The sequence below is a fragment of the Caldicellulosiruptor sp. DIB 104C genome (assembly GCF_028198085.1).
In the GTDB taxonomy this organism is placed as follows: Bacteria; Bacillota; Thermoanaerobacteria; order Caldicellulosiruptorales; family Caldicellulosiruptoraceae; genus Caldicellulosiruptor; species Caldicellulosiruptor saccharolyticus.
In genome coordinates this window covers 2,405,490-2,463,160 of sequence record NZ_CP116337.1, presented here as the reverse complement: position 1 = coordinate 2,463,160, position 57,671 = coordinate 2,405,490, and the positions used below count along the sequence as shown (strand labels likewise).

The following is a 57,671-nucleotide window of genomic DNA, read 5'->3' as shown; positions in this document are numbered from 1 at the left end:
GATTGTTTACAACCCCGAGCTCTATCCCCTGCTTTATACCTTTCATCTTGCCAACAACTACTGCAGATACTTGATTGTTCAAACAGTGCTTGATTATCAAACTTACGGCTTGATTCAAAAAGTTGTCAATTATATGTTGCCTTTTAAGAGAAATCTGAGCAAGTTTTCTGCCACATTTTATCCCCTGCCTGCTGTAGATTGACTGAAGTCTTGCCCTTTGTTTGTTGTACCATCGGTTGACTGATTTTAAAAACCTGCCCTCTATCAAAAAGGCAGTCCCGATGGTATCAACCACCGCTGCAAAATTGTCAAGCCCTAAGTCTACCCCTAAATACCTGCTCAAATCAAAAGTATTAAGCTTATATTCTTCTTCATACACATACTCAATCTCAAACCATTTGCCACCCAGCCTTGGCACTATCCTGACCTCTTTGAGCTTTTTGCCCAAAACAGTTTTCGGTAGCTCAAAATACAAGTACCTTACACCAAACTCTTTTGCAAAACCTCTGCCAAGACTCAATCGTACTTTTTTCCCTTCTGTCTTGAACTGGTCCTTCGGAAAAACTATCTGATACATCCCATCCTTCGGCAGGTATTTGGGCATTGAAACTCTTTCTTCTACCTTCCCTTCTTTTTTAGATTTCAAAAGACCCAGAAAAGACTTAAAAGCTTCACTCACTGAAATAATTGTTTGCTGGGCAACCTGTGATGGCAAAAGTCTGTAGTTTTCGTTGCCTTTCACAAGATGATATACACTCTCATATCTCAGATATTCCTGAGTTTTAAAGTAGTGTTGCCTTATATGATACAGACCATAGTTGTACAGGTTTTTTGAAAGGTGGCAAAGCTGACGTAGCAGTCTGTATGTTTGTTTATCACATCTTATATGATTTTTCTGCGTTTTGTACATTTAGCATCACCTTAAGAGTATTATATCATATTATTAGCAATTCATCTCCATCTTGTAGAAGATGGAGTCTTATTGCTTAATTTTTGATAAAAATTAATTTTTCCTGCTTATTAGGCAAACCAAAATGCTCACAGCAAAGGTTTAAAATAAGGTACAAATCAAATTTGTAAAAGATATTTTTCGTTAGTTTTTGACCAAATCTCAAAAAGATCTTTTCTCTTAAAGGTTTGTAAACCTTAGTTAAAAAATTATCTTTATAAATTTTGTTATCTTTAATTTCATACTCTGGAATCAAACGTTTTAATTTAACCAATTTATAAATAATCTCTTTACTTAGCATTCTTTGAGTCAGATTATCTAACTCAGTTTGATATTCAATTAGTTTCTGTTGATAAAGTTTTAGTCTCTTTTTTAATTTGATTAATTTGTCTTTTAACACCAAAAGCTGTGTATTTATATTTTCTCTGTCCTTTAAACTATATTTTTTAACTATTTCCTCATTTATATTTTCTTTATTCTTCAGTTTATTAGCTATTATTTCTATTTCCTGAATTTCTTTATTTGTTTGGACTATTAGATTTTCAACATTTTCTTTGTATCCTTTTACATCTTCTATTTTTCATTAATAATTTCATTTTCTCCTATCAACCAGTTAACATTGGTTAAAATTTCTCTTAAAGCCTCATCAAAAAATCTGTAATTTCCAACTTTAATGTTATTCTTTTGCATTAATTCTCTATACCCTATATTTTCAAGATAGTTTTTTATATCCCTCACCCATTGTTTGTAAGCATTTTTTAGTTCTTCAAGGCATTCATCACTATAACAATAGTCTAACATTTCTTTTGGAAGTGAGTCTTCATCACCCAAATATGCTTCTACTGCTTTTATATATTCGTCTTCATTTTTTCTCCTTGCTCTTATATTTTCAACAAATTTGAATCCGTAATTGTCTAACTTTTCTAAATAATAGTCAACTATTGTTCCTTTATTCACCAAATCCAGTTCCAATTCATGAGCTAAATCTTTGATTTGTTTATTAAAAATGTTATTTGGTGTAATTATCCAGATGCTGTGAGGGTTTATATTTTTGTTATTGTACAAAAGGTAAGAAAGCCGATGTAACAAAATCATTGTCTTGCCTGAGCCTGCATATCCTTGAACAATTATATTTTGGTCATATTTTTCATAAATTATCTCAATCTGTTTTCTTTGAATTGTTCTTATAATATCAGTGAATTTGCCCTCTGTTCTTTTCTCCTTAATAAGTTGAACTAAAAATGGATCTAACAACTGGTCATACTTTGAAGGAAGAGAATCATCATATACAAACTCGTTTTTGTAACTTATAAGCTCACCGTTTTTTATATCAAAACTTCTTCTTAACAAAACTAAATACCAAATATCATTTATCTTAAACTCAATTTCTGTGTTTTGATAATAGGTCTTTGCTATATCACTTCTCCAATCACTCACTATAAGATTGCCTTTATTATCCAACAAAGCACTTTTGCCAATATAAACAACATCAATACTTTTTTTACTATCATGAGATTTTTCCAAATCTACTCTTGCAAAGTATGGCATATACCTTTGCTCTAACAATTTCAAAATCTCTTCGTTTATCCTTTTAATTTTTTTTCTGTTAGCAATGTAATCTTCAATTTCGTCTGCTGATCGTGAATGATATGTAATTAAATCTTCTTTTAATTTGTCTATTGTTTTTTTCTATTTTCTATTTTTTCATCAATATATTTCACTACCTTTTTTAATTGGTTCTTCTCTTCTTCGTAAATTATGTCGTTTTGTAAATTGTTAGCCATTTAGTTGTCACCTTCTACCAAGAAATTGTTTAACTTTAAATAAATATTAATTTACTTGGCATGTATTGTCAACATACATTTTAATAGGGAAAGATTATAAGTTTGATTGAAATATTAAAAAACAGATCTTTAGGATTGCTTAATTTTATGTTAAAATTCCTTTAAGATATTTTTCTAAAATTGTGTTCTCATCCAATGTTTTTTAGTAATCACGAAGCATAATTTTATTGAAAATAGACGAATTAATAAATAATATAAGGTGATACAGATGAACTCAGAGAGGCTGAAAGCAATTCAAGAACATTTAACAAAAATTTCAATTGAAGATGTCGCAGAGATATATAAAGATCTGGAAAATATTTATAACCAATTACTCTCAAAACACGGAATAGATATTCAAAAGTGTTTTTGCGGCGCAAATGAAAATTTCCTTGAAGAGCTGAAAAAGGCATTTTCAAAAGCTGTTGAGATAAATATGATTGTATCTTTTTTGTTAGAATCAGGTGTAAGGCTAATTATTGAAGATTTAATAGAAGCAAAAAAAAGAAATTGTCCCATAAGAATTGTAACTGGTCGATATTTGAATATAACTCAACCTTCTGCTCTTTATCTTATCAAAGACAGACTTGGCAGTTATGTGGACTTGAGATTTTTCAAAGATGACAATATTCCTTTCCATCCCAAAGCATACATTATCGAATACGAAGGCGGAAAAGGAGATATATTCATCGGCTCATCAAATTTATCAGAATCAGCGTTGACATATGGAATTGAGTGGAATTATAGAATTGAGAAAACTACAAATCCGAAGGATTTTGAACAATTTAAAAAAGAGTTCTTCAAAATTCTAAAAAGCTGTACAGAAAAAATCGATGATGAGCTTTTGAGAAAGTACAGTCGCAGCTGGAAAAGACCTAAGATTTTCATAGAAATTAAAGAAATTCAAGCTGAGGTTGAAAATACTGACAATTCAGCTGAGGACATAGATTCAACATCCTCAAAAGACATTTCCATGGTAGCCGAAGAAGTTCTTGAATATGATAAATCCACATTTGCTGAAAAAGATGATACTGAACAATCAAAAACTCAGCATAAAAAACCAAACTCAAGGAAAATCGTACCTCTTTATCCAAGAGAGGCTCAAACAGAAGCATTGTATTGGCTCAAAAAATGTCGTGAAGAGGGACTGGACAGAGCACTTGTTGTTGCAGCAACAGGTATTGGCAAAACCTTTTTAGCTGCATTTGATTCAATTGGATTTAAAACAGTGCTATTTGTTGCCCACAGAGAAGAAATTTTGAGACAAGCTGCCTTATCTTTTAAGACTATCAGATCAAATGCAACAATTGGTTTTTTCACCGGTGATAGAAAGGAAACTGAGAAAGATATAATTTTTGCCTCTGTTCAAACTCTTGGAAAAGAGGAATATTTAAATCCAACATATTTTTCGTCTGATTATTTTGAATACATAATAATTGACGAATTTCATCATGCAGTTGCAAAAAGTTATCAAAATATTATAAACTATTTCAAGCCAAAATTTCTCTTGGGCCTCACAGCAACGCCTGAAAGGTTGGATAACAAAGATGTTTTTGAACTTTGCAACTACAATGTTGTTTATGAATTAAGGCTCAAAGATGCAATAAACAAAGGTTATCTCGTGCCTTTTCATTATTACGGAATATATGATGAAACAGATTTTTCTCAAATTCCAGAAATTAACGGAAAGTATAAAGAAGATGAACTTGAAAAAGTCCTGATGATACACAAAAGAGCAGACTTGATATTGAAAAATTATTTAAAATTCAATAAGCAAAAGACTTTGGCTTTTTGTTGCTCTCGCAATCATGCTGAATTTATGGCTGATTATTTTAACAAAAATGGTGTTAAATGCTGTGCAGTATATAGTGGAGAACAAGGAAAAAATGCTCTGCAAAGAAGTGAGGCAATAAGAAAGCTCAAAAATGGCCAAATAAAGGTTATTTTTACTGTGGATATGTTCAATGAAGGTGTTGATATCCCTGAAATTGACATGGTTATGTTTTTAAGACCAACAGAGTCACCTACAGTTTTTTTACAGCAGCTGGGCCGTGGCTTGAGAAAAGCTAAAAATAAGAATTACTTAACAGTATTAGATTTTATAGGGAACTATAAACGTGCTAACTTAATACCATTTCTATTGAGCACTGGTGAATATGATATTGAAAAGATTCAAAAGAGTAAATACTCTGTTGATGATTTTGAGTATCCTGATGGTTGTGTTGTGGATTTTGATTTCAGAATTATTGATATATTCAAAAAACAAGCTGAAAGTCTTAAGAATATTCAAGAAATTGTCTATGAAGAGTTTTTGAGAATAAAAGAAATGCTTGGGAAACGCCCAAGCCGTGTTGAATTTTTTAAATATATTGATACTGCTATATATGCAAGTATGAAAAAATATTCTGACCCTTTTATAAACGTGTTTAAAGATTATATATCTTTTTTGAAAATTAACAATCAATTAGAAGAAGGAGAAGAATCTTTATTTAATACATTTGCACATCAATTTATTAAAGTAGTTGAGAATACAATGATGACAAAGATTTATAAAATGCCCTTGCTTCTTGCGTTCTACAATAATGGTAACATAAAATTGAAAGTTGGACCTGACGATATCTATGAGGCTTTCAAAGAATTCTTCTCTAATCCTTCAAATGCAATTGATTTAGAAGTTCACAAAAGCACTCGCAATTATAAGGATTGGCAGAAAGAAGAATATATTAAGTTATCAAGGAATAATCCTGAAAAATATCTAATAAGTTCTCATCCTGAATTTTTCTATTGGGATGGAGACTATTTTTGCATAAATGACAAACTTGCTGATTTTATAAATAATGAATATTTTCTTATGCACTTTAAAGATGCAATTGACTTTAGAATAAAACGATATTATAGGGAGAGATATGAAAAATGGACCCAACAATAAGATATTATGATGAAAATGCAATTGAATTCTTTGAAAACACAAAAAATGCAGATATGAAAGAATTATATGAATTGTTTTTAAAATACCTTCCCAAAGGATCAAAAATTCTTGACTTAGGTTGCGGTTCTGGAAGAGATACTAAATATTTTTTACAAAATGGGTATGACACAGTTGCAATAGATGGTTCACTTGAAATGGTAAAACTTTCTACTCAGTACACAGGGAAACAAACTTTTCACATGACATTTGAACAACTTGACTTTTATGAAGAATTTGATGGAGTTTGGGCATGTGCCTCGCTTTTGCATGTACCAAGGAGCAAAATAGATTTAATCTTCAGAAAAATATATTTGGCCCTTAAGAAAAACGGCATTTTCTATTCATCATATAAATATGGAAATACCGAAGAATTCCGTAATGGCCGATTTTTTAATAATTACGATGAAAGCTCTTTTATGGCTCTTTTGAAAAACCATCCTTACTTTGAACTACTTGAGATGAAAACCACCAATGATGTTAGAAAAGGAAGAGAGAATGAAAAATGGTTGAATGTTATATTAAAAAAGAAATAAGGAGAAGGGCTATTATCTCTCACACCTTCTCCCCAAATCTCTCAAGAGCTTTTTTCACCCTTGAAATTATCTCATTTCTTATTTTCTCTGGCGAGATTACAACAACGTCCTTTCCCAAATACAAAATCCTTGACAACACCTCCGCCTCTTCAAAGGTGTAGTAGTAGATTGTAAGTTGGTGTTTATTTTTTTCTCTTAAAAACCTTGCCGATTTTTTGAAGGATGAAAAAAGACAAAATGCTCTTTCTAAAGCATTTCTGGTGTTCATAACCTCAAGTACAATTGGCTCTGGCGCTGAAGATTTTTTTAAAAATTCTTCATACTCTTTTGAAATTTCCGTCATGTCAACTTTTTCAGAGGTTAAGCTAATATCATGCAGATTTTGAACAACACATTTTGCAAAGTTCTCAGAAGATATAGAGTAAATAATTGCATAGATCAAATCATCCTTGAGAGAATATTGAATCTTTACAGGAATCCCTGTTTCTTTAAACCGATAGCCACTTCTTGTTATGTAAGTGTAGTTTATAGCTTTTTTTTCTAAAGCTGCATGAATTAAAATTCTTAGTTTCTTGCCAATCTCTTTTACCCATTCTCTTTTTACCACTTTGGAGTAGTTTTTAGGAAGCAGAATTTCTGGGTCAAACAGAAAATTGGTATTCACTTTTAACTTTTTTATCTTCTCAATTGTCTCATCTTCCAAAAAAAGATGCACATAACGGCTTGAAGTAATGAATTTCAACCACAAGAGTTCTATGTCTATGGCATAAGGCTCAATTGGCGCATCAATTCTTAAAGTTAAAAGAGAATCATCCTCTTTTTTTAGAAGATAAAGGTTTTTATTCTCTTCCTCATTTTTGTCCAAAACTCTTCTCTCTAAGCTTGGAAAATTACAATTGTACTTTTGTAAAATCTCCTGCACACCTCTTTGGGTGATTCCGCCATTTTCGTAAGCTGTGTTGATAATCTCTTCTAACGCCTTGTAAAATGTGCTTTTTATGCTACTGAATATCTCCATAGTTTCTCAAAATCTCCTTCCACTCCTCAATTATTTCTTGTCTGAGCTTACTTGAGTCTTCGCTGCCATCTTCAACAACAACTCTGTGTGAAAAGCTTCTAAGCCATGGTTTGAATTCTTTTAGGTTACTAAGTTCATACTCAACAACAAATTCATTTTGGCTTACTATATCTATTTTTGCATCTTTCAGCTCTCTTTTTACCCTGTTTAATACAAAGTTAAAGCTGGCCTCTTTATCATCGAGGATGAACCTTAGTTTTATTTTTTTAAACCCTGTCTTTTTGAGTGGAACAGACACAAAAAAGCACTTTTCAATAACTTTCCAGTATTCTTTGAAAATGTTTTTGTCAAATGTCTCATCTAAAATTTCTATTTTTTCTACCCTTGAGGCAGGAAAAGTATTTATTGCCTTTTCAAAAAGCACAATAAAATACCATCTGCCAAGTTTTACATCGTAAATGATTCTGAGTGGAACACAAGTATACTCTTTTCTTACATTTTTGCCTCTTGGATAGTACCAAACTTTTATTTTTCTGCCACTTGAAGCTGCCTGCCAAAATTTCCATACAAGCTCTTCATCTAAAATATAATGATGGGGCACATATGTAAACCAAAATAGTTGATTTGCTTTTTGCACAAACTCTTCTTCGCCATTTTTCAAAAGATATTTTTCCAAGCTCTCTTTTAAAAACCATCCCGGAACATTTGGTACATTTGTGTTTATAAAAAATAACACCGATAGGTAGATGTTTTTTAGCTCATCTTTTGAAAACCCTGAAAAAAGTCTTTTGATTGTATTTGACAAAACATATACCCTTTCTTTTTTTAGAAATTTAATAACCCCTATTCTTTGCATCTCTTTCAATGTTCTTTTTATGCTTGAGTCAACGTCTTTGCGTTTTGTCCTTTCGTCAAGCGCAAAGCAAACTTTATCCATTATCTCATTTGTAGATGCTTTTTTGTCTTTTGAAGAATTCAAAATTTGAAGAATTATGAAAAATAAAGTTGTTTGAAGTGGTGTTGATGTTTTTGAAAAATATATGTTGATAAGCGGATTTTCTACTTCTTTGAAAAAATCCTCAACTATACATGGCAAAACCTTTTTGCCTTCTTTTTCGACTGACAGGTATTCATTTTCTTTTAAAAACACTCTCATACGCCTGAGCTCTTCATCAAATGTTCTCTTCCCTATCCTAAAAAGCTCAGCGTCTTCTCGTGAATAACATCCATACAAATATACAAGTCGTGAAAAGTTTCTAAGCTTGTTAAAGTCGTTTATAAAAGGATTGAACTCCGGCATAGGTTTTATCTTCCCCTTTTAAAACTTTTCTTTATTTATGAATTTTTGTGCCTGTTTAAAAGAAGAAAAAAACTTTGTTATATTAATAACATTATATCAGAAACTAAAAGCAGGCAAAAGGTTCTACTAAAAGCAGAAAACCTTTTCTGCTTTTATATTTTTAACAATCTTTTGTAGCAAAAGCACCAGGCAAGGTATTCTATCTCGCCTGTTTTTGCCTTCTTTAAGTTTTTCCCTTGCAAAATTTCAGTTGACTTGTGTGAAACGTTCATTAAGTAAAATATGTAATGTGGCAAATACAGGTGATAAGTGGGAATTTATACAGCAAATATGCATAAAACTAACATTTTAACCAAAAGTCATATCTGTCGACCTCCGGTGGCAAAATTTTAAGATTTGATTTGTATACGGTTTCATACTTGCAGCACATGGATTTGACAAAACTTCTGGCAGCATCTGGATAGACGGAAAGGTTCAATAAGCTTTTATCGCTTGATTTTTCTGGGTTGATTTTAGCTTTCCATAGATGTTCCGATATAAAAACATTGACAGGGGTGTATAATCTTGATATAATAAAATCAAGCTCTTCGACGGATTTGTAGCCTCCCCTTTGGGGATTGAAACACGCAATGAAGTGATAAACAACTAAATTGCACAAAATTTGTAGCCTCCCCTTTGGGGATTGAAACTCTTTTTGTTCAGGAGCTTCTTCAAAAAATTCTTTTATTTGTAGCCTCCCCTTTGGGGATTGAAACACTCCAATGCTTCTATCACTAATCTGCCAGACCATTCAATTTGTAGCCTCCCCTTTGGGGATTGAAACTATCAGGAGAGTAATAAAGTGATAATAGTTAAAAGACATTGAGTAAAAGTTTAACCAAAAATATTCATATTGTAACATTTCCCCACAAAGTAGAACTGTCTATTTTGAGGGTAAAAATTTTATTAAAAAATAGAGAGCTTACTATAGAAATTTCATTTTAACTTAAAAAATTTATCAAAAACAAAGTTATGTGGCTTATACTCAATTATTACAATTGTTCCCAGACAAGCAATGTAGTTTTTTACTCACATTATTAAGTTTATAGTCAAGCTTTTTTGCAACTTTAAAACAAACAGAAAAAAAGGACTTGTCATACATCTTTGAACACTTTTACAGTGGTAAAAAAACAAGCCCCTGGTGGTGTGGGGCTTGCTATTGCAATTGAAAAGGAAATCACTTTGTTTCATGACGGAAAAATTGAGGTAGAAAGTCAAAAGAAAAAGGGATAAGGTTTTTCATAAGTTTATAATTAAAAAGTTATCTAAAAAATTAAAAATTGAAGCTGTAGTTTTATAAATGAAATTATAAGTAATTTTTATCATGTATTAAATTAATTACTCCCAGCTCTTTGAAGCAATCACATCTACTCCAGTACCTGCAATGTTTTTGTAAATCACATCGCCCATCTTTATTGGCGGTTTTACAGTTACAGTTTCCAATTCTTGCATAGCCTTAAAAAGCAATTCTTTTGGTATAGGTTCTTTTGTTCTAACAGGCAATCTCTTTTCACCCTCAACATCTATTATGCATACTGTTGTGGTCAAAACCCTCTTAGGATTTGTCACCTCAGCTTCTGCATAAGTTCTACCTCTTTGGCAAGCATTACCTACTATATCAACAATACTGCTATCAATTAACTTAACATCTATATGACAACCTCGTGGGCAGACAATACAAATAACTTTTTTAGTAACCTCCATAGGTGTCACCCTCTTCTCTTAACGTGAATTTGATAAATTCAATTTTCGGATTTGAAATTTCTTCTTTCTTTATAATAATATTAATCATTTCACTTGGTTTTACATATCTCAAAATCTGGCTTTTTATAAGCCCCTCATTTGAAGATATCGTTAATCTCGCCTTACTCATTGGAGCTATACTTCTCATGAAAAAGTTCTGAGTATTGCTTACCATCGTTTCAGGTGAAATCATATGTGGAAGAACATAACGCAATCCTTCTCCAACTTCTACCTTTATTATATGATGCTGGGTTGTTTTACCATTTTTTAAATACATTGCTGCTCCTTTGCCAGCAAGCTGAGCCTCTCGAGTAACAAAATCTACCAAATCATGAACATGGCATACATTCCCACATGCAAATATTCCTTCCACTGTTGTTTCCATTCTTTGGTTCACAACAGGCCCTCCTGTCACACTATCAATCTTTATCCCAGCCATTTTAGATAACTCATTTTCAGGTATTAATCCAACCGACAAAAGCAATGTATCACAAGGAATATATCTTTCTGTCCCTGGTATTGGTCTTAAAGTTTCATCGACTTTAGCAATTGTCACTCCTTCAACACGTTTTTTACCATGTATATTTATAACAGTATGGCTTAATAACAAAGGTATATCAAAGTCGTTCAAGCACTGAACAATGTTTCTCGTAAGCCCATTAGAATATGGCATAATTTCAACAACACACTTTACATGAGCACCTTCGTATATGGACTGCCGGGAAGTGTACCGGGCAATCCTTATGGTGCAGGCAGAGTAAGCTACAGTGCAAATCCCTGGAAACCGTCATCAATTGGTTACTGGTGGATAAAAGAATATGAACCGAACACTGCAACAATAGTGCCGGCTCATACTTCTGGCGCAACCAGAGTTATATTCAAATACGATGGATACAGTGCAGACAAACGGCCATATCAGAATCCTTACTGGTCAGAAAACGGCGATGAATTTTTGAAGTGGTCCGACCTGACAAGTTCAAACCTTGCATCAAAAACAGATAGTAGTGAGTGTTTTTGAGATAACTTTATAAAAGAGAGAGAATAAAAGCTATCGGTGCAAAGATCTGTGTTTATTGTTTTTTGATGTGGTATAATAAAGGTGGAAGGAGTTAAGCACTTATGCTTTTAAAGTTTGCCAACAAAGGAGAAGTAAAGAAATGAGTAGCAGTTTACCACCGCAGGAGCATGATTCAACCTTTAAGTTTTTATTTGAACACCCAAAAGATATTCTCTTCCTCGTGAAAGATGTAATAGGCTACAGCTGGGCAAAAGAGATTAAAGAAGATTCAATAGAACTTGCCGATAAAGAGTTTGTAGATGAAACTTTTCACCAGAAAAGAGCCGATGTCATAGCAAAGGCAAGACTAAAAGACAGGGAAGTATATTTCTACATTATTATTGAAAACCAATCAACAGTAGCTGAAGACATGCCAGAAAGACTACTGAAGTACATGATTCTTCTATGGGCAAAGAAGATTAGAGAAGGTGTAAAGAAACTTCCAGCAATAATCCCGATAGTCACATACAACGGTCTTGAGAAGGACTGGGATGTTTCACAGGAGATAATCAGCGAATTTGATATTTTCAAGGATGATATTTTCAAGTATGCAGTTGTGAACATTTCGAAATTAGATGCCAAAACTTTACTTCAAGAGGAAGAGGATATCTTGAGTCCAGTAGTGTTCTACTTAGAACAGGTAAGGGATGACACAGAAGAGCTTGTAAAAAGACTGAAAGAGATTGAACCGAAGCTTACGAAATTAAGCCAAAACAACGCAGAGAGATTCTTAATATGGGCAGGAAATGTAATTCGACCAAGGCTTGTAAAGGAAGACAAAGAAAAGTACGACGAACTTGCACAAAGAGTTGAACAAGGGTGAGTAGGCAAATGGGTGAGTTTGTATCTAATGTTGCAAAACTACTGGACGAAGTACAGATGAGAAAATTCAATGAGGGAAAAATTGAAGGAAAAATTGAAGGGAAAATTGAAGGGAAAATTGAAGGGAAAATCGAGGTAGCAAAGAAGATGATAAGAAGAGGTTTTAGCGATGAAGACATTGCAGAGCTTACAGAATTAGACATAGAAAAGGTAAAAGAACTGAGAAAAGAGTTGATTAACTGAGGTTCTTTTTAGATTTTAGAGGCAGAGGACAATGTCTGCCTTTTATGTTAATGATAAAATAAAATCATCAGAAATGACACTAAAAATTCCCCAGCTGACCATCTGTATTACTTTCCCAAGCCCAAACTGTGCCATCTCTCCTTAGGGCTAAGGAATAAAAACTACAGCAGCAATTTGAATTATGTTATTCTCTAATTTACTTAATTATGTAGTTTCTAAATAATTTTTACTTTGATATGTAGCCGTTAAAACTGGAACAATAACGCTCAACAATATTGCAAAAATCATAATAACACTACCTATCTTCTTTTTCTTAACTTTCATTATTTCTCTACCTCCTTGCAACTTCGAATTTCATCCCTTTGCAGGAATACCCAAGGGGGTCTCTTGTTTTTTATCATCTACTCTCTCAATCCAACCTCAACCTTGCTATCTCCTTGAAGCTTTCAAGAGAGCTTGCTTTTATCATTGAGTTTGAAACTGAGTAGAGCACATCCCCAATATACAAAAGCCTGTCTATCTCCTCACAATATCCATCATCAATTTCATGCGAAATCTTGCCCCTTAAAACAAAACCTTCTTTCAAATCTATGCTATATACAAAAGCACCTGTGAAGTTATGCCCTTTTTTGTCGTAAACCTCTACAGGGAATGCAAAAATATTTTTAGTCTTATCAAACAAAAGCGCTTTGTGATTATTAAGAAGCTCAGAGTTAGTACCCTTGCCCCCAATTATGACCTTGAAAAGCTCTTTTGGATTTTCTACATCCTCAACATTGAACATTGCAATCTTGAGTCCCAGAGGAATTGCATATTCTTCATTTAAATCCTCTGCGTCTTTGCCAAATCCAATTATGTGATTTTGGTCATATGGATGAAGATATGTCGAATATCCAGGTATCTTCAGATACCCTAAAATCTCAGGTTTTTGAGGATTCTCAAGACTTATCACAAAAAACGGGTCAAGCGCTTTGAAGGTGACAAGGTAAAGTCTTGTACCAATAAACCTTGCAGAGTAGATGCTCTCACCCTTTGCAATTTTGTCAAGATTGCCAACTATTTTTAAGTTTTTATCAAGAACATACACAGCGTTGTACTCCTGAAAATCCCCTTCCCATGAATAATGTGATTCAACTGTTGTGGCAATTCTGAAATACCCATCATACTCATCCATCGAAAACTGATTTAGCACCTTTCCTTCAACAAAGCCTGCACACAAAACTTCTGCCCTGCCTTTTGACAATGCAAACTTGTAAACCATTGTCTCTGGCTTGTAATAATATCTTGGTCTAAAAGACTCCAAAGTTTTTGCAGGCAGAAAAACCTTTTTATACCCTTGGGCACAGATGTAAAGATTTTCTTTGGAACAGTAGACTAAACTTCCTGCACCAAGGATGCATTCAACTGAAACAGAAGTATCGGATTCTAGTTCAAAACTTCCAACAAGCGTGTAGCTAAAATCTGCAAAGTTAGGAACATATCTTATGTTATTAAAACCAATATAGACTTTTTGAGCACCTTTCATAGCAGTGTCTGAGTACGAAGGCATAAAATCTTGTGCAGATAGATTTTTGTTGTCGATAAGATAATACGGAAAAGACTTTAAAGAAACTATGTGAATGCTTCCTTTGATTTTTCTTGAAGTCAAATATCTACCATCAAGGGTTATTTTTCTTATGTTTTTGGGATTTGCTTTGTCTGAGATGTCATATATAAAACAAACTGTCTCTTTTGCGGTATAATAAGGTGGATAAGTTAATATTTTGTTTGAGATTTTCTTTGAGTCTAAATCATCTTCTTTGTAAGGAATTTGCTTATATACTTCCTTGTTTTCACCAATTACCACTAAATACTTGCTGTCCACATAAAACTCTTTTGGATAAAAATCTTCTTCGAACTTGATGGTACTGACAAGATGCATCTTCTGTGCAGGATATGCTTTTACTATTGTGAGCTTTCTGGCAGTTTCATCAATAACATAAATATACTCTCCGTCTGTTTTGACTCTGTCAGCTTCATCAACACCTTCAACCTGAACGTTTGTTTTAGAGTAGTCAGAAGCAGAGTTGCCAGAGATAGAGACATTTGGAGAGTAAACTATTCTGGAGTTGCCTTCACAATATACAAAATCTCTTGAAAATTCAAAATAAGGAAGTCTTTTTTGAGCATCTGCAATTAGCTTTTTAAAATTATTAAAGTTTTCAACTCTAGGTAAAATGCTTTCTTTTTTCTTCTCATCTGGCTTGGCTCTAAAAACTCCCATAAGAGAGGTTGCCAGTAGCAATACAATCACTCCAAAAAGTATTCTTTTTATCATTGAAAAATCTCTCCTTTTGCACCTGCTTTTCCAAATCCCTCACTTTCTAAAAAATTTAACGAAAGAAAAGCACAAATGTTGTGTGTCTTTATTTTTTTCAAATAGAGATGTTCTTTTGGAGGTAAATTTTCACTCAAAACATTTGCTCCTTTCATTTTTACATTTTTTGCTTCAAACTGATTTTATTATTCAATTATAATTATACCACAGTTTCTTTATTTTGTCTTAGATTAAGAAAGGGAGATAAAAGAAAGGGATTACCCGACAAAGGTAATCCCTTTTTAATTCACTCAAAGTCTTTCTACTGCTCAGCCTTTATCCTTGCAATTGACGAAACCTTTATGCTATCGCTATCAATTCGCATAAGTTTAACACCCTGTGTATTTCTTCCCTGAACAGGAACTTGTGACATCTCAAACCTTATAAAAATTCCTTCTGTTGAGCAAAGCATTATCTCATCCTCATCATTTACCATCTTTATATCAACAATTCTACCCGTCTTTTCTGTGACCTTGTATGTCAAAACTCCTTTTGCACCACGTTTTGTTTTCCTGTATTCCTCAATATCGCTTCTTTTTCCAAAGCCGTTTTCTGTAACGCACAAAAGATACTTTCCATCGCTCGCCTTTTCCATTCCAACCACAAAGTCGCCATCTTCAAGTGTCACACCTTTGACGCCTTGTGCTGACCTCCCCATAACTCTTACATCATTTTCATTGAAAACAACACAGTACCCTCCGCTTGAAACAAGAACCATCTCGTCATTGCCAGAGGTGAGTTTTACATCAATCAAGCAGTCATCCTCGGCCAAAGTTATTGCTTTTTTGCCCGCCTTTGTTGTATTTTCAAACTCGCTCAAAAGCACCTTTTTGATTGTTCCGTTTTTAGTGCACATCATCAAGAAACCTTCTTTAAAGTCCTTTACAGTCATGCAAGCTGTGATTTTTTCATCTTTGCCAATCTGAATCAGATTAACAATTGCCGTGCCTTTTGCCTGCCTTGATGCCTCTGGCACTTCATATGCTCTGAGCCTATACGCTTTTCCTTTGTCTGTAAAGAACAAGATGTAGTGATGAGTTGTTGTGACAAATACCTCTTCAACAAAGTCCTCTTCTCTTGTTGAGATTCCCGTTATACCCTTACCGCCTCTCTTCTGGCTCTTGTATGTGTCAAGTGGAAGTCTTTTGATGTATCCAAAGTGTGTAAGTGTAATTACTGTGTCTTGTTCTTGAATAAGCTCTTCTTCTTCAAAATCTTCTTGTTCATCTTGAATTATCTTTGTCCTTCTCTCATCCTTGTACTTTTCTTTTATCTCCAAAATCTCTTTTTTAATAATCTCCTTCACCATTGCCTCATTTGCAAGCACGTTCTTGTAATACTCAATCATCTTAAGAAGCTCTGCAAGCTCTTCTTCTATCTTTTGTCTTTCAAGCCCGGTAAGTCTTTGCAGTCTCATATCAAGTATTGCTTGAGCTTGGACTTCAGTAAATCCAAACCTTTTAATGAGTCTTTCCTTTGCTTCATTTACTGTCCTTGATGAACGAATGATTGAGATAATCTCATCTATATGGTCAAGTGCTTTTTTGAGCCCTTCTAAGATGTGAGCCCTCTCTTCAGCTTTTTTGAGGTCATATTTTGTTCGTCTTACAATTACATCCTTTTGATGTTCAATGTAGTAATTTAGCATATCCAAAAGAGTCAGGACCTTTGGTTGGTTGTCCACAAGCGCAAGCATGATTATTCCAAAGCTGTCCTGAAGCTGGGTGTTTTTGTATAGCTGTTTTAAAACTACATTTGCATCTGCATCTTTTTTTATTTCAATTACAATCCTAAGACCTTCTTTGTCAGACTCATCTCTTATATCAGAAATTCCATCTATCCTTTTCTCGTGAACAAGCTCGGCAATCTTTTCAATAAGCCTTGCCTTATTGACCATGTAAGGAAGCTCTGTTACAACTATTCTCTGTCTTCCTTTGGAGGTCTGCTCAATTGTTGCTTTCGCCCGTACGATAATTTTTCCTTTTCCGGTTGCATAAGCATCCCTTATACCCTTTTTGCCGATGATATACCCGCCTGTTGGAAAATCAGGCCCTTTGATTATTTTCATTATGTCATCTAAGCCTGCATTCTCATTGTCAAGTAGGTACACAATTGCGTCAATCACTTCTGCAAGGTTGTGAGGCGGTATGTTTGTTGCCATACCAACCGCAATTCCCTGGCTGCCATTTACCAAAAGATTAGGAAACCTTGATGGCAAAACCTTTGGTTCTTTTGCCGATTCGTCAAAGTTGGGCATGAAATCAACTGTCTCTTTTTCAATGTCGCGAAGCATCTCGATAGCAATTTTGCTCATACGCGCTTCAGTGTAACGCATAGCAGCTGGAGGGTCTCCATCTACCGACCCAAAGTTTCCATGTCCGTCAACAAGCGGATGGCGCATGGAAAAGTCCTGTGCCATTCGAACAAGGCTTTCGTACACAGCAGCATCGCCGTGCGGATGGTATTTGGCAAGAACATGCCCGACAACTGTTGCAGATTTTCTGTAAGGCTTGTCAGGTGTAAGACCTATCTCGTTCATTGCATAAAGTATTCTTCTGTGAACAGGCTTTAAGCCATCTCTCACATCTGGCAGCGCACGGGACACAATTACGCTCATTGCATAGTCTATATAGCTTCGTTTCATCTCTTCTTGTATTTCAACAGGAATTATCCTGAAATCAAGCTCTTCCATTTAAAACTTTTGCCTCCTTTTATATATCCAAATTCCTTACATATTTAGCATTTTTCTCAATAAACTCTCTTCTTGGCTCTACTTTTTCGCCCATCAAAATTGTGAAAATCTCCTCTGCCATGACAGCATCTTCAAGCTCAACTCTCAAAAGAATCCTCCTTGCAGGGTCCATTGTAGTCTCCCACAGCTCTTCTGCGTTCATCTCACCAAGACCTTTGAATCGCTGAACCTGGGCATCCTTCATCTCTTGCAAGATTTTCTGAAGCTCTTTGTCGTTATACGCATATCGAACCTGTTTTCCTTTTGTTATCTTGTAAAGTGGTGGCTGGGCAATGTAAATGTGGCCGTTTTCTATAAGCGGTCTCATGTACCTGTAAAAGAAAGTAAGAAGGAGCGTTCTTATGTGAGACCCGTCAACGTCAGCATCTGCCATTACGATTACTTTGTGATATCTCAGTTTTTTAAGGTCAAGGTCGTTTCCAATACCACAACCCAATGCCTGAATTAAAGGAAGTAGCTTGTCATTTGAATAAATCTTGTCAGGGCTTGCTTTTTCAACATTTAGCATTTTTCCCCAAAGCGGTAAGATTGCCTGATAACGCCTGTCTCGTCCTTGCTTTGCAGAACCACCTGCAGAGTCACCCTCAACAATGAATATCTCGCACTTTTCAGGGTCTTTTTCTGAACAGTCTGCAAGCTTTCCTGGAAGGTTTGAGCTGTCTAAAGCAGATTTTCTCTTTATAACAAGCTCTCTTGCCTTTCTTGCCTCCTCGCGTGCTTTTGCCGCCAACAGTGCCTTATCTATTATCTTTTTTGACACATCAGGATTTTCCTCTAAAAATGCTGCAAGCTTTTCAGAAACTAAATTTTCAACTGCCCAGCGTGCCTCGCTGTTTCCAAGCTTTGTTTTTGTCTGGCCTTCAAATTGCGGCTCGTGAATCTTAACTGACACAACCGCTGTCATGCCATCTCTTATGTCCTCACCAAGAAGCTGGTTATCTCCTTTTACAAAGTTGTATTTTTTTGCATACTCATTAACTGCCTTTGTCACAGCAGCTTTAAAGCCTACTAAGTGTGTACCGCCATCTATTGTTGCAATGTTGTTTGCAAATGAATAGATGTTTTCACCAAACTGGTCTGTGTATTGGATTGCAACCTCGACCAAGATTTGGTTTTTTTTGCCCTCAATGTAAATTGGCTCTGGGTGCAAAACCTCTTTGTTTCGGTTTAAAAACTTTACAAACTCTGCAATACCGCCATCGTACTTTAGCTCAATTGTCTTTGGATTTTTTTCTCTCTCATCAGTAAATGTTATCCTTATCCCTTTGTTTAAGAACGCAAGCTCACGAAGACGCTGCAGCAACACGTCCGCGTCAAACTCAATTGTCTCAAAAATCTCATCGTCTGGCAAAAATGTAACTTTTGTGCCTGTCCGTTGTGTCTGGCCAATTACCTTTAAATTACAAACTGGCTTTCCTCTTTCATACTTTTGGTAATATACTTTGCCGTCTCTGTAAACTTCAACCTCTAAGTATCTTGAGAGTGCATTAACAACAGATGCACCAACACCATGAAGACCGCCAGAGACTTTATACACACTTTCATTGAACTTTCCACCTGCGTGAAGTACTGTAAATACTACCTCAACACCGCTTTTTTGAAGTTTTGGATGAATGTCAACAGGAATTCCTCGTCCATCGTCTAATACAGTTACAGAATTGTCCCTGTGAATGATAACATCAATGTTTTTGCAAAACCCTGCCATTGCCTCGTCAATTGCATTGTCAACAATCTCATATACTAAGTGATGAAGACCTCGCTGGGATGTTGAACCTATATACATTCCAGGACGTTTTCTTACAGCTTCAAGCCCTTCTAAAACCTGTATTTCACTTGCAGTATATTCTTGATTTGGATTTTTTGTTGTAGCCAACTTCATATCACCTTCCAAAAATAGAATTTTGAATAAAAATAAAATGACCTTTAACTTTCATCTAAGTAGTTGTCTACATAGTAATTAAAATTCAAAAACCTTTTTGCAATTGTTGTTGAGGACACAGGAGAGACAATAGCATACAGTCTTCCATCAATCTCAAGGATTATAATTGACTTTTTCAAATCATCGTTTATGACAACAAGCCTATCTTCGTTTTTAAGACTTTCCAAAATTCTTAAGTTATCTTCAGAGCTCATAAAAATGTCGTAGCTCATTATCAAAAGAAGCTCTGAACTGTTTACAACATAATCCTCACCTATATGAGCGAACATACCTTCACATCCCTATGGATTTTTTAAAAGAAGATTTAAAGTTGAATGAGATTTATATCATGGCTCAAAAGCCCTGTTTTTACTAAACTGTCTTTCTCATCTGCAGAGGTTATAATTGCTTGATAATCTTTACAAAGCTTTAAAACATTTTTTCTTTTTTCACTGTCAAGCTCTGAGAATATATCATCTAAAAGCAAAACTGGTTTTTCAAAAAGCTTTGCAGATGCAAGAGAGATTGCAATGCATGCAAACTTAATTTGGCCTTCTGAGGCATATTCTTTTGCATTTTGGCCGTTTATAAAAACATCAAAATCATCTCTGTGAACACCTTTGGTTGTAAACCCCATCTGAACATCCTTTTCAAACTGCTTCTTAAGTTGGCTGTAATACTCTTCCTCACTTGATGATGGAATAGAGGGTCTGAAGACAATATCAATTGTGCTTTTGTCTTCAAACACTTTGTACCAAATCTCCTTTGTTGCCTCAGACAACCTCTTTATTGTCTCTTCTCTTTTTTTTAATATCTGACAACCCAATTTAGAAAGCTCAATATCATACACATCTATTATATCCTTTTTATCATAACTTTTCAAAAAAGCGTTTCTGCTCATCAAGGCTTTTTGATAGTCTTGAAAGGTTTTTATCATGTAAGGGTATAGTTTTGCAACCTCCATATCCAAAAACTTTCGTCGCACTTTTGGGTCTTGCTTTATAAGCTCTGTCGAATCTGGCTCAAAATGCACAAATTTGAATTTTTCTATAAGCTCGGATAGCCTATTTATTTTCTTCTCATTTATCATTATTCTCTTTTGACCGAGCCTGTCTACATAGCATAATATACCATATTCAACGTCATTTGCTAAAATACTTGCTTCAAGCTTAAAATATTCGCTATCGAAACTGATGAGATTTGTATCCTTTGATTTAAAAGACTTTCCACAAAGACAAAAATATATAGCCTCAAGAAGGTTTGTCTTTCCTGAGGCGTTTTTACCTAAAATCAAATTTATTCCATCTTTGAACTCAAAAAACCTTTCCTTATGATTTCTAAAATTTTCAAGGTAAATACTCTTTATTATCATCTTTTCAAAACCCCAAATCAAAAAGCTTATTCTGGCATCTTAACAGGAAGCACAAGATAGATGTAGCCCTCATCCCCTTGCTGCTTTACAACGCTCGGGCTTGTAAGTGATGTAATGTAAATGTCTACTCCTCCATCTAAAACCTTTAGAACATCTAAAAAGTATTTAACATTAAACCCAATTCTGATGTCTTTTCCTTCAACATCGCAAAGAACATCTTCTTCGTACCTTCCATCTGTTGAATATGACATGACCCTGAACATCATACCAGAAACCTCAAATATAACAGCTTGGACATTTGTTTTCTCATCCTTTGAAACAATTGATGCTCTTTCAAGTGTGCTCTCTAAAACATCTGCTGAGATTGAAATCTTTGTTGAATACTCTGTCGGAATGACATTTTTATAGTCAAAAAATCTACCTGATATGAGGGTTACAATGACGCTGGTCGAGCCTATCTCAAACAGAGCCTGATTTTCAAAGAACGAAACTCTTACCTTTTCTGCTTCTTCAATGTCTATTATCTTTGTTATATCATCTAAGTTCTCAGCTGGCACAATCTTTGAAAACTCGCCGTCTACTTCAATTGGTTTTAATTTGCAAATTGCGAGCCTGTGCCCGTCCATACCGACGAGGTTTACACTATCTCCTTCTCTTTCAAAAAGCACTCCTGTAAATGTAGGCCTTGTCTCATCCTTAGATGTTGCAAATATAACCTTATCCATGGCGTCTTCAAACTCGGTTGCTGCAAACTCACAAAAGCTGTCTATCGGCTTTCTGTCCATCTTTGGAAAGTCAAGTGGGTCAAGAGTTGGGAGTCTGAACTCTATTTTCTGGCACCTGATTTTTACCTCGTTGTCCTCTCTTATTATTTCAATGTCGCCAGATGGAAGTTTTTTTACAATATCAGATAGAAGCTTTGCCTTGACAAGTGCTGCTCCCCTTTCTAAAATCTCTGCCTGAAATTCTGTTTGCATTTGCATCCTCATATCGTTTGTGGTAAATACAACTACATCTTCTGCTTCAATTAATACACATTCCAAAACTGATGTTACCTTTGTTGATGCTGCCGCAGGTATTACCTTGGAAATATTATCTTGCAGAGTGCTTTTGTCTACAACAAATCTCATTTTTGTTCCCTCCTCTTTTATTGGGGGTATTTGCACGCAAGCTTAAATAAAACTCTACCAGTAGTAGTACTAATAATACCTGTGGATAAGTTAAAAATGTGTGCAAGTCCTTGAAAAATGTGAATTTGAAAAGCTTAAAAACATTGTGGATAATTTAAGTGGTTTTCAACTAAATTCACTTGTGAAAAATCAAATTCACACATAAGTTATCCACAGTTGTTTATTCCCTGTTGATAAGTCGTTTTTTTAGGTTTTCCACAGTATTTCTTATGTTAGTATCCTTGTTGATAAGTTCTTTAATTTTTTCACAAGCGTGAAGTACTGTTGTGTGGTCTTTTCCGCCAAAGGCTTCCCCTATTTTAGGCAAGGATACATTTGTGAGCTCTCTTGCTAAGTACATTGCAATTTGGCGTGGAAATGCTACATTTCGAGACCTTCTTGATGATTTAAAATCTTCTAGTTTGATATTAAAATAACCTGCAACCTCTGCTTGAATATCTTCAATTGTGAGCTCTTTTTTGGTGTTTGTATCTATAAACTCTTTTAGGGCCTTTTCAGCAAGCTCTAAGGTGATTTCCTTGTCAGGTGCCATCAGCTTTGAGTATGCTAAGATCTTATTTAAGGCACCTTCGAGCTCTCTTATGTTTGTCTCAATCTTTGAGGCTATGAACTCTAAAATGTGCTGTGGAACTGGCGTTCCTTCAAGCTGGCACTTTTTGCTCAAGATTGCAATTCGCGTCTCAAAGTCAGGTGGCTGTATATCAGTTATAAGTCCCCATTCAAAGCGGGATCTGAGCCTGTCTTCTAATGTGTTTATCTCTTTTGGCGGCCTGTCTGAGGACAGAATTATCTTTTTATTTGCTTCATACAGTGTGTTGAATGTGTGGAAAAACTCTTCTTGGGTCCTTTCTTTTCCACCTAAAAACTGGATATCGTCAATCAAAAGAACGTCGACGTTTCTGTATTTCATCCTAAATTCATCAGTCTTTTCATCGCGAATTGCTGCAATCAGCTCGTTTGTGAATATTTCTGATGTCACATACATGACCTTTGTATCAGGATAGAGCTTTAGTACATGGTGGCCGATTGCATGCATAAGATGAGTTTTTCCAAGCCCAACTCCACCGTAGATAAAAAGTGGGTTGTATGTCTTTTCTCCCGGTGGTGTTTCTGCAACTGCCAAGGCTGCAGCATGAGCAAGCCTATTATTGTTCCCAACTACAAAGGTTTCAAATGTGTATTTTGGATTTAAAGTTGTTGTGATTTCAACTTTTTCTTCTTGTTTTTGCTTTATGTACTTTTTGTACTTTTCAACCTCGTTTGGCAAGATTACTTTTAAACTCAAATGAGGTGAGTAAAGCTGCCTCAGTGCGTTTAAAATCAAAAGTGAATACCTGTTTATGACAATCTCCCTGTGAAAATCTGCAAATGCCTTTAGTATGAATGTATCATTCTCATCAAAACAGATTGGAACAAGAGTCTCCACCCATGTGTTGTATGAAATATCTGTCGGGCTTGGATTTAGCTCTTTTTTAATGACCTCCTTTATATCCTCCCATACTTTGTTAACGTCGTAATCAACCATTTTCAAATCCACCCTTTTGTATGTAATATAATTGGTTGTGGATATTTTGAGTATGTAAACAAAAAAATAATCGCCTAAATTCTTAGGCTTTATCCACAATGTTATCAACAGTTGTGGATAAATATTTTTCACAACCGAAATTTTGTTTTTAAATCTTAAGAGCACTATTAAATATATCAAAAAAAATTATTCACATCAACAAGAAAATTTTTTTTCAAGAATCAAATTTTCCACAGTGGAGAGATTATTTACACCCTGTTAAAAATCTGTGGATAAAATCTGTGGATATGTGGATTATTTCTGTTGATTAATTTTATGAAATTCTATTTTTCACATGTGAAAATCTAATTTAACAATGGTTAACCCAAAAAGATTTATTCTGACTTTGCTGTTTCCTGTCCAGTTCGAATTTGTGGACAAGTTTTAATTTAAAAGTTTACATAATTTGACTTTGTGAATTTTGATTTCAATTTTCAATAATAATGATGGGATAATGGGTTTACATATTGTTTTTTTACACTCAAAAGATTGAGTAAAGCTTTTCAATAAGAAATTCAATCAGTTTGTGAGGGTTTGGAACAATTTTCTGGATGGTTATAAAAAGGCTCAAAAAAAGCCCTGTTAAAATTAAAGAAAAGGTAAAAAACATCTCCTTCTGTAAATACCTTGATTTTAAAATTTTATATTGAATCAGAGCGGTCAAGGTATATCCTAAGACTATAAAAAAGATGTTCATCTTAAAAGAATCACCCTACTTCAGTTTTTTAGCATTCCAAACCGTCTTATAAAAGGTTTGACAGTAATGCTCACGGCTATTCTTTGTTTGTCAAATTTTAATGGTTTTTTGTACTTGATGTAGTATATATCCTGAAAATGTGGTATATCAGCTCTGAGTTCAAACGATTTTTTTAGAGCTTGGTTTATGTCTTTTGAGATGCTCTTTGAAAACTCTTTTTTGACTTCTTCTATGTTTTTTTGTGTAAACTGAAGACCCTTTTCCTTTTCCCCAAGATTTACCTCTGAGATTATCTCTATTTTAAAAAGAACCTTATTTTTGGCATTTTTTGTAAGGATTTTATTGCTGCTGTGGATAAGCTCAAGCGAAATTGACCAGTTTTTATTCTCAATTGGATATATCCCGCTTTTTATCTTGTTCAAGACCCACAAAACTCCTCTTGTTTCATTGTGATTTAGATAACCAATAAGCTTAAAGTTGTCAAACACGGCTGTTTTTGAGACAAAAAACATGTAGTTTTCAGACGATAGGGCAATAGGTCTTTTAATTTCGACAAAAGGAGCAAATCCTACTTTTGATTTTGTGTTTGTCATTTTTACAAACTCGTAAATCTTTATCAAAAATAAAGCAAGAAGACTCCATCTTCTACAAGATGGAGATGAATTGCTAAAAATATGATATAATATTCCTCAGGTGATTAAAATGTACAGAACTCAGAAAAATCATATAAGATGTGATAAACAAACATATAGAGTGCTTCGTCGACTTTGCCACTTTTCAAAAAACCTGTACAACTATGCCTTATACCATATAAGACAACACTACTTTAAAACTCAGCAATGTCTGCGATATGAAAGTGTATATCATCTTGTAAAAGAAAATGAAAACTACAGACTTTTGCCATCGCAGGTTGCCCAGCAAACACTTATTTCAGTGGATGAGGCTTTTAAATCTTTTCTAAGTCTTTTGAAAGCCAAAAAAGAAAGGAAGATAGAAGAAAAAGTTTCAATACCCAAATACCTGCCGAAGGATGGGATGTATCAGATAGTTTTTTCCAAGGACCAGTTCAAAATAGAAGACAAAAAAATACGATTAAGTCTTGGCAGAAAGTTTGCAAAGGAGTTTGGTGTAAGGTATTTGTATTTTGGGTTGCCACAAACTGTTCTTGGCAAAAAGCTTAAAGAAGTCAGGATAGTACCAAGATTTAATGGTAGATGGTTTGAGATTGAGTATGTGTATGAAGACAAGCAGCAATTTAAAGTTTTTGATTTGAGCAGATATTTAGGGATAGACTTAGGGCTTGACAATTTTGCAGCGGTGGTTGATACCATCGGGACTGCCTTTTTGATAGAAGGCAGGTTTTTAAAATCAGTCAACCGATGGTACAACAAACAAAGGGCAAGACTTCAGTCGATTTACAGCAAGCAGGGGATAAAATGTGGCAGAAAACTTGCTTTAGTTTCTCGCAAAAGACAGCATATAATTGAGAATTTTTTGAATCAGGCTGTGAATTTGATAATTAAGCACTGTTTGAACAATCAAATATCTGCAGTAGTTGTTGGCAGAATGAAAGGTATAAAACAGGGGATAGACCTTGGGGCTATAAACAATCAAAATTTTGTGGGGATACCGTATGACAAGTTCAAGAGGAAGCTAAAATCAAAGTGTATGTATTATGGAATAGGATATATGGAAGTGGATGAAAGCTTTACATCACAAAGATGTAGCAGGTGTGGGATAGTAGATAAGAGCAATAGGAAACACAGGGGACTGTATGTATGCAAGGGCTGTAGAAATGTAGTGAATGCGGATATAAATGGTGCGATAAATATACTTTTGAAGGTAGCTGGTGAGTCTGCAGTAAAGCAGATAGCCAGTAGTGGGTGTGTGAACCACCCTGTGAGAATAAGGGTGGCTTAAGAGGCTGCCAAACTTCTCACTAAAGCCTCCACCTCTTCAGGTGGATGGTAGTTCACTATATAAGGATTTATCATACCAATTGTGATTATCTCAGAACTTAGAGAACAAAGGTATATTCCACCAATTATAGGCTGGCTTATATTTTTTTCAAAGACAGGCTTTAGAGCCGAAAGGTCCACAAACTTGATTGAAATTACCATAATTATAGCAAGACTGAAGATTGTTGTAAATGTTGTGATTTGAGAAAATCTTGCCAAGGTCTCAAGTCCTTTGTACACAGCGTATGAAGAGACAATCAACATTGCGATTATTAAAAACAAAATAGATGTCTCTGGCATTACTGCAGTTGCCATAAACTCTACGAACTGGCCTATCTGGATTGCTGTTATGTGAAAGAAAAACCAAAGGTAAAAGATTGCAATTATACTTCCAAGCTTTCCAAAAACAATGTTTAAAATATTTGTAAATGTATGGTTGGGAAACATATTGCAAAGATATATAAGTGGCAGTGAGCTTAGGATTGAAAATGGATACATGAACACAACAGACAACCACACATCCTGATTTTTTGGTGGTGCATTGAATATTGGCAAGAATGTAAGTACCATTACTATTCTGTTCACAAAAAAAAGGCATAAAAATTGGTTGTATGTGATTCTTGAGTTTGACATTTTTCAAAACCACCTATGTGAAAGTTTTTATAGTTTTAGCTCAAAATGATTTTAAAATTTTTTGGTAAAAACAATAGGTCTTTTCTTGAGTATATTCCATGGGAAGCGAACAAAGACATCTTTTAAATCATGCAAGATTGTAGGTGCAATTGGTGCAAGGAAGTTTACTCCAAAAGACTTAAGATGGCAAAGATGAATTAACATTAAAATCCACACAAGCATTATCCCATAAAGACCGCAAATGCTCGCCATAATAACACATGCAAACCTTATGATTGTACACGCATCTGAGATAGCAGGAATCATGAATGTGGAGATTGCAGTAAATGCAACTGTTACAACCATTGGTGCACCGATAAGTCCTGCTGACACTGCTGCATCACCAATTACAAGGGCGCCCACAATTGATATTGCTTGACCAACAGGTCGAGGAAGCCTAACACCAGCTTCTTTCAAGATTTCGTATATAAGAAGCATGGTCAGTGTTTCAACTGAAGATGGGAAAGGTATTCCTGCCTGGGCACTTGCAATGCTTATCAAAAGCGATGTTGGCAAAAGCTCTTGATGGAATGTTGTTATAGCAATGTAAATTGCCGGCAGTGTTGTTGACACAAAAAACGAAAAGTATCTCAAAAGCCTGACTATACTGTAATAATATGGTCTTGAGTAATAATCTTCGCTTGTTTGAAAAGCCTCAACAAAAAGGTATGGCACGGTTAGAGCAAAAGGTGTGCCATCAACAAGGATAGCAACCCTTCCTTCCATTAGCTTTCCAACAACAACGTCAGGTTTTTCAGAGTTTCCAACTGTAGAAAAGATGGAGTATTTACCATCTTCTATAAATGCTTCAATGTATCCTGACTCTAAGATATAATCCATGTCAATCTTTTCGAGCCTTCTTTTTACCTCATCTACAAGCTCTTTTTTGGCAATTGACTCAATATAGCATATTGCGATGTCTGTCTTTGAAATTCTACCTATCTTCATTGATTCTATTTTGAGCTTTGGGTCGCGAATCTTTCTTCTGATTAGAGCTGTGTTAGTTCGTAAATTTTCTGTAAATCCCTCACGAGGTCCTCTTACAACAACCTCTGTATTTGGCTCTTCAATTCCACGTGATTCCCATCCGCGCACAGATACTAAAAGCGCTCTGTCAATACCATCAACAAAAAGGGCAACATCCCCGCACAGGATACTATGAATAGTCTTTGCATAATCAAATTCTTCTGTTATACAGTGACTGTACAGGATACAATCTTTAATAAATTTGTACAAATCTTGAGGTGTGTATTGCTGGTTTTGATATAGATAAGTATCTTTCATAAGTGGCTTTAAAATATGTTCATTTATAACAAGCTTGTCAACAAGTCCATCAACCATTACTAAAAATGCTCTTATGTCTTTTTTGGGTCCAATTTTGAACTCTCTTATAATAAGGTCACTAAAATTTCCAAATTCACTTTTTACGTTCTCTAAATTCTGATCATAGCTTGTTGAGATAGACTTTGTCTGCGACAAGTTGTTTTTCTTCATTCTTTGCTCTTAAAGTCTTTTTTTTTCTATTTGATATTCTCTCCAGATTTAAAGGCGTGTATTCAAGAAGTTTTGAATAATATCGAAAGTTCCTCTAAAACCCCCTTTGACTTTTTAATATCATTTGCAGTATAATAAATCTTGTTTTATTATAAGTAAGTATAAAAGTGGCAACCACGCAGTTAAAATCATAGAAAATTTTTGAAAATTTTATTGTAGGAGGTGGAATAATATGAAAAGAACATACCAGCCACATAACAAGAGAAGAAAGAGAACACACGGTTTTTTGGTTAGAATGAGAACAAGAGGCGGAAGAAAGGTTCTCAAAAGAAGAAGATTAAAAGGTAGAAAGAGACTTGCTGTGTAAAAAAGACCACTCTCAACTTCAAAGGTGGTCTTTTTGCTTAAAAACACAATGTTATGTGATACAAGACAAGTGCATAAGAAGGGCAATGTAAAGGAAAACAAAGAGATGAAAAAGATAGTAAGTATCAAAAAAAGTGAAGAGTTTGAGGCATGTATCAGAAAAGGAAGGTTTGCAGCAGAGAAAAATGTAGTTGTGTACTCTTTGAAGAACGGGCTGGAGTACAGTAGACTTGGCGTTTCAATGTCATCAAAGCTTGGCAAAGCTACCGCAAGAAATCGGTTTAAAAGAATTGTAAAAGCATGGTATTTGGAAAATTTTGAGAGAATAAAAAAAGGGTTTGACATTGTTGTTTTGGCAAGAAAGACAAAGGAAGAAAAGATAAAGGCAAGAGAGATATGTTTAAAAGACTACAGGGATGAGCTTGAGAGAGCCTTCAAAAGGCTTAGACTTTTCAAAGAGGAATGAAAGATGAGGGTAAGAAAATATATTTTACTGATTATAAAATTTTTGATAAGATTTTATCAGAAGGTTATATCTCCTATGAAGGTTGTGCCAAGTTGCAGGTTTTACCCTACATGCTCAGAATACACCTTGCAGGCTATAGAAAAGTATGGATTTTATGGACTGTGGCTTGGGTTTAAAAGAATTATAAAATGTCACCCATTTCATCCAGGAGGATATGATCCGCTATAATAAAATATCACAATTAGCAAAATCAAGGAGGAAAAGGTTTTGAATCCTACATGGCTTGATTTCTTAGCGATTCCACTTGGGAGACTTTTGAAGTTAATATATGACTTTTTACATGGAGCAAATATTCCAGGAAGCTATGGAATAGCCATTATCCTTCTTACATTGATTGTAAGAGGGCTGCTTCTTCCGCTGTATATAAAGCAAATTGCCTCAACATCTAAAATGGCAGAGGTTGCACCAAGAATCCAGGAAATCCAGCAAAAGTACAAAGGCGACCAGAGAAAGATGCAAGAAGAGATGCTAAAGCTCTATCAAGAGACAGGGTACAATCCTGCAAGTGGATGCTGGCCGCTTTTAGTTCAGATTCCCATTTTGTTTGCGCTCTACTATGTATTCCAAAATCCGCTTGTTTACGTTTTGGGAAAAACCCATCAGTACGTAAGAGACCTTGTTCAAGGGAAAGCTGGGTATGAAATAACTCAGACAATAATCAACGAAGCACAAAAGCTTGGACTTGACATGCACTTTTTTGGTATTAACCTTGCTCAAAAAGAGCTTATTGTTTTGCCAATCTTAAGTGCTGCTACAATGTTTTTATCAATATGGTTTTCCACAAACAGCCAGAAAAGATTCAATCCACAGTATGCTCAATCTCAGTCAAACGCAATGGCAGAAGGTATGAACAGGACAATGATGATTTTCAGCCCTCTTATGTCATACTTTATTGCACTGCAGGTACCAGCCGGACTTGTTGTGTACTGGACGGTAACAAACCTGTTTTCAATCCTGCAGCAGTTCATTGCGAATGAAGTTGTTTACAAGAAACTAAAGCACAAGAAAGAGGAAGAGGAGAAGAAAAAGCAGCTTGAAAATCAAGCTAAAATGCAGCAGGGAAAAGATGGTGTGAACAAAGAACAGGAAAAGCTGGGGAAAGAGAGCTCTGATGAAGACTTGGAAAAACAAGGGCAGGCAGAACAGGAAAAAGAAGAGGAGCAGAAAAGAGAAGAGCAGATGAGGAAAAAAGAGCTTGAAAAGCTAAAACAGCAAATGACAAGGTCGCAAGGGAGCAGTAAAAAGAAAAAGAAATAATGTAAAATTTCTTTTTGGAGGAGACAGTTTATGAAATGTGTAGAAAAAATAGCAAAAACGGTAGATGAGGCTGTTGAGCTTGCTTTAAAAGAACTTGGTGTTTCGCGTGAAAAGGTTGAGGTTCAGGTAATTGACGAGGGGTCAAAAGGACTTTTGGGGATAATTGGAGCAAGGCCAGCAAAGGTAAAGGTCATACTCAAACAAACGCCTGAGGAGAAGATTCAAGAGTTTTTGTCAGAAGTGTGTAGCAAGATGAATGTTAAGATTGAGAGGATGGACATATTAAAAGATGGGGAGTTCATAAAAGTAAATCTATTTGGGAAGAATACCTATCAATTAATTGGTAAAGACGGTGAGGTTTTAGATGCGCTTCAGTTTTTGACGGGTATTATTGTGAACAGGGGGGCACCTGAGGAGGAATCTGTGAGAATAATCCTTGACTGTCAGAACTTCAGAAAGAAAAAAGAAGAACGACTCAGACGTCTTGCACTTTCTCTTGCAGACAAAGTTGCAAGAAGCAAAAAGAGTATTAAGCTAAGACCAATGACACCGTATGAAAGAAGAATTATACACACAACACTGCAAAACCACCGGTTTGTGACAACTTACTCAGAAGGAGAAGAACCATATAGAAAAGTGGTTATAACTTTAAAATAAAAAAGTGCTTGAAGCAGGGTAAGTTTTTACCCTGCTTTGTTTGTATCTTGAAAACTTTCAAAAAAGGGGTATTGTAAATATGGAATTTGATACAATTGCAGCAATTTCAACCCCAATTGGCACTGGCGGGATTGGGATAATTAGAATCTCTGGGCAGAATTCAATTGAAGTTGCAGGGAAAATAATAAAGAGTAAAAGATTCAATAGCATTTATGATATACCTGTCAGATATGCAGCTTTGGTTGAGGTGTATGACAATGACGAGTTTATTGACCAGGCCATTTTGATAAAATTCAAAGCGCCTCATTCGTACACAGGTGAAGATGTTGTTGAGATTCAGTCTCACGGTGGCATGGTTGTTTTGAGAAGAATTTTAGAAGCGGTTATAAAAAATGGGGCACGCCATGCAATGCCCGGCGAGTTTACAAAAAGGGCGTTTTTAAACGGCAGGCTTGATCTGTCGCAGGCAGAGGCTATAATTGATATAATAAATTCAAAAACAGAGCTTTTGCAAAAAAACGCTGCAAAACAGTTAAAAGGGGTTCTTAGCAAAAAGATAGATGAGATAGCAGAGATTTTGCTAAATTTAATATCTTCAATTGAAGCGTCAATTGACTTTTCTGAACACGAGGTTGATGAGATATCTCCACACGAGATTGAAAAAAGCATTGATACTGCTTTAGAAAAGATAGATAGGCTTTTGAAGACATATGAAACAGGAAGAGCAATAAAAAGTGGAATTTACACAGTAATTGTCGGAAGGCCAAACGTTGGAAAGTCTTCTCTTTTAAACAGACTATTGAAAGAAGAAAGGTCAATTGTCACAGACATCCCTGGCACAACAAGAGATGTAATTGAAGAGGTTTTAGACATCGAGGGAATACCAATTATCCTTGTTGACACAGCAGGTGTGAGGCAGACAGAGGATGTCGTAGAAAAAATTGGTGTTGAGAGAACTCTCAAGAGCGTTGAGAGAGCTGACCTTGTGATTTTCATGGTTGAGTCAGATGGGATTACTAAGGAGGATATTGAGATTTTCAGTAGCATAAAGAATAAAAAATATATAGTCTTAGTAAACAAAACTGATAAGGGTATAAATATATCACAGGATGAGCTAAAAAAGCTTTTTGGCAAAGAAGGAATATTCATTTCCATTGCAAAGGATGAGAATTTAGAGCTTGTTGAAAAGACAATAAAAGAGGCTATTTTGGAACAAAATATTGAAGGGTTTGATGAAGTGCTGATAACAAATTTAAGACACAAAGAACTTCTTTTAAAAGCAAAAGAGTTTTTGGCTTCTGCAAAGCAAAACCTCTACAGTGTTCCGCTTGACATTCTATCAATTGACCTCAAAAACGCACTTAATAGCATATATCAGATAACAGGCAAAAACGTCACAGAAGACATGGTTGATAGGATATTTTCAATGTTCTGTATTGGGAAATGAATATTAGATCTACTTCTGGGCAAGACTGTAAGTTTTAAAGTTTTTAAAGGGGGCAGAAGCTGAAAGATGGAATTTATTGCAGGAGAGTATGACGTTGCGGTTGTTGGTGCAGGTCATGCAGGGTGTGAGGCAGCTTTAGCTTGCGCAAGACTTGGTTTGAAAACAATTGTGTTTGCTATAAACTTAGATTCAATCGGGAATATGCCGTGCAACCCAAGCATAGGCGGCACTGGCAAAGGTCACTTGGTGCGTGAGATAGATGCGCTTGGCGGTGAGATGGGAAAAGCTGCAGATGCAACAGCCATTCAGGTGAGGATTCTCAACAGGGCAAAAGGTCCTGCTGTGTACTCACTTCGAGTTCAGTGTGACAGAGCAAGATACAAACTGTATATGAAAAGGGTGCTCGAGAGCCAGCCAAACCTTGACATCAGACAGGGCGAGGTTTGTGATATTTTGGTTGAGGATGGCAAAGTCACTGGTGTAAAGGTCACAACTGGTGCAATTTTTAGGGCAAAAGCGGTTGTGCTTGCCACTGGCACATTTCTTGGTGGCAGGATTATAATAGGTGAGACTGTGTATGATGGTGGGCCTGATGGTATGCACCCAGCTAAGTACCTTACAGAAAGTCTCAAAAAGCTTGGGATTGAAATGATGAGGTTCAAAACAGGTACTCCTGCAAGGGTGCACAGAAGGTCTTTGGACTTTTCAAAGATGCAAATACAGCTCGGTGATGAGGTTATAACTCCATTTTCGTTTGAACACGAGACACTGGAAATAGAGCAAGTCCCTTGCTATTTGACATATACAACAGAGGAGACTCATAGAATAATAAGAGAAAATCTTCACCGCGCACCACTTTTTACAGGGCTTATTCAGGGTGTTGGGCCAAGGTACTGTCCTTCTATTGAGGACAAGGTTGTGAGGTTTGCAGACAAGCCAAGGCATCAGGTGTTCATCGAACCAATGGGACGAGATACTGAAGAGATGTACGTTCAAGGAATGTCTTCGTCATTGCCAGAAGATGTTCAGATTAAGATGTACAGAAGCGTGATTGGCCTTGAAAATGTGCAGATAATGCGCCCTGCATATGCAATTGAATATGACTGCATAAATCCGTTGCAGCTTGAGGCTACTTTGCAGTTTAAGAAAATCAAAGGACTTTTCTCAGCAGGCCAGATAAACGGAACCTCTGGGTATGAAGAGGCAGCAGCACAAGGAATCATCGCTGGGATTAACGCTGCGATGTATGTAAAAGGAAAAGAGATGCTGGTTTTAGACAGGTCTCAGGCATATATTGGTGTTTTGATAGATGATCTTGTAACAAAAGGCACAAATGAACCTTACAGAATCATGACATCAAGGGCTGAATATAGACTCATTTTGCGTCAGGACAATGCTGATTTGAGGCTTACAGAGATTGGGTATAGAATTGGGCTTATATCACAGGAAAGATATGAGAAATTTTTGAAAAAGAAAAAAATGATTGAAGATGAGATAGAGCGTTTAAAAAAGACCGTGATTGCACCAAGTGATAAGGTGAACAAATTTTTAATTGAACATGGTTCGTCGCCTATTTCAACAGGTGTAAAGCTATCAGAGCTTTTGAAAAGGCCCGAGCTTTCATATGAAGCTTTGCGCGAGATTGACCCTCAGCGGCCGGACTTGCCACGTTCTGTGAAGGAAGAGGTTGAAATTGAGATAAAGTATGAGGGATATATCAAAAAACAGCTACAGCAAATTGAACAGTTCAAAAAGCTTGAGAACAAAAAAGATTCCTGAGTGGGTTGACTATAATCAGATTTCTGGTCTTTCAACTGAGGCTAAACAAAAACTTTCTCAAATAAGACCTGCTTCGATTGGCCAGGCATCAAGAATATCTGGTGTGTCGCCTGCTGATATTTCGGTGCTTTTAATCTGGCTTGAACAAGCAAAAAAAGGTTCTAAATAGAATGCTCGTTGTCAGTTTTAAATTTTTAAAAGGGGCAAAGGCAAAAATGGAGCTTTTAGATAGAGTTTTAGAGTTTTATAGTGTAAAAAATAGTCCTGTTGTAAAAGAACTTCTTTTGAGATTTATGAAATTAGTTCTTGAGAAAAATAAACACTTTAATCTCACAGCAATTGAAAATGAAGATGAGTTTGTGATAAAACACATTGCAGACTCACTTTCTTTGATAAAATTTCTTCAAAACGGTGATGGCAAATTAGTGCGCGCAATTGACATTGGTTCTGGCTTTGGAGTTCCTGGTATTCCTGTGAAAATTGCAAAACCAAGCATGAGCTTGGTTTTGAATGATTCTAACAAGAAAAAGTGCAATTTTATGAGTGAAGCAAAAGACCATTTGGGTTTATCTGGCATTGAAGTTGTCTGCCAAAGAGCAGAAGAACTTGGGAAAGAGGTTGAGTTTAGAGAGAGTTTTGACTTTGCGTTTGCAAGAGCTGTGGACAAACTAAATGTGCTTTGCGAGTACGCGCTTCCTCTTTTGAAGATTGGTGGAGCTTTTTTGGCCCAGAAAGGTTTTGAATGTGAGGATGAGCTTGAGAGCACCAAAAATGCAATTGCAATGCTTGGTGGTGAGATAGAGAAGATTGAAAAATTCACATTGCCAGAATCAGATGAGAAAAGAAGTATAATTGTCATAAGAAAATTGCGACAAACTCCGATTGAGTTTCCCAGAAAAACAAAGCAAATAATAAAAAAGCCCCTTAGTTGATAAAAAATTTGTCAAAATCTGATTGAAAATGTCTGAAAAATCTTGAAATAAAAAGAAGGAGATTTTAAATTGAAGTAGAAATATTATTAGCAGAAAATGTTGAATAAAAAAGGAAGGGGCTTTATAAAGTTGTTTTCACTTTTAATTAGGCAAACAAACAAGTTGGATATGGAAAAAGAGCTTTATACTATTGAGATGATACCTATAGATAAGGTTTTGCCAAATCCTTTTCAGCCGAGAACTAATTTTGATGAAAAGCTTATCGAAGGGCTTGCTGAGTCAATAAAAAATTATGGGCTTTTGCAGCCAATAATTGTGAGAAAACGTGGTGAGGTTTATTACCTAATTGCAGGTGAGAGAAGACTTAGAGCTTGCAAACATCTTGGTTTTGATAAGATTAAAGCAATTGTCATAAATGTCACAGACATTGAAAGTGCAATATTGGCACTTATAGAGAACATCCAGCGTCAGGACCTTGATTTTTTTGAAGAGGCGCAAGGTTACAAACAGCTTATAGAAGAGTTTGGCCTAACTCAGGTTGAGATAGCAAAACGAGTTGGCAAGACACAAAGTGCTATTGCGAACAAGATAAGGCTTTTGTCACTTCCTCCTGATGTTCGTTGGATAATTCGTGAAAATGAACTGTCTGAGCGACATGCACGAGCTCTTTTGAAGCTTGAATCAGAGGAAGATATGAAATACATAATTCCAAAGATAATTGAAAATGGACTTACAGTTGCTCAGACCGAAAGACTAATTTCAGAGTACCTTAACAATAAGAAAGTAACAAAAAATGGAAAAGCAATTAAGGTTTCAATGAATGATTGTAGGGTTATTTACAATACCATAAAAAAGGCCTTGAAAATTTTCCAAAAGACTGATATAAATTATGATATTAAAGAAAATAAAACTGAAGCATACTACGAAATAATCGTTAGAATAAATAAAAAATCCCCGCAGACCTCCTCGTAATATGAGGAGGTATTTTTTTTAAAAAGAAAATGCCCCCACACATTTTTGTGAGGGCACAAATTATCTTTAATCTATTTCAATATTTCTTCTATCTCACTTGACACAAAGAATCTCTTTGCACTTGTAATATACGCACTTACATATTTGAGAGTATATTGTTTGTTTCCTTCAATTACTACATTCTTATTTTGTGGAACAATATATGTCTTGCCCTTGCTGTTTATCACAAGCTGAATATTATTTGGATTGCTTGTATCAATTGTCACATTGTAACCTTTTTCTTCTAAGTCTACATTTGAGATGTAACTATTTTCATTGAAGCTTCCAAGGTCTATTCCCAAAATATCAGCCATATAATCACAAACTTCTGTGTTGTCTATAACACCATGAGGAACGTATCCGTTTGGATGATACGCATAAAGTACAACGTCTTCACCTGTGTGCTCATTTGTAGTCCAGCCGATATATGAACGCTTGCTGATGATTGGACCAAGAACATAGTTAAGCCTTCCTGCTGGCGCCTTTTTGATTGCATCTATTTCATCTTGAGTGAGATTGTCAACTCCGTAATATTGTGAAACTATATTTTTGATATTCTCATCTGTTCTGTTGTTTCCAAGCAAATCTTCAATTCCGCTGCCTGTTCTTTTTGCTTTTTTGATATATTTTAAGAAATCATTGAGCAAAACAGAATCTACTTGAGCTGAGTAATTTCCTAAGGTCATTCCACCGTTGTTGTGGTCTGGTGCAATTATTACTGCTGTGTCATCTCTTGATTTTGCAAAATCTAAGGCTACTTTTACTGCCTTGTCAAATGCCAACACCTCTGAGACAACACCAACAGGGTCATTTGCATGTGATGCCCAGTCTATTTCGCTTCCTTCAACCATCAAGAAGAATCCATTTTTATTTTTTGATAAAATCTGCAGTGCTTTTTGTGTCATCTCTGCCAAGGAAGGTTCGCCTGTGCCATTTCTGTCAAATTCATAGTGCATTGCATCTTGAGCAAAAAGTCCCCAAACCTTTCTTGGCGATTCATTTTTCAAATCTTCCCACTTTGTTGTTACAACAAATCCATTATCTCTTAAATATTGAACTAAATCTTCTTTGTCTTTTCTTTGATTTTTGTCAATATACTTCCACCCACCACCAAGTACCACATCAACCTGATTGTAAACCATTTGTTCAGCTATACCTTCATAGTCATTCCTATTATCTGTGTGTGCAGCAAAAGCTGCAGGGGTTGCATGAGGAAATTGACAAGTTACAACAAGGCCTGTTGACTTTCCAAACTTTTTTGCTGCTTCTAAGATTGTCACAATTGGTTTGAAGAAGTCTTTTTCTTCAACCTGACCAACACCTGGCATTGAAGCAATCTCCGGGTAGATGGAAAGATATCTGTTTTGTGTTTTGTATCCTGTTGCATATGCTGTTGCAGCTGGTGCTGAGTCTGTTATTGGGTTGTTTGCTGAGTATGTTCTCACAAGCCCACATGCTATCTCATCCATTGAAAGTGGTTCTCCGCCTTGATACCATCTTGCCAAAGTGGTGTGAGCTATTGTCATGCCATCTGGTATCATGAGTATTACGTTCTTGACTTTGTTAGACTGTTCGCTACTGTTTTGGCTTGCAAAGACAAGGGTGCTAAAAACAAGACAGAGAATAAGAAGTACCGAGATTATAGAAGCCTTTTTAGATTTTAAAAATTTATTCATGCTAATAGTATGTCCCCCCTTCTATCTTGCTATTTTTTTATTTAACGGAGATATAATTCTTTGCGACAATTGTCTGACCTTCATCTGATAGTACAAAGTCTACAAATGCTTTTGTCACTCTACTTGGATTCTTTGATACTAAGAAGAGGAATGGCCTTTTAACTTTGTACTTTCCAAGCTTTACATTTTTCTCAGTTGGCTCAACTCCATCAACCTTTACACCTTTTACTGTACTGTCTAAAACGCCAAGAGAAATAAATCCAATTGCATTTTCATCCTGTGATACTGTTGTTTTGACAGCACCTGTTGATGGCTGGACAATTGCCGAGTCTGTTATCTTTGCTTTGCCCATAACTATCTCTTCAAATGCTCCTCTTGTACCTGAGCCTTCCTCACGTGTAACAACTACAATAGGAGCGTTTTTACCGCCAACCTCTTTCCAGTTTTTAATTTTGCCAGAGAAGATATCTCTTGTTTGCTCAACACTCAAGTTAGAAACTGGATTTGTCTTGTGAACAATTACTGCTATTCCATCTTCTGCAATCTTTATCTGCTGCCAACCTTTTGCGGAAAGCTGCCTTGTCTCATCCTCTGTGAGTTCTCTTGATGATGTTCCAATATCAACAATGCCTTGGATAGCGGATTTTATACCAACAGATGACCCTCCACCTTGAACCTCAATAGAAACCTTTGGATTTTGCTGCATGAAGTATTTAGCAAGCTCATCGGCAAGTGGCTGAACAGATGTTGAACCTGCAATGAGTATCCTTCCAGAAAGATTTGCTGATGTTGACTGTGGAATAAATGAAAATTTTAGCTCTGAATTTAAACCTCCTTTTGAGCCTTTAACAGCATTTGCAGGAACTGTAAGTTGGTACTGTGCTTTTGCGACAAGTGATTGTTTGATGGCAACAACAAGCTTGTTTGCAGTTATAGACGTTGAAATTGGAACCTTAGACTTTTTATTTTTTAGAAGTGCTATCTTTCCGAAATTCGGACCTTTTGAGATCTCTTGAGAAAATGTGATTACAATCTGTTTTTGTGATACAGTTGTTGGAAGTGACTTTGACTTAACAAAAAGTGACTGACCAAATGCAAAGATACCTGTTAGTAAAATTGACATCGCAAAACAAGTTAAAATCAAAGCTGAAAACAGTTTTTTTGAAATCTTAAAACTTTTCATCTTAAGAACCCCTCCTCGGTTTGGTTTTATCAATTTACAGTATAGTAGTAATTTGTTTAATTTAGATTAAACTTATGTTAAATTTTTGTTTAAATAAAGTTAAATCTATGTTTTGAAAATGTTAAAAAATTGTTAAATAATAAATACATAATGTTCCACGTGGAACATTCTTGTGATATAATCTAATTAAAAAGTGGTGAGGAAACGCAAAAAAGATGGCAAGAGTTGTGGCAGTTGTCAATCAAAAAGGTGGAGTTGGAAAGACAACAACCTGTGTGAATTTATCTGCTGCAATAAGTAAAAAGGGAAAAAAGGTTTTGGCTGTTGACTGTGACCCACAGGGCAATCTCACAAGTGGTTTTGGGATTGACAAAAAGTCTTTAGAAAGGACTATTTATGATGTTCTGATAGGCAGTGCTGATATAAAAGAGATTATAATAAAGGATAAATTTGAGAATTTAGATATTCTTCCTTCAAATGTGAATTTAGCAGGAAGCGAGATAGAGCTTGTCTCTGTGATAGCAAGAGAATATAGGTTAAAAAGTGCTATTGAGAGTGTCAAAAGTGAATATGATTACATATTTATTGATTGTCCACCTTCCTTAGGACTTTTGACCTTAAATGCTCTTGCTGCATCTGATTCTGTCATAATACCTATTCAGTGCGAATACTATGCCTTAGAGGGGCTTTCTCAGCTTTCAAGTACAATAAACCTTGTGAGAAAACATCTGAACAAGCATCTTGAGATTGATGGTGTTGTTTTAACAATGTTTGATTCAAGAACAAATCTTTCACTTGAGGTTGTGGAAGAAGTAAAAAAATATTTTGGTGAGAAGGTCTTTTTGAGTATTATTCCAAGGAATGTAAGACTTTCTGAAGCACCTTCGTTTGGACTTCCAGGGATTTTTTATGACCCGGATTCAAAAGGAGCACGTGCATATATAGAACTTGCTGATGAGTACCTAAATAAAGTGAAGAAGAATACATAAAAGAGGTGTATTTTTATGAAAAAGCGGCTCGGGAAAGGCCTTGATGCCTTGTTTGATGACGGAGTGCAGAATTTTGATGAAAGTCTTAATGATATACAGTCTGCTAATGATGAGAGAATAGAAGAGATTGAGATTGATAAAATTTTACCTTCAAACGAACAGCCAAGAAAGATTTTTGATGATAATGAAATTGAAGAGCTTGCTCAGTCGATTAAAAATGTGGGACTCATTCAACCTCTTGTTGTGAGAAGAGAAGGAGATAAATATGTACTCATTGCTGGCGAGAGAAGACTTAGGGCTTGTAAAATTGCAGGGCTTCAAAAGGTCCCTTGTATTGTTCGCAACTATACAAATCCAACTGAGATTGCGCTCATTGAAAATATTCAACGGAAAGATTTAAACCCATATGAAGAAGCACTTGCTTATAAAAAGCTTATTGATGAGCATGGTTATACACAAGAGGAACTTGCAAAAAGGCTTGGGATTTCAAGGTCAAAAATTGCAAATACTTTGAGGATATTAAATATTGGTCAAAATATATTGCAGATGATAATTGAAGGCAAGATTTCTGAAGGTCATGCGAAAGTGCTTTTGTCTGTTGAAAATGATGTTGAAAGAGAGAACTTGGCAAAACTTGTAGTTGAAAAGGATTTAAGTGTGAGAGAACTTGAAGAGATTGTAAAGGCAAAAGACAAACAAAAGAAGGATGAGGTTGAGGATGAGGTCCTAAAAGAGTTAGAGGAAAATCTTATGAAGCTATTTGGGCTAAAGGTCAAGATTCATAAAAAAAAGAAAAAAGGAAAGATTGAGATAGAATTTAGCAGTGAAGAGGAACTTGAAAAGATCATCTCAATACTCATGCCATAAAAAATGTTCCACGTGGAACATTGCAAAAGAAGGAGGAAGTATAGTTAATGAAAGATTTTCTTAGTAGTTACTCAAACCAGATTATAATTGCACTTCTTTCGATAAATATGATACTTTTTATAGCACTGCTTATTCAGTCAGTAAAGAATAAAAATCTAAAAAGACGTTTTTTAGCCCTTGTAAAAAATGATGATTTTAAAACAATTGAAGAGATTTTGAGAGAGACAAATGAAAAGATAGTGTATTTTGAAGAGGTTTTAAAGGCTTTGCATAAAAGTCACAGAGTGCTCAGTGAGAACTCAAAGCTAAATATAAAGAAGCTTGGAGTTGTGAGGTATGATGCATTTGAAAATGTTGGGAGCAAACTCAGTTTTGCAATTGCCCTCTTAGATGAGTACGACAATGGAGTTGTATTAAATAGCATATATTCAAGAGATGGATCAAGCATATATGCAAAGCCAATTGAAAATGGTCTATCGAAGTATCCGCTTTCAGCTGAAGAGATGCAGGCAATTGACTTAGCAAGGAAAAATTACCTTGCAAAAGAGATAAAAGAATAAAAACATCACAAAAGAAAGGGGGGTTTCCTGCCAATGATAGATTTATTTATCATTGGCGGGGTAAGAGGATGGACTTCCAAAGAATCAATTTTTCACAGAGCTTTTATGAAAGCATATTGAATGGAATGTTAGACCTGGTGAGGGTCATTGATATAGATGGGAATGTTATCTTTTGCAATTCAAAGATGAAAGAAGAGTTTGGCGACCAGACAGGCAAAAAATGCTACGACCTTTTTTGTAAAAATACGCGTTGTGAAGAGTGTATTGCAATAAAGTCAATTAAGGAAAATACAAGGGCTATGAAATATGCTACTCATAAGGACAGGGTATACTATGTCATAAGCTCTCCTATACACGATGAGAATGGAAATGTAATTGGCACAGTCGAGGTGTTCAGAGATATTACAGAGCAAAGAAGAATAGAAGAAAGACTTAGACGCCAGAACGAGATTCTAAAACGTGACTTAGAATTTGCAAAGAGGCTTCAGCAATCACTTTTGCCGGTTATCCCTAAAATAGAAGGATACAGGATCACATATACTTACAAGCCTTGTGAACGGCTTGGAGGAGACTTTTTAGATGTCATAAACATTGACGACAAGATTGTATTTTACGTTGCAGATGTGGCAGGGCATGGGCTTTTGGCATCAATGGTAACAGTCTTTGTAAAGCAGAGTATAATAAAAAATGCACATACGTACATAGAAGCAAGTGCTCAAGAGATTATGAAAGGTGTGCTTTTGGATTTTATTGAAATGAACTTTCCCAATGAGGTGTACATAACAATTGTCCTTGGAATATTGGAAAAGAAGTCGGGAAAAGTGAACATGATTAGTGCAGGGCATGTGACAGAACCTATCTTGGTCAGAGCTAACAAGAAAATAAAGATGTTTTCTATGAAAGGCCAGCCAATTGCTTCAATTGATTTAGAACAGGGGTTTGAGATAAAGGAGACAGTGCTTGAAAAGCATGATAAACTAATCTTCTATTCAGATGGGCTTATTGAGAGCAAAAACAAATACGGTGAGATGTATGGCAAAAAAAGGCTTATAAAGAGAATACTTAGTATCAAAAACATCAACACAGAACTTTTGATAAGAGACCTAAGAAACTTTGTCTCAGATTTAGACGACGACATAGCCATATTGATGGTGGAAAGACTTTAAAAAACAAAAAAGGCGTGAAAAGCTATGAGATTAATTCGTTTTTTGTACAAGCTCATATTATGCCTTGCCCTGCTTATTTCTATAATTTTAACTCTCAATGTGTTTGGGGTGGAATTTATAAATCCCTATATGTTTTCTCACTATGAGTACAAAAAGACATATCCAAACATAAGATACTATGAAGATATCGTACCAATTAAAGATGGAGTTGCCATAGTGTACAGGGGAAAGATTGGAAGACTTACAGGTGACAATCTAAGGTGGACAAACATTGCATATCAAAATCACAAAACATTTTCAGATGGCAACATTGCAGCTGCATATACTCAAGGTGGCAAGTACCTTCATATACTCTCTAACTTGTGGCAAAAGGATATATTGTATCCGGCAAATATTGAAAAGATAAGAATAAAAAATGGAAGGGTTTTGGTGCTTTTATCAAGCGAAAAGGAAGACTATTTAATAATGTATGATAAAAACCAAAATATTGTGTTCTCAGCAAAGTATAAGGAAAAGGTAATAGACTGTGATTTTAACAGCTCTTTTGCAATTGCAATTTTAAAACCAAGAGATTCAAATGAATTGGCACTATCTTTTGTGAACAACCGAGGAGTTTTTATGTCAAAGGTTCTGACACCAGATCTTCAGAATACAAAAAGATGTTATGCCATAGAAAATTACATACTTTTGTACAATGGAAAAAGTTTTGAAGTTTACGACTCAAAGCTTCAAAAGAGGATAAAGGCTTTCTCATTTACTACTTCACCTGAATATGTAATAGGAAATACAGATGTTCTCTTTGCCAAAAACAAGGTTTTAGTTTACAATAGGCTACTCAGAAGGTTTATTTTAAAACAGATAGAAGACTTTGATTCAATCTGTGCAACAAGCGACAAGATTGTCACATCAAAAGGAAACGAAGTGAGGATTTATTCTTTGAATTTGAATAAGCTCAAGACATTGAAAGTAAATTCTTTTGGCTTTGTAAAAGCTGTAATAAATGCAGACAAGCTATACTATATTTATAATGACAGGATAGAATATTACCAAGAAAGGTGGTAAAGTTTTAAAAATGCCAAATTTAGCAGACCTGGTTGTTTTGATAATTATACTCATTGGTGCATGGATGGGGTATAAAAAAGGACTTTTAAGAATGGCTTTTGATGTTGGGTCATACATAATCTCATGGTTTGTGGCAGTGTGGGGATATAAATATGTAGGCAGAGCAATTGAAAGTTCTTCTGTCTTAAAAGGAGCAATAGAAAACTTCGTAAAAGACAAGGTTGTAATAAGGGATACAATTTCACCGGTTGTGCCAGAGTTTTTCAGGGGTGCTGCTATGGAGGCACACCAGGCTCTCAACAAAAGTCTTCAGGATGCTGCCACAATGGTTTTGATTAATTTTATTGCAATGATAGCTACATTCATTGCAGCAAAGGTTGTTATAGTTGCAGTCAAAAACGCGCTTGGGTTTATGAGGAAAGTGCCTGTGATTGGTACAATTGATGGCTTTGGCGGTCTTTTGGCAGGGATCGGAGTAGCTCTCATAATAATCTACATAGCATTTAGCATTATATACTTCTTCCCCAATGCACAAATTTTCAAAACAGTCCAGCACTACATCAGAACTTCAATGTTTGCTGAGTTTTTATACGAAAACAATATTCTCATAATGATGATGAGACAATATTTAAAACTAAAAATTTAGATTTGAAACAAAAATAAAATTGCAAAGGAGAAGTAAAAAAGAATGAGAATAATTTCAGAAAGCGTGATCGAAAGCAAGGTGTATGAAGCAATAAACAAGGCTGTCTGCAAACTTCCAGAAGATATAAAAGAGGCTTTAAAAAAGGCGTATGAAGCAGAAGAGGACACTGCAAAGTATACATTGGAAAATCTTTTAAAAAACATCAGAATGGCAGAGCAGAAGATGCGCCCAGTTTGTCAAGATACTGGTGCTGCTGTGTTTTTTGTCGACATTGGTGAAGAGGTATTTGTTGAAGGCTCAATAAAAGACGCCATTAACAGAGCTGTAGCAAGGGGATATAAAGACTTTTACTTGAGAAAATCAATGGTAAAAAGCCCAATTGTAAGGGAAAACACAGGCGATAATACACCTGCAATAATCCATTTTGACTTTGTAAAAGGAGACAGAATCACAATCTACTTTATGCCAAAAGGGTTTGGAAGTGAAAACAAAAGCGCGCTTTGCATGTTATCACCAGCTGATGGCACAGAAGGAATTGAGAACTTTGTAATAGAAACAGTGAAAAAAGCAGGATCTGACCCATGCCCGCCGATTGTTGTTGGTGTTGGGATAGGTGGAACATTTGAAAAGGCTGCAATTCTTTCAAAAAGAGCACTTTTGAGAAATATTGGTCAGCGCCATCCAAACCCTTACATCGCAGAACTTGAGGTAAGACTTCTTGATAAAATAAATTCACTTGGAATAGGGCCAGAAGGGTTTGGAGGCAGGACAACTGCACTGGATGTATTTGTAGAAGAGTGTGCAACACACATAGCAGGTCTTCCTGTTGCGGTAAATATTTGCTGCCATGCTGCAAGACATGTTAAGATTGAAATTTGATTTTTCCACTTTTTTATTTTAAGCTATCAAGAGTGTACTGGTGAAGTTCATAAACAATATACTTTTGAGTAAACATCCGCATTTTTATTGCAAGCGGCTGGTCTTCCTTTTTGTAGATAATAACCGAACCAAGCTGGTCGGCAAACTTCCAGTTATACCTCTTTAAATAATCATTTAAAGGTGTGAGATCTTCTGGCGCTTGTACCTTTGTATAAGCTGGTTTTTGCGAACAGTACAATTTCAAGTTTATAATGTTCCAATTTGTATATTTCTTTTAAAAGAGGAATAGGGTTTCCCTGGTCAATCACCTTTTTATCGGCCAAAAGTGCTGCCTTGTGAATATATCAAATTGGCAAAGTTCTGAGTGTAATACACATTGTCTGTATTCAAATCCACAGCACATCCTACTGCTGCATATTCAAAATTACCTTCAATGTTTTCCCTATGCCCTTTTGAATTCAAAAGAAGGTGGTTTGCAAAAAAGGGAAGAAGTTTTGTGCCCATTGCTAAGTTTTCACCAATCTTTTTAAAAGCAATTGCATGCTTTTGAAACCTATCTGTAGGGCTTTGGCCAAAGACATCTGTGTGACCAAAGAAATTATACTTTGCCATGTTTTGTGAATGAAGTCTTGCGACAATCGAGATTTTGTCAGAGTACCTAAAAAGTTGCTTTCCCTCTTGGCTTCTGATTGAGTTTAAGTGAAGATAGCAAAGCCTTTCAAATGCAGAAAGAAGATGATTTATATCCTTTTGCTTTTTGAAAACATCATCATTTATAAGAAAATCATCCCAAATACCTTTTTTGACCATAAAGATTCCGTTTACAACATTTGGAGAAACAAGTTTGTCATAGAAGAAATAAACATAATAGCTATTATTGACTAAAGCCACATCATATTCTTTTCCTAAATTCTCATCTGTAAAATTATATTTTTTCATACCATTTAATATTACGAAGCTTTTAAGAAATTTCAATTTGGTCCTTTTCACATCTTGCAGACTGCTTCCAATTTTAATATTTTCATACCCTAAAAATTGTTTGGAGTTTGTATAGTAAGACACAAGCTTGTCATTTTCAAAGCCTGCAACAAAAAAGTCGGTTGGATTTTGCGATACATAAAAGTCAAAAGGGAAAGGACTTTTTAAAATTTCTGTTTTTGTGTCTGAATAGACCTTGTTAAAATATGCTTTTGAGCAAAAAAAGCTCACATTCCTCTTTGCCTGAAAATAAGAAGTAGCCTTTGCAGAACCACTTTCAGAAAACCTATTCAAATAAATGGGGCAACTTCCAATAACAAATAGTCCTATAATTAGTAATATAATACCTTTAATAGCAGCTTTGTAAATTCTAATATTTTTCATCCTTTTTCTCCTGCATAATTTAAGGTAGGTTATATCAAAATTATAGCACATTTTAACAATCATTTAACATAGTCAAAACAGGCTTTTAACAATTTTTGTATAAAATCAAGAGTAGAAAAATAAAGAAGGAGATGATAATAGAAAATGAAGCAACTACATAAATTTAAAAAAGTTTCCATTAAAATCTCAGGTTCACTCAAAACAAGAATTACGCTATGGTTTATTATAATCTCATTAATTCCACTTTTAGTATTTTTAATCTTTTCATTGAGCCTTATTGAGAAGAATGCCCAAAAAGAACTAAAATCACGACTTGAAGCCGCACACAATGTAGCAATTCAAGAGATTGAAAGGTATCAAAAACTATCTCAAGACTATGCAACTTTAATTTCATCAAACAACCTGCTAAAAGAGGCAATCTTGAAAAAAGACCATCTAAAACTTGTACAAGTAATCTCGCCATTGGCAAGCCAGATGAATATTGACCAGATTGCTGTAACAGACTCAAACGGTATTTTAATCGGAAGAAGTGACATACTTTCACGTTATGGTGATAACTGGAAACAAAATTATTTAGTAAAATGCGGGCTTGCAAGGCTAAGGTATACCACTATTGAAAAAAGCGGAGATGACATTTATATAAAGTCTGTATCAGATGTTGTCACAGAGATGAGTGCAAACAACATGAGGGTAATTGGCACAGTAATTGTTGGGTACAAACTTGACAAGAGGTTTGTTGAAAACCTCTCAAGACTTACCAAGATGAATGTCATTTTGTATCCTGCAAATTCGCCTAATAAATATATTTCACAATCAAACTCTCAAAAACTGTGGGCTATCATAGGAAAAGAGACCTTGCAAAAAGCAATGTCAAGTGAGTACGAGTACTTGATTGGCAAAACAGGTACAAAAAATGACAGTTATAGTTTTGTAGTGATCCCTGTGAGAAAAGCTAATAACATAATGCCTGTAGCAGCTCTTGCAATACTTACAAACAACCTTCTTGTTTCGAACTTTGTTACATCTTCAATCAGGTTTTCAATACTCTTGTTTGGACTTACATTGGTTTTGGTCATCATCAGTATGTTCATTGCAAACAGGATCACAAGGCCAATAAATAAACTTGTTGACAGTGCAAGAAAAGTTGCAACAGGTAAATTTGATATACAGGTAGAAGATAGCATTGTGAGTAGCGACGAGATAGGACTTTTGGCAAGAGAATTTTCAAAGATGGTAAAGAGTATCTATACCTTTGTCACAAATATTGACCAGACAGTTAGCACCACGCAAAGTTATATTGACAGGCTAAGTAGCATTGCAACAGATTCTGCGAAGACAAATGAGATCACAGCCGCTCAAATAAAGGAAATTATAGAGCTGGCTGAAAAGCAAAAAAAGGCGTTTGAAGAGGTAAGCAACTATATAACTGAGATTGAGCAACAAGTCCAAAATACATTCAAAGTGTTTAGGACAATTGAAGAGGGGATAACAAGTGTGGTTGATACAACGTACAAAGAAGAAGAGTCTATCCAAAACCTCATAAAATACATGTACACAGTGAACGAGACCATAAACCAAGTTGCTTCAGATCTGTCTGAAGCTATGCAGAATTATAAATCAATTGTCAGTGCAAGTGAGTACATTTCAAAGCTTGCAGAACAGATAAAGATAATTTCACTAAATGTCTCAATAGAAGCAGCAAAACGCGATGTGCCAAGTTTTGGTGTCATAGCTTCAGAAATTTCAAGGCTTTCACAAACAGCAGATTCATTTGCAAAACGGATTTCTGAGTCAATAGAAAAGTCGCTTTTGACATTCAACAAAACAAACAAGAGGCTTGAAGAGAGTATGAAGGTTGTAAAAGCAGGAGTGGAAGTTGCCAAAAAATCTACTGTTTCGCTTAGCAAAATCAAGGAGACAAACACAGCCATGAAAGAGAGAATATCAAAGATATCATCTGAAATTTCAAACCAGCAAGAAAAAATTTTGAATATAAATAATACATTAAAATTGCAAACTCAAACTACTTTGCAGTACTTTAAAACTCTTTCATCAATTAAAGATGTCTTCCAAAAACAGATTCGTTCTGTTGACAAGCTGATTGAGCAGTTCAAGGATGTGCACGAAGGAGTTGTAAAACTTGCAGCGATTTCTATAAAGGCAGGTGAGGATACATAAAATACATCTTTTATTAAGATGGGTTTGTGATAGTTGAACTTGAGGCTTTTCAGGTGGGTTTTTAATATTCTAAATTTTGGGTACGTATTTGAGGAAATTATTTCAGTATTTGTACAGAAACTAACAGAGAAAAAGAGGCTACTTTTGGCGAAAGAAAGTAAAGCAGCCTTTTTAAAGAAAATTTGAAAAAGTTTGCTGAATAAGCTTTTCTTCCTCAATACGTTTTTTTGCAATCTCAAAGTATACTGGATCAATTTCAATTCCAATAAAGTTTCGTTTAAGCAATTTAGCTACAACGCCAGTTGTTCCAGAGCCCATAAAAGGATCTAAGACCACATCCCCTTCTTTACTGCCTATTAGAATAATCCTTTCTAACAATGCTTCAGGTTTTTCAGTAGGATGAGGAGTCTTATGCCTTTGAGCAGGAATTTCCCATAAGTTTCTCATCTGTTTGCCTCCATTAAGCTTTCGTGCCATCTCATAGTCAAAATAATATTTTTTATTTTTACTTGCAACCCAGATCAATTCTGTAGATGGAACAAATCTATTTCTTGAAAGTAAAGGAGTTGCATTAGGTTTAAACCATATAATGTCATTGATAATCCAGAGACCCAACTGCTTCAGAATAGTTCCAATTATAGGATGATTATGCAATGTTCCAGAAATCCAAATAGTTCCAGTTTCTTTAAGTACTCTGACACATTGCTCGATCCACCTTAGATTAAACTCAAATATATCATCTATTTTATCCCATTCGCCTTTATAACATTTTACTGGTTTACCGGCTCTCGTGGTTAGAGCATTTTCTGAAGACAAATTGTAAGGAGGATCAGCAAAAATCAGATCTATACTATTGTCTTCTATCTTTTTTAGAACATTCAAACAATCATCATTAAATAAATGTACTTTGCACATTTTTTCTTCTCTCCTCTTCAATTCTCTTTTTGGCAATTTCAATGTAGGTTTCGTTTATTTCAATTCCAATCCATTTTCTATTCATACGCTCAGCAACAACACCAGTTGTTCCTGTTCCAAAAAAAGGATCTAATACTATATCTCCTTCATCACTTGAAGCGGTAATTATTATTTCCAACAATTTTTCAGGTTTTTGATTTGGATGTGCGGCTCTGCCATTGTCTAACTTAATTCTTTCTTTTCCTTGAACAAGAGGCATTTCAAAGAAATCAAAAAAGTCATCCATTTGCTTAACAGAGCCATCTTTTGTTTTTCTTGGATTAAGCATTTTAATTTCATTATAGTTAAATTTCCATCCAGGGCCTTTAACAAACCAACAAACAAATTCTGTTGTGTGTTTAAATGTACGTTTAGTAATATTTGGCATAGCATTTGTCTTGACCCATGTCAATATATTGTTTAATTTAAAGCCTATCTTTTTTGCTAAAAATATAACTTCTCCAATGTTATGGTAAGTACAAGAAATATACAAACTACCATTATTTTTCAAGACAGAATATGAGGCTAAAAGCCAATTATAAGTGAATTCACAGTATTTGTCATAATCCCAGCTGTCCCATTCTTCATTCATTTTATAAAATGGACCACCAGTCTTGTTATTTTTTAGTATAAGATCTCTGCCTGACAAATTGTAAGGTGGGTCAGCATAAATTAAATCTATGCTTTCCGATGGAATATGTTCTTTCATAATCGTTACACAATCACCATGTAAAATTGTATTGTAAATCAAATTTGGGTCACCTTCCTAAAATAGACTATAAAGCTTATTGTCAATTAAACTACATATCATTGAGTGGTCATCTAAATTTTCCATTGTGTAAAATATATCATTACAAAGGGTCAAAATTAAGTTTGAATTTAAACCATTGAACTTTTCAAAATAGCTTTGAAGCACTTTTGTGAACATAGTAAACTGTTCAAAATTTAAAGGGATAATTCTGATTTTCTTACTCTTAAATCCGTATTTTAAAGCAATGAAAAAATTATAATAGGTATTATCATGTATTTTTGGAGCAATAAAAATATTTACAAAATTAGTATAATTAGGGTATTGATTCATAAATTTTGCCACGTGATCTAATACAGGATATCCCTCTTGAATCCATTGATATTGAGTTTTGTTTAGTGTTACTTCACAAATTCCAGCAAATTCCTTGAAGAAAAATTCAATATCAGGTTTTTTAGCTGGTGCAAAATTTATAAAATTTCCTTCATCATCTTTAATAGCATTTGATTCAATTTTTTCTGCACTATCAATAATTAACAATAGCTCGAATATTATTTGTTCTAAATCGGCTGGTTCTAATTCCTTCCAATATTCTTTATTCCTTAGTATTTTAATATGTTCGTCTAATTTAGCAAAGTTATATTTTAAGATATGAGCCTTTTTAGCTTCGTTAATTTTGGATTTTATCGCCCTCAGTTCATTGATATGTTTTTTCAATTCTTCCTCAGATAACTCAAATAAGTTTTTTCCTAAAACCATTTTAGAGTATTCATTTATTGCAATTTTACTGCTTTCTATTTGCTGTGAAATATCTTTCCGGATACTTTCTGCCATCTCAATAAGTTTATTCTTATTTTTTTCCCACGGCAATTCAGGTTTTGTGATATCAGTCATATATTCGATGTAGTCATCTAAATTAGAAAAGCTTATTGCTTTTCCTTCAAACATATTTAGTAATTCTTCGATTTCCTTTTTTCTATCTTGTGAAAGTTTTACACTGGCAACTTGTCCAAATTCACTTTTTTTAGCGGTAAAACATTTTGTAAGAAGAAAAAATCGTAAGATGTTATCTCCATAATCAAACAAATTGTTGATTTTAGTCTCAATATTTTTAGCTGAACCAAAAAACTTAGAGACGAAATGTACTTCAAAATCTCTCTTATTTTTTGATCTTCTATAATCAAGTAGCTGGTTAATTTGATTTTCTATTTCTTTATAGTTAATGAGGGTTGGAATGAATAAACAAAATTCTCTTTTTGAAATTTCTTCTATTTGCGTTTGTTTTTCTAACAAATAGAAAAACTTCAAAGTTACTATAAAAGGAATGATATCAAAGCCATCTCTGCTTTTAAAATCGCTACTAAAAGGATTTGGGTACTGTAATTTAAGAAGACTTTTGAAAAGTATCTCGGAGACATCGTTATTTTCATCTAAAAATTTTCTTCCCAACTCAGTTATTCTAATCTTGCCTAAGCTTTTTTTGGCAATTGCAAATCCTAATTTGTTCAAGGGATTTACAGACTGCCGACCACGCATAGAAGGATCTTTATATTTTTGTAAATCAAAAATCTTCTTAGCTTTTTTGTAATCTATTTTTTTAATTGCGGGGTCATCAAACTCACGTTTTATATCTTCAGGTAAATTCATAGGTCTGTAGAGTTTGTATTGTATTAATCGTATCTGATATTGAATTTGAACGTTCTCATCAAAATTCATTCCTTCAAACTCAGATAACACTTGCAAAAATCCTCTTAATCTTTCGGGGTTTCTAACAGTTGTGGAAATAGACCAAGGCTTTCGCATTTTTATCTCTTCTCCTAACCGTTGTGGCTGGATCTATCATCACGAAAGATGTTCTTTAAGTTATATCATACTATAAAAAATTGTATGTTTGCAATCCCAAATACAGTTTTAAGTTAATGTAAAAAATTTACTATCTGGCTTCAAAATAATTTCATTCTTTAATAATAACTCTTTTATTTTATAAATTTTTGCAGTAAAATAATATTTGTAAATTTAAAGAATAAATGCAGAAGGAATACTGTAAAAGAAAAAATATAAGGTGGTCAAAAAATGATGCAAGAGCAAAAGAGTATAACTCTCAATTTGTATTGTGATGAAGTTAAAGAATGTTCATTAAAGATAGCAAAATTAGGTATATACGAGAAATGGTCATATATAGGGATGTTAATAGTACCTGAGTTTGTTTCTAATGACCTTTCCGAAGATCTTTTCAACTTACGTTGCTTAGCTGATCCTCCAAAGGTGTGGGGGAGCTGTTCAAATTATTGTAAATATCATGAACTAAATAATTCAGAAATTCATTATGAAGAAACAAGTAATACAATAAAATTTAAAATTGCTCGTAATTGGGTACAATATTGGGTGAAAGACAAAGAAAAAATTTATTTTTATATTTTAGGCATTAATTTGTCTAAATTAGATTTAAATAAATTTGGACCAAAAGAACAGCAGGATAGACATTCGACAATATACAATAGATTTTTTAGAACTGCAATAAAAAAGGCTCTAAAAAGATTCTTTTTTGAATATGATGCTATTATAGTTGACAACATTTATCATGATAAAGGCAATTTAGAGGATCATAAGTACTTTTCTTGGCATTCCATATATAAAATAGAATCGGAAGAAGATAAAATTTATTTTAATAATCCCCAAATTATCTTTTTAGATTCTGACCATAGATCAGAAAAAGGAGATCCTGTTCATTCTCAGTTTATTCAACTTATTGATATAATTCTTGGTTGTGTGGTGAATTGCCTACATTATAACAGCACCAATAAGAATAAGTATGAGTTAGCTTCAATAGCATATGAAATTGTGCACAGAATTATTCAACGACCAAATAACAAAAATAGCAGATACAACTATGTCAAACGCCAAGCTATAGAATTTTTTCCTAAGGAAGATTTGAGAGGGCTTGATGAAAATAGCCTCGAATACAAACTTAAAAAATTTAATCAATTTTATACTAATAGAAAATTATTAATTGAGGAACATAGAACTGGGCAGATTTCTTTCTTTGATTGAAATATAAAAACAAATACGCTAAAAGAAATATTAACCAAACATGCACATAATTTTCTACTCCCAGTTGGAATTAGAGCCACAACCAAACATTTAGACAAATCTGGCACCAAATATATTGGTTTGTACACACCAGAGTACAAAAGACAGGGTTTATCCCCTTCTATTCATAGGAAAATAAATTACCACACTTCTTTTGTTTTTATCTTTTCATAGGAATAGTGATGCTCTGAATCCTTTGTCAAGATGGCCTACTGTACTTTAGCTTTCTACTCTGTAAACAAATCCTTTTAAGCAGAAGTTATAAAAGTTCGTATATCTTTTCAACTTTGCAATCTTACGTTTTATACTTAAGGTATTTTTGATTAACAAGATTCTTACCAACTCAGGGTATTCTCTTTTTTATCCCTGCTTCTATTACACAATTCCCATGAAAAAAACAAAATCCCCATCGGATTTTTCAAATTAACCCAATGCGGTTATCTGCCTTTAATTGAATTTTATATGCGTAAAGTGGAGTATCGTACCTATGTTTGGTAGCGAACAATTTCAATCCCCAACGAGAAGGCTACAAACGAAAATGGGTATGAACCACTTGAAATTGTAGCAATAGTTTCAATCCCCAACGGGGAGAAGGTACATGTGGTAAACAAGCTACCAGAAAAATAGTTTCAATCCCCAACGGGGAGGCTACAATATTTCAATGGTTTTCTCTACAGAGGTAAAACAGCAGGTTTCAATCCCCAACGGGGAGGCTACAATACGTCAAAGAGCTTGATTTTATTATATCAAGATTATACACCCCTGTCAATGTTTTTATATCGAAACATCTATGGAAAACTCAAATCAGCCCAGAAAAATCAAGCGATAAAAACCTATCGAATCCTTCCGTCTATCCAGTTGTTACTAACAACTTTATCAAAATCTTGCTATGACTAAATGAAATCGCATACAAATTGAATCTCAAAATTTTTGCATTGAAGGTCGACAAACATGACTTTTAGTCAAAATAAATATATTTGCATATGCATGTGAATAAATTTTAATTTCAAATATATGCTTATTTATGCAGCAATAATTCAAAGTATACAAACAAATTGCAAAAGTTTAGACTCCTTTACATATTTAACAGCTTGATGTAAACAAGCGACATGTATTTATAGCAATGTTTGTATAGCAGTTTTTGTAATTTTTATAAACTCAAAATGAGCTTATTGCTGAAAAGAGGTCTTACATAGCGGTAGAAATTAACAATTGAAGACAACTATGAAAAGTAATGTATGCCTATTTCACGATTGAAGAGGGTTTTCCAGAGTTTGAGATAACAAGACCAAATGGAGCTGTGGGGATAGACACGAACGCATATCCCAAGAATGTGGCATGGGTAGAAACAGATGAGCACGGACAGCTTCTGGGATATGGCAGAATACCACTTGAGAAGCTTGAAAGTGGCAGCTTTGATAAGAAGGAGTATTACAGGTGGCAGTATGCCTACATTTTAGTACAGATGGCAAAGGAGAAACAAAAAGCCATAGTGATTGAGAACCTTAGCATACAGCACAGGGAAAGAAGATGAGACTTTTTCAGGTAGAAAATCGAGATGGATAAGGCATTACTTTGGGTACAAGTTACTTCTGGAGAAAGTAAAACTTTTAGCAAAGCGAGAAGGGATAGAGGTTATAGAAGTAGACCCTGAGACTTGTCAAGAATTTTGTGTTTCCATTTCATAGCGTATATTGTAGAGCTGTAATATATTGTAACTACATTTTTTAAGAATAGGTACTCCGTTTTTCCACTTGCCCCGACGCAAGTTTTCTCTTTGTAAATATATGTTTATCTCTAAAACTTCTACAGATTGAAAATAACCACCGGAGTTTATTCTTATCTTTTCAATCATACTGTTTACGCTTTCTACAGCATTAGTAGTATAAATGTACTTTCTTAAATCTTCAGGATACCTCATATGTGCAAGATAGAACTCTGCTTTTTCGCAAATACCTTTTATGAATCGAGGATATTTTGAGGAGTATTGCTCACAAAGAAGTTTGAACTTTGAAATAGCTTCGTCAAAATCAGCAGAGGAAGTTCTTAGTTTATCAAGCTCTTTGTTGAAAACGGAAGCATCATCTTTTGCCATATGTTTTCTGACATTGCGTTGAAGGTGAACAAAACATAGTTGATGGTCGGCAAGGGGATAAGCGAGTCTAACAGCATCGATAATGCCTGGAAAATCATCGCTTACAACTATTAAGACTTTTTTAAGACCTCTTGTAATTAAGTCGTCAAAGACTCTCATCCAATCGGCTTTGTTTTCTTTGCCGAAGAAAGTGTAGATACCGAAGATATCTTTTTTTGCCTTCTAAATCAATGCCAAGCACGACATAGCAAGTAGCTTGTTTAACTTTTGAGTTATCTTTAATTTCGCAATGGTAACCGTCAATGATAAGAGCAAAAGCACTTTCAGGAAGTTCTCTTTGTTTGAAAAGTTGAAGCTCGTTTTTAAGATCGTTTTTGATTTTTTCGATTTCGTCTTCAGAATAAGGCAGATTCATGCTTTTAAGAGTTTGGACAAGAGAACTTTCTGAGTAACCATTGGCGACTAAAGACATGAGCAGGTCAGTGTATGAGCTGTCAACCCTTTTGTAGCGGTCAGGGAGAATGGAAGGTCGAAAGTTACCAGAGCGTGTGCGAGGAACAGAAATTTCAAGGCTGCCAACAGGTGTTGCAAGTTTTCTGCCGTAAAAACCATTGCCTTTATCGTTTTCGTTTTTAGCAAGGTAAACAGTTCTTTCTGATAACATAAAGCAATCGAGCAAGTTTTCCAAAAGCTGTTTTAAAGCTGGGCGAGTAGGATCATCTTTGGAGCAATACATATTTAATACTTGCTCGATAGCCATATTTTTAGCGGTTTCAAAAATTTCATTTTTCTCCATAATCGTGAGCCCCCCTTTGGTGATTATTTCAACACTAATTATACAGTGGACACAATTTTATTTTAACTCCCTAGACCCTGCATACACCTCGATAGGTATGCTGAAGTACGCGCCGCAATTTATGGTGACAAAGGATATAGCTGCAGCATATGTAGTAGCAAGAAGAGGGGCTTGGGTTAAATGAGAGGATACCATCAAACTACATGGAGCTTCTTAGCAGGCTTGATGTAAGTAGTTTGGAGGAATTAAAAGAGCATGTGAGAAAATGGGTAAAGAACGTGCATTTGAAAAAGAGACATCTCAAGGAGATAGACAATGTAATGCGGATGATAGAAAGCCTTGGGAGTGAGCCAGGGAGGGTATCAGGACCTCTGGGCGGAACAAGTTCTGGTACCTGTGGTAAAGACCACAATCTCTGGCGAGTTCTCAAAGTAGCGGTGGTGAGGCTACTTTCCCCTGAGAGGGTACTGCGTGACATGTCTGTCCTGAAATCACTTTTTGTTTCAGGGCAAGTGGGGAGACCCTTGTAAGAAGGGCGCGAGTTCCTGCTTCTTGGGGCAGGGGCTATGGTTGTTCTAAATACCGCCTACTGGGTGTGGAACAACCTTGATGTGGCGGACTACAAATAGCCCAGCCTTCCAAACTTGTGCAGTTTTGCACAGTTTGGATGACCAGGAAGAGGTACTGTAAACGATTACGCAGAGGGTTCAGCAGTAAAAATCGTCTTGATAGTCAAAAACCTGACACAAAAGCCCAAACAAAGCTTGCTACCTGTAGTTAGAAACCTTGAAAAAATCTGTGCCCAAGCTACTATTGCAAAGCCTGAAAAGAGGGGTATAATAAAATCAGTTAGAGAAACTGCACTTAAAACCTGACTACAAAAATGTTAAAATAGAAACTACCACAGCAAAAGGCTGTGGTTTTCGTTTTTGTGTGGTATAATAAAAGTAGAAAGTGTTAAGGTACTCCTCCCCCTG

At 35.1% G+C, this 57,671-nt stretch carries 48 protein-coding genes and 6 pseudogenes (1 of these 54 only partly in view); 25 read left to right on the top strand and 29 right to left on the bottom strand.

The window, feature by feature from the left end; genetic code table 11:
• From PGC14_RS12040 to PGC14_RS12030, 3 genes are all read right to left on the bottom strand, one after another.
• A protein-coding gene (locus PGC14_RS12040; RefSeq protein WP_271629064.1) for an RNA-guided endonuclease InsQ/TnpB family protein crosses the window boundary here: on the bottom strand, window positions 1-910 show its 5' portion. Its footprint begins 308 nt before the window's first position; 910 of the gene's 1,218 nt are visible here — the first part of the coding sequence; its start codon is at window positions 908-910; the stop codon falls past the left edge of the window.
• Between the two features lie 76 nt (window positions 911-986).
• Window positions 987-1,223 (bottom strand): hypothetical protein, encoded by a 237-nt coding sequence (locus tag PGC14_RS12035; protein ID WP_271629063.1) that lies wholly within the window; start codon window positions 1,221-1,223, stop codon window positions 987-989.
• Window positions 1,224-1,522: 299 nt separating this feature from the next.
• On the bottom strand, window positions 1,523-2,515 hold the full coding sequence (locus PGC14_RS12030; RefSeq protein WP_271629062.1) for a UvrD-helicase domain-containing protein: 993 nt from the start codon (window positions 2,513-2,515) through the stop codon (window positions 1,523-1,525).
• Window positions 2,516-3,001: 486 nt separating this feature from the next.
• Between PGC14_RS12030 and PGC14_RS12025 the strand changes: the two genes are divergently transcribed.
• Both PGC14_RS12025 and PGC14_RS12020 read left to right on the top strand, forming a co-directional pair.
• Window positions 3,002-5,701, top strand: a complete 2,700-nt coding sequence (locus PGC14_RS12025) for a DEAD/DEAH box helicase family protein (protein ID WP_271629061.1) — start codon at window positions 3,002-3,004, stop codon at window positions 5,699-5,701.
• Window positions 5,686-6,273, top strand: a complete 588-nt coding sequence (locus PGC14_RS12020; RefSeq protein WP_271629060.1) for a class I SAM-dependent methyltransferase — start codon at window positions 5,686-5,688, stop codon at window positions 6,271-6,273. The genes PGC14_RS12025 and PGC14_RS12020 overlap by 16 nt, the downstream gene beginning before the upstream one ends.
• Before the next feature lie 19 nt (window positions 6,274-6,292).
• On the opposite strand, the gene PGC14_RS12015 is transcribed toward PGC14_RS12020, so the two are convergent.
• From PGC14_RS12015 to PGC14_RS12000, 5 genes are all read right to left on the bottom strand, one after another.
• Window positions 6,293-7,291, bottom strand: coding sequence for a WYL domain-containing protein (locus tag PGC14_RS12015; protein WP_271629059.1), 999 nt, complete (start codon window positions 7,289-7,291; stop codon window positions 6,293-6,295).
• Window positions 7,275-8,591, bottom strand: coding sequence for a helix-turn-helix transcriptional regulator (locus tag PGC14_RS12010; RefSeq protein WP_271629058.1), 1,317 nt, complete (start codon window positions 8,589-8,591; stop codon window positions 7,275-7,277). The genes PGC14_RS12015 and PGC14_RS12010 overlap by 17 nt, the downstream gene beginning before the upstream one ends.
• A 340-nt stretch (window positions 8,592-8,931) precedes the next feature.
• On the bottom strand, window positions 8,932-9,381 hold the full coding sequence (locus PGC14_RS13520) for a hypothetical protein (protein ID WP_422653030.1): 450 nt from the start codon (window positions 9,379-9,381) through the stop codon (window positions 8,932-8,934).
• Between the two features lie 587 nt (window positions 9,382-9,968).
• Complete coding sequence (locus tag PGC14_RS12005; protein ID WP_011915642.1) at window positions 9,969-10,334, bottom strand: DUF1667 domain-containing protein; 366 nt, start codon at window positions 10,332-10,334, stop codon at window positions 9,969-9,971.
• On the bottom strand, window positions 10,321-11,046 hold the full coding sequence (locus tag PGC14_RS12000) for an NAD(P)/FAD-dependent oxidoreductase (RefSeq protein WP_049754816.1): 726 nt from the start codon (window positions 11,044-11,046) through the stop codon (window positions 10,321-10,323). The genes PGC14_RS12005 and PGC14_RS12000 overlap by 14 nt, the downstream gene beginning before the upstream one ends.
• Window positions 11,047-11,067: 21 nt before the next feature.
• Between PGC14_RS12000 and PGC14_RS11995 the strand changes: the two genes are divergently transcribed.
• Together PGC14_RS11995 and PGC14_RS11990 are read left to right on the top strand one after the other, a co-directional pair.
• A complete protein-coding gene (locus tag PGC14_RS11995; RefSeq protein WP_011915641.1) occupies window positions 11,068-11,391 on the top strand; it encodes a hypothetical protein in 324 nt (107 codons plus the stop codon).
• Between the two features lie 139 nt (window positions 11,392-11,530).
• Window positions 11,531-12,495, top strand: a pseudogene (locus PGC14_RS11990) (Rpn family recombination-promoting nuclease/putative transposase).
• A gap of 79 nt (window positions 12,496-12,574) precedes the next feature.
• Here PGC14_RS11990 and PGC14_RS13515 read toward each other — a convergent pair.
• The 11 genes and pseudogenes from PGC14_RS13515 to PGC14_RS11940 all read right to left on the bottom strand — a co-directional run.
• Window positions 12,575-12,652 (bottom strand): annotated as a pseudogene (locus PGC14_RS13515) (hypothetical protein); the annotation flags it as partial.
• Between the two features lie 252 nt (window positions 12,653-12,904).
• Window positions 12,905-14,812 (bottom strand): beta-propeller domain-containing protein, encoded by a 1,908-nt coding sequence (locus tag PGC14_RS11985; protein WP_271629057.1) that lies wholly within the window; start codon window positions 14,810-14,812, stop codon window positions 12,905-12,907.
• Window positions 14,809-14,949, bottom strand: coding sequence for a hypothetical protein (locus PGC14_RS11980; RefSeq protein WP_187147308.1), 141 nt, complete (start codon window positions 14,947-14,949; stop codon window positions 14,809-14,811). The genes PGC14_RS11985 and PGC14_RS11980 overlap by 4 nt, the downstream gene beginning before the upstream one ends.
• Window positions 14,950-15,113: 164 nt before the next feature.
• The gene (gene gyrA, locus PGC14_RS11975; protein WP_271629056.1) at window positions 15,114-17,543 is read right to left on the bottom strand and encodes a DNA gyrase subunit A; all 2,430 of its coding nucleotides are present in this window, start codon (window positions 17,541-17,543) and stop codon (window positions 15,114-15,116) included.
• A 19-nt stretch (window positions 17,544-17,562) separates the two neighbouring features.
• On the bottom strand, window positions 17,563-19,482 hold the full coding sequence (gene gyrB / locus PGC14_RS11970; RefSeq protein WP_271629055.1) for a DNA topoisomerase (ATP-hydrolyzing) subunit B: 1,920 nt from the start codon (window positions 19,480-19,482) through the stop codon (window positions 17,563-17,565).
• Window positions 19,483-19,526: 44 nt separating this feature from the next.
• Complete coding sequence (remB, locus tag PGC14_RS11965) at window positions 19,527-19,811, bottom strand: extracellular matrix regulator RemB (protein ID WP_011915636.1); 285 nt, start codon at window positions 19,809-19,811, stop codon at window positions 19,527-19,529.
• 35 nt (window positions 19,812-19,846) lie between these two features.
• The gene (recF, locus tag PGC14_RS11960) at window positions 19,847-20,893 is read right to left on the bottom strand and encodes a DNA replication/repair protein RecF (RefSeq protein WP_039765794.1); all 1,047 of its coding nucleotides are present in this window, start codon (window positions 20,891-20,893) and stop codon (window positions 19,847-19,849) included.
• A 26-nt stretch (window positions 20,894-20,919) separates the two neighbouring features.
• A complete protein-coding gene (gene dnaN, locus PGC14_RS11955) occupies window positions 20,920-22,023 on the bottom strand; it encodes a DNA polymerase III subunit beta (RefSeq protein ID WP_039765792.1) in 1,104 nt (367 codons plus the stop codon).
• Window positions 22,024-22,243: 220 nt separating this feature from the next.
• On the bottom strand, window positions 22,244-23,608 hold the full coding sequence (gene dnaA, locus PGC14_RS11950) for a chromosomal replication initiator protein DnaA (RefSeq protein WP_039765791.1): 1,365 nt from the start codon (window positions 23,606-23,608) through the stop codon (window positions 22,244-22,246).
• A gap of 520 nt (window positions 23,609-24,128) precedes the next feature.
• Window positions 24,129-24,344, bottom strand: coding sequence for a hypothetical protein (locus PGC14_RS11945; protein ID WP_271629054.1), 216 nt, complete (start codon window positions 24,342-24,344; stop codon window positions 24,129-24,131).
• Between the two features lie 20 nt (window positions 24,345-24,364).
• Entirely contained in the window at window positions 24,365-24,964 is a 600-nt protein-coding gene (locus PGC14_RS11940) for a Ger(x)C family spore germination C-terminal domain-containing protein (RefSeq protein ID WP_271629053.1), read from the bottom strand.
• Between the two features lie 82 nt (window positions 24,965-25,046).
• On the opposite strand from PGC14_RS11940, the gene PGC14_RS11935 reads away from it, so the two are divergent.
• Window positions 25,047-26,264, top strand: coding sequence for an RNA-guided endonuclease InsQ/TnpB family protein (locus PGC14_RS11935; RefSeq protein ID WP_271629052.1), 1,218 nt, complete (start codon window positions 25,047-25,049; stop codon window positions 26,262-26,264).
• On the opposite strand, the gene PGC14_RS11930 is transcribed toward PGC14_RS11935, so the two are convergent.
• Window positions 26,261-26,935 (bottom strand): GerAB/ArcD/ProY family transporter, encoded by a 675-nt coding sequence (locus tag PGC14_RS11930; protein WP_271629051.1) that lies wholly within the window; start codon window positions 26,933-26,935, stop codon window positions 26,261-26,263. The two genes, PGC14_RS11935 and PGC14_RS11930, sit on opposite strands and share 4 nt — an antisense overlap.
• 51 nt (window positions 26,936-26,986) lie before the next feature.
• The gene (locus PGC14_RS11925) at window positions 26,987-28,468 is read right to left on the bottom strand and encodes a spore germination protein (protein WP_039765785.1); all 1,482 of its coding nucleotides are present in this window, start codon (window positions 28,466-28,468) and stop codon (window positions 26,987-26,989) included.
• Between the two features lie 232 nt (window positions 28,469-28,700).
• Between PGC14_RS11925 and rpmH the strand changes: the two genes are divergently transcribed.
• From rpmH to PGC14_RS11880, 9 genes and pseudogenes are all read left to right on the top strand, one after another.
• Window positions 28,701-28,835, top strand: a complete 135-nt coding sequence (gene rpmH, locus PGC14_RS11920; RefSeq protein WP_011918258.1) for a 50S ribosomal protein L34 — start codon at window positions 28,701-28,703, stop codon at window positions 28,833-28,835.
• A gap of 105 nt (window positions 28,836-28,940) precedes the next feature.
• Window positions 28,941-29,300 (top strand): ribonuclease P protein component, encoded by a 360-nt coding sequence (rnpA, locus tag PGC14_RS11915; protein WP_039765819.1) that lies wholly within the window; start codon window positions 28,941-28,943, stop codon window positions 29,298-29,300.
• A 3-nt stretch (window positions 29,301-29,303) separates the two neighbouring features.
• Window positions 29,304-29,528 (top strand): membrane protein insertion efficiency factor YidD, encoded by a 225-nt coding sequence (gene yidD, locus PGC14_RS11910; protein ID WP_271629050.1) that lies wholly within the window; start codon window positions 29,304-29,306, stop codon window positions 29,526-29,528.
• A 39-nt stretch (window positions 29,529-29,567) separates the two neighbouring features.
• Window positions 29,568-30,617, top strand: coding sequence for a YidC/Oxa1 family membrane protein insertase (locus PGC14_RS11905; RefSeq protein ID WP_271629049.1), 1,050 nt, complete (start codon window positions 29,568-29,570; stop codon window positions 30,615-30,617).
• A 30-nt stretch (window positions 30,618-30,647) separates the two neighbouring features.
• On the top strand, window positions 30,648-31,274 hold the full coding sequence (gene jag, locus PGC14_RS11900) for an RNA-binding cell elongation regulator Jag/EloR (RefSeq protein WP_011918254.1): 627 nt from the start codon (window positions 30,648-30,650) through the stop codon (window positions 31,272-31,274).
• Between the two features lie 79 nt (window positions 31,275-31,353).
• Window positions 31,354-32,721 (top strand): tRNA uridine-5-carboxymethylaminomethyl(34) synthesis GTPase MnmE, encoded by a 1,368-nt coding sequence (mnmE, locus tag PGC14_RS11895; RefSeq protein ID WP_039765780.1) that lies wholly within the window; start codon window positions 31,354-31,356, stop codon window positions 32,719-32,721.
• Between the two features lie 66 nt (window positions 32,722-32,787).
• A pseudogene (mnmG, locus tag PGC14_RS11890) lies at window positions 32,788-34,669 on the top strand (tRNA uridine-5-carboxymethylaminomethyl(34) synthesis enzyme MnmG).
• 46 nt (window positions 34,670-34,715) lie between these two features.
• Entirely contained in the window at window positions 34,716-35,432 is a 717-nt protein-coding gene (gene rsmG / locus PGC14_RS11885; RefSeq protein ID WP_039765817.1) for a 16S rRNA (guanine(527)-N(7))-methyltransferase RsmG, read from the top strand.
• A gap of 129 nt (window positions 35,433-35,561) precedes the next feature.
• Window positions 35,562-36,404 (top strand): ParB/RepB/Spo0J family partition protein, encoded by an 843-nt coding sequence (locus PGC14_RS11880; protein ID WP_051109311.1) that lies wholly within the window; start codon window positions 35,562-35,564, stop codon window positions 36,402-36,404.
• A 71-nt stretch (window positions 36,405-36,475) separates the two neighbouring features.
• Here PGC14_RS11880 and PGC14_RS11875 read toward each other — a convergent pair whose 3' ends face one another.
• Together PGC14_RS11875 and PGC14_RS11870 are read right to left on the bottom strand one after the other, a co-directional pair.
• Window positions 36,476-38,119 (bottom strand): alkaline phosphatase, encoded by a 1,644-nt coding sequence (locus PGC14_RS11875; RefSeq protein ID WP_039765774.1) that lies wholly within the window; start codon window positions 38,117-38,119, stop codon window positions 36,476-36,478.
• A gap of 37 nt (window positions 38,120-38,156) precedes the next feature.
• Window positions 38,157-39,302, bottom strand: coding sequence for a phosphate ABC transporter substrate-binding protein (locus PGC14_RS11870; RefSeq protein WP_039765770.1), 1,146 nt, complete (start codon window positions 39,300-39,302; stop codon window positions 38,157-38,159).
• A 215-nt stretch (window positions 39,303-39,517) separates the two neighbouring features.
• Here PGC14_RS11870 and PGC14_RS11865 point away from each other — a divergent pair, with 215 nt between their 5' ends.
• From PGC14_RS11865 to PGC14_RS11835, 7 genes are all read left to right on the top strand, one after another.
• Entirely contained in the window at window positions 39,518-40,291 is a 774-nt protein-coding gene (locus tag PGC14_RS11865) for a ParA family protein (RefSeq protein WP_271629048.1), read from the top strand.
• A 15-nt stretch (window positions 40,292-40,306) separates the two neighbouring features.
• A complete protein-coding gene (locus PGC14_RS11860; protein WP_039765765.1) occupies window positions 40,307-41,158 on the top strand; it encodes a ParB/RepB/Spo0J family partition protein in 852 nt (283 codons plus the stop codon).
• 47 nt (window positions 41,159-41,205) lie between these two features.
• The gene (locus PGC14_RS11855) at window positions 41,206-41,718 is read left to right on the top strand and encodes a DUF4446 family protein (protein WP_039765763.1); all 513 of its coding nucleotides are present in this window, start codon (window positions 41,206-41,208) and stop codon (window positions 41,716-41,718) included.
• A gap of 68 nt (window positions 41,719-41,786) precedes the next feature.
• Window positions 41,787-42,884, top strand: a complete 1,098-nt coding sequence (locus PGC14_RS11850; protein ID WP_039765760.1) for a SpoIIE family protein phosphatase — start codon at window positions 41,787-41,789, stop codon at window positions 42,882-42,884.
• Window positions 42,885-42,908: 24 nt separating this feature from the next.
• Window positions 42,909-43,946: a hypothetical protein gene (locus tag PGC14_RS11845; protein ID WP_039765759.1), complete on the top strand. Its 1,038-nt coding sequence runs from the start codon at window positions 42,909-42,911 to the stop codon at window positions 43,944-43,946.
• Window positions 43,947-43,956: 10 nt separating this feature from the next.
• Complete coding sequence (locus PGC14_RS11840) at window positions 43,957-44,592, top strand: CvpA family protein (RefSeq protein WP_039765756.1); 636 nt, start codon at window positions 43,957-43,959, stop codon at window positions 44,590-44,592.
• 42 nt (window positions 44,593-44,634) lie between these two features.
• Window positions 44,635-45,471 carry a fumarate hydratase gene (locus tag PGC14_RS11835; RefSeq protein WP_271629047.1) on the top strand — a complete coding sequence of 279 codons (837 nt, stop codon included), beginning with the start codon at window positions 44,635-44,637 and terminating at the stop codon, window positions 45,469-45,471.
• Window positions 45,472-45,484: 13 nt separating this feature from the next.
• On the opposite strand, the gene PGC14_RS11830 is transcribed toward PGC14_RS11835, so the two are convergent.
• Window positions 45,485-45,715, bottom strand: coding sequence for a hypothetical protein (locus tag PGC14_RS11830; RefSeq protein ID WP_271629046.1), 231 nt, complete (start codon window positions 45,713-45,715; stop codon window positions 45,485-45,487).
• Window positions 45,716-45,783: 68 nt separating this feature from the next.
• Window positions 45,784-46,833, bottom strand: a complete 1,050-nt coding sequence (locus tag PGC14_RS11825) for a CAP domain-containing protein (RefSeq protein ID WP_271629045.1) — start codon at window positions 46,831-46,833, stop codon at window positions 45,784-45,786.
• 144 nt (window positions 46,834-46,977) lie between these two features.
• On the opposite strand from PGC14_RS11825, the gene PGC14_RS11820 reads away from it, so the two are divergent.
• Window positions 46,978-49,011: a methyl-accepting chemotaxis protein gene (locus tag PGC14_RS11820; RefSeq protein ID WP_271629044.1), complete on the top strand. Its 2,034-nt coding sequence runs from the start codon at window positions 46,978-46,980 to the stop codon at window positions 49,009-49,011.
• Window positions 49,012-49,182: 171 nt separating this feature from the next.
• On the opposite strand, the gene PGC14_RS11815 is transcribed toward PGC14_RS11820, so the two are convergent.
• Genes PGC14_RS11815 through PGC14_RS11805 form a run of 3 tightly spaced genes read right to left on the bottom strand, consistent with a single transcriptional unit; the run spans window position 49,183 to window position 52,516 of the window.
• Window positions 49,183-49,926 carry a DNA-methyltransferase gene (locus PGC14_RS11815; RefSeq protein WP_039765897.1) on the bottom strand — a complete coding sequence of 248 codons (744 nt, stop codon included), beginning with the start codon at window positions 49,924-49,926 and terminating at the stop codon, window positions 49,183-49,185.
• The gene (locus PGC14_RS11810; protein ID WP_039765895.1) at window positions 49,904-50,716 is read right to left on the bottom strand and encodes a DNA-methyltransferase; all 813 of its coding nucleotides are present in this window, start codon (window positions 50,714-50,716) and stop codon (window positions 49,904-49,906) included. Before PGC14_RS11810 ends, PGC14_RS11815 begins: the two co-directional genes overlap by 23 nt.
• Window positions 50,717-50,731: 15 nt before the next feature.
• Window positions 50,732-52,516, bottom strand: coding sequence for an AlwI family type II restriction endonuclease (locus PGC14_RS11805; RefSeq protein WP_271629043.1), 1,785 nt, complete (start codon window positions 52,514-52,516; stop codon window positions 50,732-50,734).
• Between the two features lie 273 nt (window positions 52,517-52,789).
• Between PGC14_RS11805 and PGC14_RS11800 the strand changes: the two genes are divergently transcribed.
• Window positions 52,790-53,764 carry a hypothetical protein gene (locus PGC14_RS11800; protein ID WP_271629042.1) on the top strand — a complete coding sequence of 325 codons (975 nt, stop codon included), beginning with the start codon at window positions 52,790-52,792 and terminating at the stop codon, window positions 53,762-53,764.
• 1,270 nt (window positions 53,765-55,034) lie between these two features.
• Window positions 55,035-55,455, top strand: a pseudogene (locus PGC14_RS11795) (IS200/IS605 family accessory protein TnpB-related protein); the annotation flags it as partial.
• 8 nt (window positions 55,456-55,463) lie between these two features.
• On the opposite strand, the pseudogene PGC14_RS11790 reads toward PGC14_RS11795, so the two are convergent.
• Window positions 55,464-56,694, bottom strand: a pseudogene (locus tag PGC14_RS11790) (IS256-like element ISCsa2 family transposase).
• A gap of 70 nt (window positions 56,695-56,764) precedes the next feature.
• Here PGC14_RS11790 and PGC14_RS11785 point away from each other — a divergent pair.
• A pseudogene (locus PGC14_RS11785) lies at window positions 56,765-57,273 on the top strand (IS200/IS605 family accessory protein TnpB-related protein); the annotation flags it as partial.
• Between the last annotated feature and the right edge of the window lie 398 nt (window positions 57,274-57,671).

Coding starts and splice junctions, on each gene's coding strand:
- PGC14_RS11845 (WP_039765759.1), top strand. CDS start 42,909: ATGAGATTAATTCGTTTTTTGTACAAGCTCATATTATGCCTTGCCCTG.
- PGC14_RS12005 (WP_011915642.1), bottom strand. CDS start 10,334: ATGGAGGTTACTAAAAAAGTTATTTGTATTGTCTGCCCACGAGGTTGT.
- recF (WP_039765794.1), bottom strand. CDS start 20,893: ATGATAATAAAGAGTATTTACCTTGAAAATTTTAGAAATCATAAGGAA.
- PGC14_RS11870 (WP_039765770.1), bottom strand. CDS start 39,302: ATGAAAAGTTTTAAGATTTCAAAAAAACTGTTTTCAGCTTTGATTTTA.
- PGC14_RS11855 (WP_039765763.1), top strand. CDS start 41,206: ATGAAAGATTTTCTTAGTAGTTACTCAAACCAGATTATAATTGCACTT.
- gyrB (WP_271629055.1), bottom strand. CDS start 19,482: ATGAAGTTGGCTACAACAAAAAATCCAAATCAAGAATATACTGCAAGT.
- rsmG (WP_039765817.1), top strand. CDS start 34,716: ATGGAGCTTTTAGATAGAGTTTTAGAGTTTTATAGTGTAAAAAATAGT.
- PGC14_RS12015 (WP_271629059.1), bottom strand. CDS start 7,291: ATGGAGATATTCAGTAGCATAAAAAGCACATTTTACAAGGCGTTAGAA.
- gyrA (WP_271629056.1), bottom strand. CDS start 17,543: ATGGAAGAGCTTGATTTCAGGATAATTCCTGTTGAAATACAAGAAGAG.
- PGC14_RS11800 (WP_271629042.1), top strand. CDS start 52,790: ATGCAAGAGCAAAAGAGTATAACTCTCAATTTGTATTGTGATGAAGTT.
- PGC14_RS11825 (WP_271629045.1), bottom strand. CDS start 46,833: ATGAAAAATATTAGAATTTACAAAGCTGCTATTAAAGGTATTATATTA.
- yidD (WP_271629050.1), top strand. CDS start 29,304: ATGAGGGTAAGAAAATATATTTTACTGATTATAAAATTTTTGATAAGA.
- PGC14_RS11925 (WP_039765785.1), bottom strand. CDS start 28,468: ATGAAGAAAAACAACTTGTCGCAGACAAAGTCTATCTCAACAAGCTAT.
- rnpA (WP_039765819.1), top strand. CDS start 28,941: ATGAAAAAGATAGTAAGTATCAAAAAAAGTGAAGAGTTTGAGGCATGT.
- PGC14_RS11945 (WP_271629054.1), bottom strand. CDS start 24,344: ATGAACATCTTTTTTATAGTCTTAGGATATACCTTGACCGCTCTGATT.
- PGC14_RS11805 (WP_271629043.1), bottom strand. CDS start 52,516: ATGCGAAAGCCTTGGTCTATTTCCACAACTGTTAGAAACCCCGAAAGA.
- mnmE (WP_039765780.1), top strand. CDS start 31,354: ATGGAATTTGATACAATTGCAGCAATTTCAACCCCAATTGGCACTGGC.
- PGC14_RS11865 (WP_271629048.1), top strand. CDS start 39,518: ATGGCAAGAGTTGTGGCAGTTGTCAATCAAAAAGGTGGAGTTGGAAAG.
- PGC14_RS11820 (WP_271629044.1), top strand. CDS start 46,978: ATGAAGCAACTACATAAATTTAAAAAAGTTTCCATTAAAATCTCAGGT.
- rpmH (WP_011918258.1), top strand. CDS start 28,701: ATGAAAAGAACATACCAGCCACATAACAAGAGAAGAAAGAGAACACAC.
- PGC14_RS12010 (WP_271629058.1), bottom strand. CDS start 8,591: ATGCCGGAGTTCAATCCTTTTATAAACGACTTTAACAAGCTTAGAAAC.
- dnaN (WP_039765792.1), bottom strand. CDS start 22,023: ATGAGATTTGTTGTAGACAAAAGCACTCTGCAAGATAATATTTCCAAG.
- PGC14_RS11930 (WP_271629051.1), bottom strand. CDS start 26,935: ATGTCAAACTCAAGAATCACATACAACCAATTTTTATGCCTTTTTTTT.
- PGC14_RS11840 (WP_039765756.1), top strand. CDS start 43,957: ATGCCAAATTTAGCAGACCTGGTTGTTTTGATAATTATACTCATTGGT.
- PGC14_RS11850 (WP_039765760.1), top strand. CDS start 41,787: ATGGACTTCCAAAGAATCAATTTTTCACAGAGCTTTTATGAAAGCATA.
- PGC14_RS12025 (WP_271629061.1), top strand. CDS start 3,002: ATGAACTCAGAGAGGCTGAAAGCAATTCAAGAACATTTAACAAAAATT.
- PGC14_RS11995 (WP_011915641.1), top strand. CDS start 11,068: ATGAGCACCTTCGTATATGGACTGCCGGGAAGTGTACCGGGCAATCCT.
- PGC14_RS12020 (WP_271629060.1), top strand. CDS start 5,686: ATGGACCCAACAATAAGATATTATGATGAAAATGCAATTGAATTCTTT.
- PGC14_RS11835 (WP_271629047.1), top strand. CDS start 44,635: ATGAGAATAATTTCAGAAAGCGTGATCGAAAGCAAGGTGTATGAAGCA.
- remB (WP_011915636.1), bottom strand. CDS start 19,811: ATGTTCGCTCATATAGGTGAGGATTATGTTGTAAACAGTTCAGAGCTT.
- jag (WP_011918254.1), top strand. CDS start 30,648: ATGAAATGTGTAGAAAAAATAGCAAAAACGGTAGATGAGGCTGTTGAG.
- PGC14_RS11815 (WP_039765897.1), bottom strand. CDS start 49,926: ATGTGCAAAGTACATTTATTTAATGATGATTGTTTGAATGTTCTAAAA.
- PGC14_RS11860 (WP_039765765.1), top strand. CDS start 40,307: ATGAAAAAGCGGCTCGGGAAAGGCCTTGATGCCTTGTTTGATGACGGA.
- dnaA (WP_039765791.1), bottom strand. CDS start 23,608: ATGGTTGATTACGACGTTAACAAAGTATGGGAGGATATAAAGGAGGTC.
- PGC14_RS13520 (WP_422653030.1), bottom strand. CDS start 9,381: ATGGTCTGGCAGATTAGTGATAGAAGCATTGGAGTGTTTCAATCCCCA.
- PGC14_RS11935 (WP_271629052.1), top strand. CDS start 25,047: ATGTACAGAACTCAGAAAAATCATATAAGATGTGATAAACAAACATAT.
- PGC14_RS11875 (WP_039765774.1), bottom strand. CDS start 38,119: ATGAATAAATTTTTAAAATCTAAAAAGGCTTCTATAATCTCGGTACTT.
- PGC14_RS11985 (WP_271629057.1), bottom strand. CDS start 14,812: ATGATAAAAAGAATACTTTTTGGAGTGATTGTATTGCTACTGGCAACC.
- PGC14_RS12000 (WP_049754816.1), bottom strand. CDS start 11,046: ATGCCATATTCTAATGGGCTTACGAGAAACATTGTTCAGTGCTTGAAC.